Below are 55,220 nucleotides of genomic sequence, written 5' to 3'. Positions count from 1 at the left end.
TGTCAGCGGCGCGGTCGAGGTGCTGAAGAAAAGCGGCGCCATGCTGGTCGCCAATTTCGAGATCTGCATGTACCTCGTCGGCCAGGGCGTCAGCGGCGACAAGATCAATCCGGGCAATATCGGCGGCACCGTCGATTGCGGGCCGTTCACCACGACGTTCGTCCAGGCGCTGCATTCGTCCTCCTTCGGCGGTGAAGGCGGCACCAACACCTATCTCGGCAATCCGGGTGGACTCGTCCTGCATTTTCCCGAAGACAAGACGCTCTACCACATGGGCGACACCGACATCTTCTCCGACATGGGGCTGATCAACGAGCTGCACGAGCCAAAGGTCGGCATCGTGCCGATCGGCGACCGCTTCACCATGGGCGGCGCGGTGGCGGCCCTTGCCTGCCGTCGGTTCTTCGGCTTCGATACCGTCGTTCCCTGCCATTTCAGGACTTTCCCGATGATCGACCAGACCGCCGACAAATTCGTCGCCGGCATGGAAGGCTCGGGCGTCAACGTGGCGCTGCCTGAGATCGGCAAGCCGATCACGATCTAGGTCGCCTCATCGACCATTGGGGGGCAACGGGCGCAATCGCTCCGGCATCATGCATGTTGCGCGGCAGACGCCGCGCCGCTATAGCCCGCACTGGTTTTCCCGAGGCGAAAAGAACATGTCCGTTGATCTTCAGACCGTGAAGCGCGTCGCGCGCCTTGCCCGTATCGCGGTGAGCGAGGAGGACGCCGAGCGCATGACCGGCGAATTGAACGCCATTCTCGGCTTCGTCGAGCAATTGAACGAGGTCGATGTCTCGGGCGTCGAGCCGATGACCTCGGTCACGCCGATGGAGATGAAGAAGCGCCAGGATGTCGTCACCGACGGCAACAAGCCCGCCGACGTCGTCGCCAACGCGCCGGCGACGGAAGAGAATTTCTTCCTCGTTCCGAAGGTGGTGGAGTAGACCGTGGCTGTCGAGATCGCCGTCGAGACGCCTCTGCAGGACGACGTGCGCGCGCTGGTCGCCGAACTCAACGCCGCGCTGCTCGAGCTGACGCCGGCCGAGCATTGCTATCACCTGACGGTCGAGCAGATGGCCTGCTCGGACACGACGGTGTTCATCGCGCGCGACAACGGCCTTGCCGTCGGTTGCGGCGCGCTGAAGCGCCACGACGAGGCGACCGGCGAGGTCAAGCGCATGTACACGCGGCCTTCGCATCGCGGCATGAAGATCGGCGCCGAGATCGTCGGGCGGGTCGAGGCGCTTGCCCGGCAGGAAGGGCTGACGCGCCTGGTGCTCGAAACCGGCGATCGCCATCCCGCCGCCTGGACCGTCTATGAGCGCGCCGGATTCACGCGTTGCGGACCGGTGCTGGATTATCCCGACTCCGAATGGTCGGTGTTTTACGAAAAGAGCCTTGCCTGATGAGCGACCTCACACATCTCACCATTTCCGAGGCCCGCGCCAAGCTGCGCGGCAAGGAGATCACCGCGGCCGAGATCACCGAGGCCTATCTGGCGGCGATCGATCGCGCCAATCTTTTGCTCAACGCCTATGTGGCCGTCACCGCCGACAAGGCGCGTGACATGGCAAGGAACTCGGATGCCAAGCTTGCCAAGGGCGAGGGTGGCGCGCTGGAGGGTATCCCGCTCGGCATCAAGGATCTGTTTGCCACCGAAGGCATCCACACCCAGGCCTGCAGCCACGTGCTGGACGGTTTTAGGCCGCGCTACGAGTCCACCGTAACCTCCAATCTGTGGGCCGACGGCGCCGTCATGCTGGGCAAGCTCAACATGGACGAGTTCGCCATGGGCTCATCCAACGAGACCTCCTATTACGGCCCGGTGATCAATCCGTGGCGGCGCTCGCGTGTCGATACGGTCGTCATGCCGACGACGCATCAGGGTGATGGCGGCTTCGTCTCCGCCGGCGGCACCAAGACCCAGCGCACGCTCGACAACGCCCAGCTGGTGCCGGGCGGTTCGTCCGGCGGCTCGGCATCGTCCGTGGCCGCGTTTCTCTGCGCCGGCGCCACCGCAACTGACACCGGCGGCTCGATCCGCCAGCCCGCCGCCCTGACCGGCACGGTCGGCATCAAGCCGACCTATGGCCGTTGCTCGCGCTGGGGCATCGTTGCTTTCGCCTCGTCGCTCGACCAGGCCGGGCCGATCGCCCGCGACGTGCGCGACGCCGCGATTCTGCTGAAGTCCATGGCTTCCGTCGACCCGAAGGACACGACCTCGGTCGACCGCCCGGTGCCGGACTATGAAGCGGCGATCGGCAAGCCGATCAAGGGCATGAAGGTCGGCATTCCGAAGGAATACCGTGTCGACGGCATGCCGCAAGACATCGAGGCGCTCTGGCAGAAAGGCATAGCCTGGCTGAAGGATGCCGGCGCCGAGATCGTCGATATCTCGCTGCCGCACACCAAATATGCCTTGCCGGCTTATTATATCGTGGCCCCTGCCGAGGCTTCGTCGAATCTCGCCCGCTACGACGGCGTGCGCTACGGCCTGCGCGTGCCCGGCAAGGACATCATCGACATGTATGAGAAGACCCGCGCCGCCGGCTTCGGCCGCGAGGTCAAGCGGCGCATCATGATCGGCACCTATTTGCTGTCGGCCGGCTATTACGACGCCTATTATCTGCAGGCGCAGAAGGTGCGCACGCTGATCAAGCGCGACTTCGAGAATGTCTTCGCCGCCGGCGTCGACGTCATCCTGACGCCTGCAACTCCGTCGGCCGCCTTTGGCATCGCCGACGAGGACATGGCCTCCGATCCGGTCAAGATGTATCTCAACGACATCTTCACTGTGACGGTGAACATGGCCGGCCTTCCCGGCATTTCCGTGCCGGCCGGCCTCGACGGCAAGGGCCTGCCGCTTGGCCTGCAGCTCATCGGCCGCCCGTTCGACGAGGAGACGCTGTTCCAGACGGCCAATGTCATCGAGCAGGCGGCCGGCAAATTTCAGCCGGAAAAGTGGTGGTAGGCTCATACCTCATCTGACAGAGGGTGAGGGATGTTCTACTACTTGTCGAAAGTCTTCTGGTTCTTCGGCCAGCCGATCAATCTGGCGATCTTCCTGCTGCTTGCCGGACTGTTGGCAGCGCTGTTCAGGCGCCGCCGGCTGGCGGCGACGGGCAGTGTGCTCGGCATCGCCATCCTGGTTCTTTCCCCCTGGACGTCGGTCGGCGCGATGATACTCAACCCGCTGGAAGAACGCTTTCCGAAGCCGCCATTGCCCGAGAAGGTCGATGGCATCGTCGTGCTTGGCGGCGGCTTCGAGGGCGCCATCAACCTGGCGCGCGGCGGTTATGAGCTGAACAGCGGCGGCGACCGCATGGTGGAGACGGCGATCCTCGCCAGGCGCTTTCCCCAGGCGAAGATCGTCGTGTCCGGCGGCAATGGCTCGCTTTTCCTCGACGGCGAGGGCGATGCTGACACGGCGCCGCGCCTGCTAGGCGCGCTCGGCGTTTCGGCCGATCGCCTGATCCTCGAGGACAAATCGCGCAACACCTACGAGAACGCCGTCTTCTCGCGAAAGCTTGTCGAGCCGAAGCCTGGCGAGACGTGGCTGCTGGTCACCTCGGCCTTCCACATGCCGCGCGCCAAGGCGCTGTTCGACAAGGCGGGCTTTGCGACCATTCCGTGGCCGGTCGATTATCGCACATCGGGCAGGGAGGGCGTCGGCATCTACCGCGACAATCCCGTTGATTCGGTGCAGGCGACCACCATTGCGGTGCGCGAATGGATCGGGCTTTTTGCCTACCGGCTGTCCGGCAGGATCGATCAGCTCTTTCCCGGACCGGGCGGCTGACCGAGCACTGCCTGCCGCGCCGCCGAGAAGAACTGGCGGCGCACCAGCACCGCCAGAAGCACCAGCGTCGACATCACGAAGACGACCGGGTCGACGAACCAGCCGAGATAACCGATCGAGAAGAAGACGGCGCGCAGCCCGGCGTTGAAGTGCTTGCCGGCGAGCACGTTCATCCGCGTCGCCCGCCACACCGCGGTTTCGCTGACCGGATTGCGCGAGGCAGGGCCATGCGGGGTCGGCACGGCGCCGATCAGGATCGAGCAATAGTTGAACAGCCGGTAGGCCCAGCCGAATTTGAAGAAGGCGAAGGCCAGGATCAGCACCAGGCCGAATACCTTGGTCTGGAAGGTTTCGCGCGACGAAGCCTCGCCGAACGGCAGGTCGGCCAGAACCTGGAGCACGCGGTCGGAGGCGCCGAGCAGGGCAAAGCAGCCGCCGAGCGCGATCAGGGAAGACGAGGCAAAGAAGGCGGTGCCTTGCTGCAGGCCGCCCATGATGGCGGTATCGACAATGCGTATCTCGCGCTCGGCCATATTGCGCATCCAGGCCTCGCGCTGGGCATTCATCGCGGTCGTCAGCGAGACGCGGCTGATCAGCTTGCCGTCGGAGGCGAGCGTGTGCAGCACCCAGACGACCAGAAAGAAGGTCAAAGCCGCCAGATCTGCCAATGAGAGATGGAGTGAGTCGCCCATGCGTTCTTGTAACACAGGCGACGCCGGCGCTTCGACGGGGCAGGAGGCCTCAGCAGGATGATGTCGCTGGCGGAGCAAACAAGGTCGGCAGCCGCCGCGCCGCGACTTGCAAAACAGCGGAAACATCCAGGGAATTCCTATATGTAAGTTTCTGACCGGCGCTCAGGAGACAACGGCCCGTGTTCCTTTCGGTTTTCGACCTGTTCAAGATCGGCATCGGGCCGTCGAGCTCGCACACGATGGGGCCGATGACGGCCGCGCGCCGTTTCCTCGACGAGATCCTGGCCGGCGATTGGCCGCGCCCGGCAGGCGTCAAAGTCGACCGCATCGGCGCCAGCCTGCATGGCTCGCTTGCCTATACCGGCATTGGCCACGGCTCGGACCGCGCCGTCATGCTCGGCCTGGCCGGCCAGACGCCGCAGACGGTCGATCCGGACGAGGCCGACGGCATCGTCGCCCGCATCGGCGCGGAAAAGCGCATTTCGCCGCCGGGGCATCCGATTTACCGTTTCGATCCCGCCAAGGACCTCGTGCTCGACCGCAAGACGCCGCTGACCGGCCACGCCAACGGCATGGCCTTCTATGCCTATGATGTGTCCGACCGGCTGCTGCTCAAGCGCATCTATTATTCGATCGGCGGCGGCTTCGTCGTTTCCGAGGAAGAATTGCAGCGCATGAAGGCCAAGGGCTCGGTGACGACCGAGGGCAGACGAGTGCCGTATCCCTTCAAGAATGCCGTCGAGATGCTGGCGATGGCGACAAAGAGCGGGCTTTCGATCGCCGAGATGAAACGCGCCAACGAGGAAAAGCACATGTCGCGCGAGGAGCTCGATGCGGGCCTCGACGCAATCTGGGGCGCGATGAAAGGCTGCATTGACCGCGGCCTGTCGCAGGACGGCATCATGCCGGGCGGACTGAAGGTGCGCCGCCGTGCGCGGCAATTGCACGACAAATTACAGGAACAGTGGCAGCAGAACCGGCCCAACCCCTTGCTCGCCAATGACTGGCTGTCCATCTACGCCATGGCGGTCAATGAGGAGAACGCCGCCGGCGGGCGGGTGGTGACGGCGCCGACCAATGGCGCGGCCGGCACGCTGCCGGCGGTGCTGCGCTATTGGCTGCATTTCCATCCCGAAGCCGATCAGCCGAGCATCCGGGATTTCCTGCTGACGGCCGCGGCCGTCGGCGGCATCATCAAGTCCAACGCCTCGATCTCGGGCGCCGAAGTCGGTTGCCAGGGCGAGGTGGGCTCCGCCTCGGCCATGGCCGCCGCCGGCCTGTGCGCCGTGATGGGTGGCACGCCAGAGCAGGTGGAGAACGCCGCCGAGATTGCGCTCGAGCATCATCTCGGCATGACCTGCGATCCTGTCGGCGGCCTGGTGCAGGTGCCCTGCATCGAGCGCAATGCCCTTGGCGCGGTAAAGGCCGTGACGGCCGCTTCCTTGGCCATCAAGGGCGACGGCACGCATTTCGTGCCGCTCGACGCCGCGATCGAGACCATGCGCCAGACCGGCCTCGACATGAACGAGAAGTACAAGGAAACCAGCCTCGGCGGTCTGGCGGTGAACGTGGTGGAGTGCTGAAGTCTTACGGACACTCCAGGCTGGCCCTGTGGAGAAGTCGCTCAAGGCGTTGACGCGTCAACCCTCGCGGCTAAATCTTGGGGCATGTCACTCAATCTCCTAAAACTGTGCGTCGGCTGCGACAGCGTCGAGGATCTCGAAGAGTGGATCGCCTTCCGCCTCGACGAGCGGCGGCGCGCCGGCGAGCCGGTCGAGCACTGGCACACCACCCGCATGGTGCCGACGCGCGGCAGCGAGATCACGGACGGCGGCTCGCTCTATTGGGTGATCAAGGGCAGCGTGCAGTGCCGGCAGCTGATCACCGAGATCAGGCCCTTCACCGACGCTGAAGGTATCGGCCGCTGTCACCTGGTGCTCGATCCCGAGGTCGTGCGCACCGACTGGCAGCCGCGGCGCGCCTTCCAGGGCTGGCGTTACCTCAAGCCCGCCAATGCGCCGGCCGATCTCGGCAAGGGCATGGCGGCACTCGCCGAGATGCCGCGGAAGCTGAGGCTCGAACTCGCCGAACTCGGACTGCTCTAAGCGCTGGTCCTTCGGCTCGCCCAGCGTGGGGGCTTGCAAGCGCCGGACCTAGGTCCCATCCTATTTCCTATGCTCAGTCATCCGTATGGCGGCGCAAACCGATGGGTGTGATCCTTGCATTGGCGGCAATCCTTGTGGTGCTTTTTGGCGCCGCGTTGCTCTTCGTGCGTGCTGATGCGGCGAGGATGGCCGACGGTCTGCGATCGCTCGGGCCGGCCTTGCTGGGGCTGGTCGGCGCGCCCATGCTGGTCTTCGGCCGCAGCCTCATCGGCGGACTGCTTCTGCTCGCGGCGCTCGCCTGGGTCGGCTGGATTCGCACGAGACGGCCTCCGGCGCGGGCCGCCGCTTCCAAGCATTCGACGGTGCGCACCGCCGCGCTCGAAATGGACCTCGACCATGACAGCGGCAGGCTCGAGGGGCTTGTTCTGGCCGGGCGCTATGAAGGCAAGATGCTTGGTGCGATGGGGCTGACGGATCTGCGCCAGCTTTATGGCGAGCTCAGCCCCGATCCGGAGAGCCGCCAGCTCCTAGAGACGTATCTTGACGGCCGTTTTCCCGTCTGGCGCAAGGACGCGCAGCCGCACAGTGGCGAAGGGCTGAGTGTTGCGCCAGGTGCGGGCGCCATGACTAAGGAGGAGGCCTACAAGGTCCTTGGTCTTGAAGCGGGGGCCGCCGCGGCGGATATCCGCAAGGCGCATCGCCGCCTGATGCAGCGCCTGAACGCCGATGTCGGCGGCACGTCTGTCCTGGCGGCGCGGATCAATGAAGCCAAGGACGTCCTGCTCTCCAATCACGATTAGTCTCCTTCGACGCCGGTACCTTCCGGGAGATTTGAACAGCCGCCTATTGCTCGACGGCGTAGCACGAGATTTTCTTGCGCTTCAGGGCATCGCAGGCCTTCCAGGCGGCATTCTTCGAGCCGAAGCCGCCGAAGCGGGCGCGGTAAAAGGTGACGCCATCCTTATCGAAGGCGACGGTGAAGCCGGAAGCATCGGCGAGGACCTTCGGCGCCTGCTTGGCGGTCTGATCGAGAAGGCTCTGAGCTCCAGATTTGGTGGGCGAGGAAGCAACCTGAACCACCCAGCCTGACGGCACCGACGACGTCTTCACCGGATCGATCGCCGGCGCGGCGGGTGTCGGTTCGGCATAGGCCGTGACCGCCTGCGACGTGGTCTCCTGCGGCTTGGCAGCCGGCGCCATGGCGGCCACCGCAACCGTCTTCACCTTCCTGACCTGGATCACGGGCTTCGTCTCTTCGGCGACCTGTTGGGTGTCGTCCTGGACGTCGTCGGCCGAGGCAACGACAGTGTCGTCCGTCGCCGGCTTTTCGTCCGGTGTCGGTGCGTCATGCTTGGGCAAAAAGACCTTGGCCAGCGTCTTGATCGGATTGTCATTGCCCTTGGCGATGAGATCGCCGCCGCCGCGCGTCGAGGCGCGCGGCAGATAGGTGGTGATCAGCGCGGCCATCTGGTTGTCGCGGCTGCGGCCGGAAGCGCCGCCCATCACCACCGCGACGAGGCGGCGGTCGCCGTCGGCGACGGAGGAGACGAGATTGTAACCCGACATGCGGGTGTAGCCGGTCTTGATGCCGTCGACGCCCTTGATGCGGCCAAGCAGGCGGTTGTGGCCGTTGATGCGCTGGCGGCCATACATGAACGAGCGTTGCGAGAAATAGCCGTAATATTGCGGGAAGTGCTCGCGCAGCGCTATGCCAAGCATCGCCATGTCGTGCGCCGTGGTGAACTGGCCCGGATCGGGCAGGCCGTTGGCGTTGCGGAAGACGGTGCCGTTCATGCCGAGCTGGCGCGCCTTGGCGGTCATCATGCGGGCGAAATTGTCCTCGCTGCCGCCGAGCAATTCGCCGAGCGCGGTGGCGGAGTCGTTGGCCGATTTCGTCACCATAGACAGGATCGCGGTCTCAACCGGAACCGAGCCGCCGGCGCGCACACCGAGCTTGGTCGGCGGCTGGGCCGCGGCATGCGCTGAGTAGGGCACTGGCGTGTTCTTGCTGACCCGGCCCTTCGCCAGCGCCTCGAAGGTGAGGTAGAGCGTCATCATCTTGGTGAGCGAAGCCGGATAGCGCCGGCCATTGGCGTCGGCCGAATAGAGCACCTTGCCGGTCTTGGCATCCACCACAATGGCCGCGGACTTTGCGGCAAGGGCCGACGCCACATCGGCAGCGATAATCGTCATCGCCAGCGCGGCGACCATGACTGCCTTGAAGGAGAATGAGGATTTGGAGACCAGCCCCGACAACGCCTGACGCACCGTTACTACCCTGAAATTTTCGTTGCCCCGGAGGCGGCTACGGGAGTGCCTGCCTCACTTCCGGCCAAGCTATCGCGGTCAGCGTTACCAATCCGTTTATGGTAACCGCCGCGTTCACCATTTTTCGGCAAATCGAGCTTCTCTTTAATCGAATTTTACCGGCCGGCGGCGCTGGAGCCCCTGCGCACCAAGGGATTCTTGACTTTTGTGCGTTGCACAATATATTAAGGTGCATTGCACAAGGGCGCCCGGGGCAGAAAGGGCGTTTCAACCAAGGGAAGTATGAAATGACCCAGACCTATGAGGACTTCACGAAATACGGCAAGGAGTTTGCCGACACCGGGCTGAAGAGCTTTGCCTCGCTCACCAAGGGCGCGCAGGCGATCGCCACCGAAGCCGGCGAATACACCAAGAAGAGCTTCGAGGCCGGCAGCGCAGCCTTCGAGAAGCTGTTCGCGGCCAAGTCGATCGAGAAGGCCATCGAGATCCAGACCGATTACGCCAAGCAGAGCTATGAGAGCTTCGTGGCCGAGGCCAGCAAGATCGGCAATCTCTATGCCGAGCTCGCCAAGGAGGCTTACAAGCCGTTCGAATCGGTGGTCGCCAAAGCGAAGTAATTTCGCCGGATCATATCCATACGGCCAGCCGGCCCGTGAAAAGGACCCGGTCGCGGTAGCGCGGCCGGGTTTTTTCGTGGCCGATCGCAACCCGATGCACATTGCCGCATTCACGATTGAGAAATTCGCTGAGGTTTGCCCACCTAGCCATATTGTCAGCTAAACAGAAGGGCTTAAAATCGTCCATCGAGAACCTACATGTTGAACTCGCATGAGGATTCGAAAAGGCTGGACTACGTGACGATCGGTTTGACTGCCACGGCAGGCGTGGTGCGAATGCAAAGTGACGGGGACCGCAACGATCCCGGTCGCGGTACCGCTGTCATCACGCGCACCAAGACCAAAACCAAAAAGCCCAGTCTCTACCGGGTTCTCATTCTGAACGACGACTACACGCCCATGGAGTTCGTCGTTCACGTCCTGGAGCGTTTTTTCCAAAAGGACCGCGAGGCCGCCACACGCATCATGCTTCATGTTCACAATCATGGAGTGGGCGAGTGCGGTATCTACACATTCGAGGTGGCCGAGACCAAAGTGTCCCAGGTCATGGATTTCGCCCGACAGAATCAGCATCCGCTGCAATGCGTGATGGAGAAGAAGTGAGGTAACATGCCGGCTTTCTCCCAAGGCCTGGAAAAGGCGCTACATCAGGCGCTGACATTCGCCAACGAGCGGCATCATGAGTATGCGACGCTCGAACATCTGCTGCTTGCCCTGATCGACGACACAGAGGCGGCCGCCGTCATGCGCGCCTGCAATGTCGATCTCGACGAGCTCAAGCACACGGTTCTCACCTATATCGACACCGAGCTTGACAACCTCGTCACCGGCTACGACGAGGATTCCAAGCCGACGGCAGGCTTCCAGCGCGTCATCCAGCGCGCCGTGATCCATGTGCAGTCGTCCGGCCGCGAGGAAGTGTCCGGCGCCAACGTGCTCGTCGCCATCTTCGCCGAGCGCGAGAGCCACGCCGCCTATTTCCTGCAGGAACAGCAGATGACCCGCTACGACGCGGTCAACTACATCTCGCATGGCATCGCCAAGCGCCCGGGCGCTTCGGAATCGCGCACGCCGCGCGGCGCCGAGGACGAGCAGGGCGGCCAGAACGGCGCCGAGCCGCAGGAGGAAAACGGCAAAAAGAAGCAGCAGGACGCACTGACGGCCTACTGCGTCAATCTCAACAACAAGGCCCGCGCCGGCAAGATCGACCCGCTGATCGGCCGCGACAGCGAGATCAACCGCACCATCCAGGTGCTGTGCCGCCGCTCCAAGAACAACCCGCTCTATGTCGGCGACCCCGGCGTCGGCAAGACGGCGATCGCCGAGGGCCTTGCCAAGCGCATCGTCGAAGGCGATGTGCCGGAAGTGCTGCAGGACGCCACCATCTTCGCGCTCGACATGGGCACGCTGTTGGCCGGCACCCGCTATCGCGGCGACTTCGAGGAGCGGCTGAAGCAGGTCGTGAAGGAGCTCGAGGATTATCCGGGCGCGGTGCTGTTCATCGACGAGATCCACACCGTGATCGGGGCCGGCGCCACTTCGGGCGGCGCGATGGATGCATCGAACCTCCTGAAGCCGGCGCTGTCGTCCGGCGCGATCCGCTGCATCGGCTCGACCACCTATAAGGAGTTCCGCCAGTTCTTCGAGAAGGACCGCGCGCTTGTGCGGCGCTTCCAGAAGATCGACGTCAACGAGCCGACCATCGAGGACGCCATCGAGATCATGAAGGGCCTGAAGCCCTATTTCGAGGAGTTCCACAAGGTCCGCTACACGAGCGAGGCGATCAAGGCCTCGGTCGAGCTGTCGGCGCGCTACATCAACGACCGCAAGTTGCCGGACAAGGCGATCGACGTGATCGACGAGACCGGCGCCTCGCAGATGCTGGTGCCAGAGGCCAAGCGTAAGAAGACGATCGGTATCAAGGAGATCGAGGCGACGATCGCCACCATGGCGCGCATCCCGCCGAAGACGGTCTCGGCCGATGACGAGAAGGTGCTGCAGGGTCTGGACGTTGAGCTGAAGCGTGTCGTCTACGGCCAGGACACCGCGATCACCGCGCTGACCTCGGCGATCAAGCTGGCGCGCGCCGGCCTGCGTGAACCGGAGAAGCCGATCGGCTCCTACCTGTTCTCGGGTCCGACCGGCGTCGGCAAGACGGAAGTGGCCAAGCAGCTTGCCGCCTCGCTGGGCGTCGAGCTGATCCGCTTCGACATGTCGGAATACATGGAACGTCACACCGTCTCGCGGCTGATCGGCGCGCCTCCCGGCTATGTCGGCTTCGACCAGGGCGGCCTGCTCACCGACGGGGTGGACCAGCATCCGCATTGCGTGCTGCTGCTCGACGAGGTCGAGAAGGCGCATCCGGACCTGTTCAACATCCTGTTGCAGGTGATGGACCATGGCAAGCTGACCGACCATAACGGCAAGCAGATCGACTTCCGCAACGTGATCCTGATCATGACCACCAATGCGGGCGCGTCGGATGCGCAGCGCGCGGCGATCGGCTTCGGCTCGACCAAGCGTGAAGGCGACGATGTCGAGGCGATCAACCGGCTGTTCACGCCGGAGTTCCGCAATCGTCTCGACGCGATCATCCCGTTCGGCTCGCTGCCGGTGCCGGTGATCCATCAGGTGGTGCAGAAGTTCGTCATGCAGCTCGAGGCCCAACTCTCCGAGCGTGGCGTCACCTTCGACCTGTCGCAGGACGCGATCGCCTGGCTGGCCGACAAGGGCTATGACGAGCGCATGGGCGCGCGTCCGCTCGGCCGGGTCATCCAGGAGCACATCAAGAAGCCGCTGGCCGACGAAGTGCTGTTCGGCAAGCTGAAGAAAGGCGGCACGGTGCGCGTCACCGTCGAGAAGAAGGAAACCGGCGAGTCCGGCCTGAAGCTCGAATCGCTCGCCGACGAGTCGCCCGTGCAGCCGAAGAAGGAAGAGCCGGAAGACGCGCCGAAGCCGAAGAAGGCGGTGGCCAAGAAGCCTGCGCCCAAGAAGGCCGTGGCGCAGAAGCCGGAACCGAAGGGCAAGGACGGCAACAAGCGCAGCCTTGTGCCGCAACTGCCGCGCAAAGGCTGATCGGCCTTACCCCGAATTGCAGAAAGCCCCGGCAACGGGGCTTTTTTGTTGCAAGGAAACGTGGAAATCGGCCGGATTGTCCTTAATTTAACGGTGCGCGTGGCCGATGTCCTCCAACCGCCAACGGATTTTCCTGGATCAATGGAAAGACGATGCGCCCGTGTCGGTGCGGTCGCATCCTATGGCCGCGCATGCTATGGCCGGCACATGTCGACTTGGACCTCGGACGTCACAGCGCCTCGTTCCACTTGGTTCCTGCGTGGTGCCCGCGCGGCCTTTTCCCTGCCTGGCCTAATCCTCGTCAGCTCGTTCATTGGCTTTGCCGCCCTGGCGAAAGACGCCGGGGTCACGGTGGCGCAGGCCGCTTTCATGACCGGAACGGTGTGGGCGCTGCCATCAATGGTCGTGCTGGTGGGTGCGATCGCATCGGGAGCGGCGCTGCCGGCGGCGATGTTCGCCGTCACGTTGTCCGCCATACGTCTGATGCCGATGGTGATGGCGCTGGCACCCGAGATGCGCACCGGGAAAACCCGGCAATGCGTGCTCTACCTCCTGGCGCATTTCGTGGCCGTGACCTCCTGGGTGCTGGCCATGGAGCGCCTCAAGCGCGTCCCGCCTCAAATGCGTACGACTTACTATGCCGGCCTCGGCGGCACGCTGGTGACGACGAATGTCATCGTCGTGACCGTCGTTTATGCAGTGGCGGATGCGCTGCCGTCCGCCGTTTCGGCGGCGTTGCTGATGTTGACGCCGATGTATTTCCTGACCTCGTTGTGGGGGTCCGCACGCGAGCGGGCAGGGCATGTCGCAATGGTCCTGGGCCTCGTCCTCGGACCGGTCTTCCACATAGTGTTGCCGCAGATCGATTTGCTGGTTGCCGGACTGATCGGCGGCACGGTCGCCTGTGGCTTGCAATTGTGGCGGCGCAAGGTGCGCGCAGCGTGAGTTACTTTTCCAGCGGCGCCTGGTGGTGGCCATACATGTTCATTCTCGTCGCCGGTTTCGCCGCGACGGATATCTGGCGCTTCCTCGGCGTCTATCTTGGCGGCAAGCTTTCCGAAGATTCAGACCTGTTGGTGCTGGTTCGCACCATGGCGACGGCGCTTGTTGCCGCCGTCATCGGCAACCTGATTGTCTTTCCAGGCGGCGCGCTGGCGCACACTTCGCTTGGCTTGAGGATAGCGGCGGCGGCCCTGGGTTTCGTCGCCTATCTGGCGTCGGGAAAGCGCATGGTCGTCGGCATCGCCACAGCCGAGTTTTTGCTTCTGGCGGGACTTTATCTGAACTTTTGATTTCGCCCCATCTCAGCCCGCCAGAGCCGCCCGGATCTTGCCGGCATTCTCGGCCAGCACCTCCGGCTTTTCCATCTGTCCGGAATGCGGCTTCAACGGCACGCCCTCGAAGCGCGGAACGACGTGGACATGAAGGTGATAGACGGTCTGCCCGGAAGCCGGCTCGTTGAACTGCATGATGGTGACGCCGTCGGCGTTGAAGGCCTTTTTCACCGCCACCGCCACCTTCTGCACGACCGCGAACAGCGCGGCGAACGTTGCCGGATCGGCGTCGAGGATGTTGCGCGACGGCGCCTTCGGCACGACCAGCGTGTGGCCCGTGCCTTGCGGCATCACATCCATGAAGGCGACCACCGCGTCGTCCTCATAGACGCCGTGCGAGGGGATCTCGCCGCGCAGGATTTTCGCGAAGATGTTGCCGGGATCATAGGCTTCGGCCATGGGGTGACACTCCCAATTGCGTTCGCCGTCCGGTGTAGCGAAGCCGCCGGTGGGCGGCAAGGCGCTCAGGCGAGATCGACCGCCAAGCTGCCTTCGCTGCCCAGGATTATTCGCCGAGATCCTTGCGGAAGGGCGTGTGCTCTTCGAGATACTCGCCCATGCGTTCGACCTCGCGCCGCTCGCGCCTGAGATAATCGGCGACGGCGTTGCGTAAGCCGGGATGCGAAATGTAGTGCGCCGAATGCATGGTCACCGGACGGTAGCCGCGCGCCAGCTTGTGCTCGCCCTGCGCGCCTGCCTCCACCACCTTGAGCTTGTGCTCGATGGCGAAGTCGATGGCCTGGTGGTAGCAGACCTCGAAATGCAGGAAAGGGTGGTCCTCGATGCAGCCCCAGTTGCGGCCATAGAGCGCATCGGAACCGATGAAGTTGATGGCGCCGGCAATGTAGCGGCCATTGCGCTTGGCCATCACCAGAAGAATGTCCTCGGCCATGCGCTCGCCGATCAGCGAGAAGAACTGCCGGTTGAGATAAGGCCTGCCCCATTTGCGGCCGCCGGTATCCATGTAGAAGGCGAAGAAGTCATCCCAGGTGCTTTCGGTGATATCCTTGCCGGTCAGCCAGTCGATCGAGATGCCCTCGGCAAGCGCCTCGCGGCGCTCCTTCTTCATCGCCTTGCGCTTGCGCGAGGCAAGGGTGGCGAGGAAGTCGTCATAGGTCGAAAAGCCTTCATTGAAGAAATGGAACTGCTGGTCGGTGCGATGCAGGAACCCCGCCGCCTCCAGCGTCGCCACGTCGGGCTCGTTTGCGAAGGTGACATGCGCGGAAGAGACGCCGAGCTTGTCGGTCACGAGTTTCAACCCCTCCGCCAGGCCTGCCTTCACGGCGCCTGCGTCCTCGCCCCTGCTGACGAGCAGGCGAGGGCCGGTCACCGGCGTGAACGGCACCGAGCATTGCAGCTTGGGATAGTAGCGGCCGCCGGCGCGCTCGAAGGCGTCGGACCAGCCATGGTCGAAGACATATTCCCCCTGGCTGTGCGATTTGAGATAACAAGGGACAGCGCCGAGAAGCCCGCCTTGCGCGGTTTCAAGTCTAAGGTGATGACCTTGCCAGCCGGTGCGCCGAACAGCGCAGCCGGAATCTTCCAAGGCGCTCAGAAAAGCGAATGAAACCAGCGGGTTGTAGCCGTTTTCTTTATCGCCGCGCGTGGTCCCGGCAAAGCCGTCCCATTCCTCGCATGTGAACGCGCCGATGCCTGCCGCGACGCGGATCGCATAATCCGCGTTCGCTGCCCGTCCATCATCGTCGTCGCCTTGATCCATGGGGCTTATTTAAGCTTCGCCGGGGCAGCTACAAGTCACGTTTGAGGCACCCGGCTCAAGCGACTCTTACCAGGCCGGGTTCGAAACCCTCGAAGGTCATCTGGTCGGCATATTTGAAGGTGAGGTCGACCGCCGGCTGGTCATGCACGGTCCAGGTGATGACGGGCATCTTCAGCTTTTCACGCACGAAGCTGACGAAGGGGTTGGGCAGGTCGCCCGCGGCGTAGGAGGTGAAGGCGAGATCATGCGCGAGCATGGCGAAATGCGCCTCGATCAGCTGGTTGTCCTTGCCGTAGGCGGTCAATCCACCGGGGATGCCCGGCGCGTCCCTGGCGAAGTCGCGGATCAGCCAGTGATCGAACGACATGATGGCCACCTTGCCCTTGTAGCGCTTGAGCAGCCGGCCGACGGCTGCCACCAGGCCCGCGTCATGGCCGGGAACGCCTTTCAGTTCGACCACCAGCGGCACGCGGCCGTCGATCAGGTCGAGCGCTTCCTGCAGCGTCGGCACATGGTCCTTGGTGCCGCCGATCCTGAGCGTCGCCAGTTCGGCTGCGGTGCGTTGCCAGATGAAGCCGTCCTCGCCAATCAGGCGCTTCAGGTCGCCGTCATGGATGATCACCGGGACGCCATCCGACGAGAGATGCACGTCGCATTCGATGGCATAGCCGCGTTCGGCCGCCGCGGCGAAGGCCGACAGCGTGTTCTCCCAGCGGGTCTTGTTCATGTCGTGAAAGCCGCGATGCGCGACGGGGCGGGCAATCAGCCAGGAGAGATCGGTCATGTTGGGCATCACTCGACTTCGAAGATCGCTTCGATTTCGACCGCGGCGTTGAGCGGCAGCGTGGCGGTGCCGACGGCGGATCGGGCGTGCTTGCCACGCTCGCCGAGTGCCGCGACCAGGAAGTCGGAGGCGCCGTTGGCAACAAGATGCTGCTCGACGAAATCAGGAGCGGAGGCGACGAAGACAGTGATCTTGACCACGCGCCGGATCCTTTCGAGATCGCCGAGCGCCGCCTTGGCCTGCGCCAGGATGTTGATGGCGCAGAATTTCGCGCCTTCCTTGCCGGCGGCGGTGTCGATGTCGCGGCCGAGCACCCCGCTTGCCTGCAGCTTGCCCTCCTTCAGCGGCAGCTGGCCGGCGGTGAAGAGCATGTTGCCGGTCCGGCAATAGGGCACATAGTTGGCGGCGGGCGCGGCGGCGGCCGGAATGGCCACGCCAAGATCGCTTAGCCGCTTTTCGATTGTTTCGCTCATTGGTTTTCCCTATTGCTGGAAGGCGCCGCGTTGGCCGGGCCGAAATTGCTATTTTTGCCTCGCTTCCGCCACGACTTTTTTTAAGCTGGACCATCTTTCCCTGCGGCCTGTCTCGCGGCCGCGACGATCGGAGCAACGTATGCGCGCAACGCGCCTTTTTCTCGCCGCCGCCTGTCTTTCGGCAGCGTTCCCAATGGCGCCGGCCCTTGCGGTGCCCGCGCTGCAGGCGCATCGCGCGGTCTACGATCTGACACTCAACAAGGCCTCCGATCGTTCGGGCATCACGGGCATCACCGGCCGCATGGTCTATGAGTTCAACGGCTCCGCCTGCGAGGGTTACACGGTCAAGTTCCGCTTCGTCACTCAGATCGTCACCAACGACAACACCAGGCTGACCGACCAGCAGACGACGACTTTCGAGGATGCCGAGGGCAAGACCTTTTCCTTCGTGACGAAATCCTTTGTCGACCAGAACCTCGACAAGGAGGTGAAGGGGGTGGCCACGCGGGAAGCGAGGGGCCTCAAGGTCGATATCGACAAGCCGGAGAAGAGCAGCCTCGAGCTTGCGGCCACGCAGTTTCCGACCCAGCATCTGGTCGAGCTGATCGGCAAGGCCGAGAAGGGCGAGAATTTCTACCAGACCAATCTGTTCGACGGCTCCGAGGACGCCAACAAGGTGATGAGCACCACCGTCATCGTCGGCAAGAAGACCGAATCCGACAAGACGGATCCGGAAGCGCCGGCGCTGGCCAAGCTCGCCTCGGACAAATACTGGCCGGTCGACATCGCCTATTTCGACGATACCGACAAAAGCGGCGAAGAGGTGCCCGAATACCGGATCAGCTTCAAGCTGCACGAGAACGGCATCACCCGCGACCTCGTCATGGATTATGGCGACTTCTCGATGACCGGCAAGCTGGTGAACCTGTCGCTGTTCGACCAGACCAAGCCTTGCCCGGCTTCGAAATAGCAGCGCCCCGACGATAGGCGATCGCGCTTGCACGTCTGGCTTCAACTCGCCTGTCGGGCTGAAGGAGTGCGGCGAGGCTGATGGCTGTCTATGTCGATGCGGCGATCTGGAAATGGGCCGGCCACCGCTGGTGCCATCTCCTTGCCGATGAGGTCGATGAACTGCATCGCTTCGCTGCCGAACTCGGCATCAAACGCTCGTCCTACCAGGGGCCGCCCAAGACGTCGGCGCCGCACTACGATATAACCGGCTTAGAGCGCGACCGCGCGGTGCGGCTCGGGGCCGTCGAATGCAGCCGCGAGGAGATCGTGGCGGTCTTCCGCCGTGTGCGAGTGCCGAATGGGAAGGTGAGACGATGACGGTGACGGCGTTCCTGGCATATTGCGTCGCAATCACATTGGCAGCCGCCACGCCTGGGCCGGCGATGTTCGCGGTCATCACTAACGGTTTGTCGCGCGGCTTCGGCCGGGCGTTCATCACCGGCGTGGGCGTCGCCGCGGGCGACGCCGTGCTGGTCACCCTGGCGCTGCTCGGACTGGTGGCCATTGCCCAGACCTTCGAATGGATTTTTCTTTTGCTGAAATACGCGGGCGCCGCTTACCTCGTCTTTCTCGGGAACAGGATGTGGCGAGCCGCCGCCAAACAACAGGACGAATCTCCTCGGTCGCAGGCGCGGCTGTCGCGGTCCTTCGTTCTCGGCGCTTCCATTGCGCTCGGCAATCCGAAGGCGATCCTGTTCCACGCCTCCATCATGCCACTGATCCTGAACCTCGATACCATGACCTTCGCCGATGGCCTGCTGGTGGTGCTCGTCGTGATCAGCGTCAATGTCATCACCATGGGCATCTACGCCGCGATGGCCGGCCGGGCAGCCGGTTGGTTCGACACCCCGAGGCGCATGCGCCTGATGAACAGGTTCGCCGGCGGCGCGATGATCGGCACCGGTGCGCTGATTGCCGCACGTTGAGCCGCGCGGCGATGCACGGCTTGCGTTTAAGGGACTTCCCCTCTATATCCGCGCTCATTCCACACACGGACTTTGGTGTCTGCCCGGGAGAAATCCGGCTGAAACCTCCGGTGGCATCAGGACATCCCGTCCGAAATGCCTGTGTCCGTGGAGGCCAACCGGAAAGGAACTAAAGAATGGCTCTGCCAGATTTCAGCATGCGCCAGCTTTTGGAAGCTGGTGTTCACTTCGGCCACCAGACCCATCGCTGGAACCCGAAGATGGCGCCCTACATCTATGGCGCCCGCAACAATATCCACATCATCGACCTGTCGCAGACGGTGCCGCTGTTGAACCAGGCCTTGAAGCAGGTGTCCGACACCGTCGCCAAGGGCGGCCGCGTGCTGTTCGTCGGCACCAAGCGCCAGGCCTCCGACATTGTCGCCGACGCCGCGCAGCGTTCGGCCCAGTACTATGTCAACTCGCGCTGGCTGGGCGGCATGCTCACCAACTGGAAGACGATCTCGAACTCCATCCAGCGCCTGCGCAAGCTTGACGAGACGCTGGCCGGCGAGGCCCAGGGCCTCACCAAGAAGGAGCGCCTGAACCTCGACCGCGAACGCGAGAAGCTCAACAAGGCTCTCGGCGGCATCAAGGACATGGGTTCGACGCCGGACCTGATGTTCGTCATCGACACCAACAAGGAAGCGATCGCCATCCTCGAGGCCAAGCGCCTCGGCATTCCGGTCGTGGCCATCATCGATTCGAACTGCGACCCGGACAAGATCGACTTCCCGATCCCCGGCAATGACGACGCGGCCCGCGCCATCCAGCTCTATTGCGACCTGATCGCCAAGGCTGCCATCGACGGCATCGCCCGCCAGCAGGGCGCGCTGGGCGTCGACATCGGCGCTTCGGCCGAGACTCCGGTCGAGCCGGCGCTCGACGCTCCGGCCAGCGAAGCTCCGGAAGCTTGACATCGAAGGCCGGAAACCGGCCTTCATCTTTCCAATAAGTTGGCGCGCTAAAGCGCTTTTGCCGAGCGCATCACCCGAGTCCCGGTTGGTGCGTCGGCGCATTTGAAACAAAGAGGCGACAATGACGATTTCGGCTGCACAGGTCAAAGAACTCCGCGACTTGACCGGCGCGGGCATGATGGACTGCAAGGCGGCGTTGAACGAGACCAACGGCGATATGGAAGCGGCCGTCGACTGGCTGCGCAAGAAGGGTATCTCGAAGGCCGACAAGAAGGCCGGGCGCACCGCCGCCGAGGGCCTGATCGGTGTCGATGCCGGCGTGCGTGAAGCTGCGGTCGTCGAGGTCAATTCCGAGACCGACTTCGTTGCCCGCAATGCTGCCTTCCAGGAGATCGTCGCCAACGTCGCCAAGGTCGCGCTCGCCTATGGCACGACCGAGGCCGTGGCTGCTGCCAAGTATCCGGGCTCCGACAAGTCGGTCAGCGACACCATCAAGGACGCGGTCGGCACCATCGGCGAGAACATGGGCTTCCGCCGCTCGGCGAAGCTCACCGTTCCGCATGGCGTGGTGGCGACCTATGTCCACAACGCGGTTGCCGACGGCCTCGGCAAGCTCGGCGTGCTGGTGGCGATCGAGACCACCGGCAACGAACACGCGGCCAACGCCTTTGCTCGCCAGGTCGCGATGCATGTCGCCGCCAGCAACCCGGTCGCGCTGACCGCCCAGGAAGTCGATCCGGCGCTGGTCGAGCGCGAGAAGGCGATCTTCTCCGATCAGGCGCGCCAGTCGGGCAAGCCGGAAGCCATCATCGAGAAGATGGTCGAGGGCCGCCTGCGCAAGTTCTATGAAGAGGTCGTGCTTTTGAAGCAGGCCTTCGTGCTCAATCCCGACATCACCGTCGAGAAGGCGCTGAAGGATGCCGAGAAGGAGATCGGCGCTCCGGCGAAGATCACCGCCTATCTGCGTTACGCGCTGGGCGAGGGCATCGAGAAGGAAACGACCGATTTCGCGGCGGAAGTCGCGGCAGCGGTCAAGAAATAGCTCCGATCCAGGGGGAGCGCATCGCGTTTCCCTTAAGGTGAAGAGCTCACGAGCTCAGGCAACTCGGCCGGGTGTCCGCATGGATGCTCGGCCGATTTCTTGTGCGCTGTCGATAAAGGCCCTGAGCTTCGGCGCCATCGACGCGCGGCGCGGAAAATAGAGGAAGAGGCCCGGCTCCTCGATCGCCGTATGCGGCAGGATCTGGACGAGGCGGCCGGCTGCAAGGTCGGCGCGCACCAGCGGCTCGAAAACGTAGGCGAGCCCGACGCCGGCCAGCGCCAGATCGATGGCGCCAAGCGAATCCGTGACGATGGCCGTGCCGCGTGTCTCGACAACGACATCCCTGTCGTTGTCATTCAGGTCCCAGCGGTACAGCGCGCCCGATCGCACCAGCCGGTAGCCGATGCAGTTGTGATCGGCGAGATCGGCCACGGCGCGCGGGCGGCCACGCTTTCCGACATAGGTGGGCGAGGCGACGATGACGGCTTTGAACGGCGGCGTCATCCTGACGGTGACCATGTCCTGCGCGATCATCTCGCCCAGCCGGACGCCGGCATCAAAACCTTCGCCGACGATATCGATAAGTCCTTGGTCGGCAACGATCTCGACCGTCACATCGGGGTAGCGTTCGGCCATCGCCGCGACCACCGGCGTCACCGCCAGGGGGATCGCTATGTTGGAGGCATTGATCCTGAGCAGGCCGGCCGGCCTTCCCTTCACGCCGCGGATCCGGTCCATCCGTTCGGCGATGTCCTGCAGGGCAGGGCCCGCCGTCTCCACCAGCGCCTTGCCGGCCTCGGTCAGCGAGACGCTGCGCGTTGTGCGGGCGAAGAGCGGCTGGCCGACGCGCTCTTCCACGAGCCGCACCGCATGGCTCACGGCGGATGGACTCATCCCGAGCTCGGCCGCGGCAAGCGCAAAGCCGCCGCGCCGCGCCACGGCGACGATGACCGGCAGATGTGTGAGCAGATCGCGATCCATTCATGAATGATATCGCATAGTCTTTGCGAACAATGCAATCTTATCGTTGCTCTCAAGCCAGCCCATATTGGCATCAACACATCGGCGGCGGGCTGATGCCTCAAGGAGAGACGAAATGAATGCGTTGAGACATGTAACCTTTGCGGCGGGCATGGCATTGGCGCCGGTCAATGCCGGTGGAGCCGAGGCGACCGGTTGGCAGGCGCTTGCCGACGAGCGCGCGGTGATCCGCATCGCCGACGCCATCGACCGCGCGGTGGATGCGCAGGACTGGGAGCTGGCGCGCAGCTATTTTGCCGACCGCGTCACCGCCGATTTCAGCAGCCTCTCCGGCCAGCCCGCGGCCAACATCGCCTCCGACGACCTGATCGGCGCCTGGGCGGGCAATCTCAAGGGCAGCAAGACCAGCCTGCATCTGCGCACCAACCATCAGCTCGTGCTCGAGGCCGATACCGCGACCGTCCATTCCAACGGCTATGCCTGGAACCGGATGGAAGGCAATGGCGACCCGCTCTGGGAGGTCTGGGGCACCTATGTGCATCATTTGACCCGCTCGGCTGCCGGCTGGAAGGTCGACGGCTTCACCTTCCGCATGACGCATGAGCGCGGCAATCCCTGGGTCAAGGCGACCCCCGGCCAGTGACCGGCAGCAAGTCAGTTCAGAATCGGAAGACCACCATGAGCATGACCTATTACACGCTTGGCAACAGCGGGCTGCGCGTCAGCCGGCTGGCGCTCGGCACCATGACCTTCGGCACCGAATGGGGCTGGGGCGCGGACAGGGACGCCGCCCGCGCGATGTTCGACGCCTATGTCGAAGCGGGCGGCAATTTCTTCGACACGGCCGATCTCTATACCGGCGGCACAGCCGAGGCGTGGCTCGGCGAATTCGTCGCCGAGCGAGGCTTGCGCGACAAGGCGGTGATCGCCACCAAATTCACCTTCAACGCGGAACCGGGTAACCCCAATGGCGGCGGCAATGGCCGCAAGAACATCATACGCGCTGTGGACGCCTCGCTGAAACGGCTCGGTACAGACTATATCGACCTTTACCTGCTGCATGTCTGGGATCGCATCACTCCGGCCGAGGAGGTGCTGCGCACGCTTGACGATCTTGTACGCGCCGGCAAGGTGCGCCATATCGGCCTCTCCGACGTGCCGGCCTGGTATGCCGGCCGCGCCCAGGCGATCGCCGAATTGCGCGGCTACGAGCCGGTCTCGGCGCTGCAGCTCGAATACTCGCTGGCCGAGCGCGCCATCGAACATGAATATGTGCCTTTCGCCACCCGTCATGGCGCGGGCATCATGGTGTGGAGCCCTTTGGCCAGCGGGCTGCTCAGCGGCAAATACAGGCCAACACAAGCCGGGAATGCCGGCCGGCTCGACGGCTTCCGCAACACCACACATCCCGGCTTCCAGAAGTTCAGCGACCGCAACTGGGCGATCGTGGCGGAGCTCGAGAAGGTGGCGGCCGAGCTTAGCCGCAGCATGGCGCAGGTCGCGCTCAACTGGGTGGCGACCCAGCCAGGAATCGCCTCCGTAATCCTTGGAGCGACGAGGCTCGAGCAGCTCGAGGACAATCTTGGCGCGCTCGATTTTTCGATTCCCGGCGAGCTTCGCAAGCGGCTGGAGGAGGTCAGCGCCACGCCAGCACCGTTTCCGCATTCCTATTTCGGCTCCGAGATCCAGGTGCGGGTGACCGGTGGCGCGGTGACTGGCGACAAGCCGGCAGGCTATTGCCCTCCCGTCATCATCGAAGGCGAAGCGGTCAGCATCTCAAGCGACTGATCGAAAAAGGGCAACTGTTCGAAAGGCGGCAACTGACCGAAAAAGCCTGGAATTTTGCACGAGGGCGCGGCGTGACATCGCCGCGCCCTTCGTGTATCGGGTCAACCCGTCATGACAGCATCGCCGGATGAAGCGGGGGCGGTTTTGCCTCCAAAATTGCCGCGCCGAGATTTGCGAGGATCAAGATGACGGATAAGCCCCTCTATCGACGTGTCGTGCTGAAAGCTTCCGGCGAAGCGTTGATGGGCGAGCAGCATTTCGGCATCGACGTCTCGGTGGTCGATCGTATCGCCGCCGACATCGCCGAGGCGCGCGCGCTGGGCGTGGAAGTGGGCGTCGTCATCGGCGGCGGCAACATCTTCCGCGGCGTCGCCGTCGCCTCGAAGGGCGGCGACCGCGTCACCGGCGATCACATGGGCATGCTCGCCACCGTCATCAACTCGCTGGCGCTGCGCACTTCGCTGAACAAGATCGGCGTTGACGCCGTTGTGCTGTCGGCGATCGCCATGCCCGAGCTCTGCGAGAGCTTTTCCCAGCGCCAGGCGACCGCCTACATGAACCAGGGCAAGGTGGTCATCTTCGCCGGCGGCACCGGCAATCCGTTCTTCACCACCGATTCGGCTGCCGCGCTTCGCGCCGCCGAGATCGGCGCCGATGCGCTGTTCAAGGGCACGCAGGTCGACGGGGTCTATTCGGCAGATCCCAAGAAAGATCCGAACGCTGTCCGCTTCGACCGCATCAGCCATGCCGAAGTCATCAAACGCGGGCTTGCGATCATGGATACCGCCGCGATTGCACTTGCGCGCGAAAACAACATTCCGATAATCGTCTATTCGATCCACGAAAAAGGTGGTTTCGGCGATATTCTGAGGGGCGGCGGCCATTGCACGGTCGTCACGGACAAGTAACAGGCTCCGGAATCCGTCAAGCGACTGCGGAACCGCGAACCGAATAACGATAGAAACAGTGAACCCGGCGAACGGGTCGAGGAGATGATCATGAGTGGCGAGTACGAAGACCTGAAGCGACGCATGGACGGGGCGATCGCCGCTTTCAAGCACGATCTGGCTTCGCTGCGCACTGGCCGGGCCTCCAGCAACCTGCTCGATGCCGTCCAGGTGCAGGCCTACGGCACGGCGATGCCGATCAACCAGGTGGCCAACGTGTCCGTGCCGGAGCCGCGCATGATTTCGGTGTCGGTCTGGGACAAGTCGATGGTCAGCGCGGTGGACCGCGCCATCCGCGAGGCCAATCTGGGCTTCAACCCGATCGTCGACGGCACCACGCTCCGGATTCCGCTGCCCGAGCTCAACGAGCAGCGCCGCAAGGAGCTAGTCAAGATCTCGCACGGTTACGCCGAGAATGCGCGCGTCGCGGTTCGCCATGTTCGCCGCGACGGCATGGATTTCCTCAAGAAGGCCGAGAAGGATGGCACCATCAGCGAGGACGATCAGCGCAAGCGCTCCGACCAGGTGCAGAAGCTGACCGACGAGATGATCAGCACGATCGATCACCTGCTTTCCGATAAGGAAGCTGAAATCATGCAGGTTTAGGGTCGGGTTTCCGGCTCGAAAGCGAGATTATGGCAATGCCCGCGCATGTCGCGATCATCATGGATGGAAACGGACGCTGGGCCAAGGCGCGCGGTCTGCCGCGCCTTGCCGGCCACCGGGCGGGCGTAGAGGCCCTGCGCAAGACAGTGCGCGCCGCGCCCGATCTCGGCATCTCCTACCTGACTGTCTACGCCTTTTCCTCGGAAAACTGGTCGCGGCCGAAATCCGAAGTTAGCGACCTCATGGGTCTGTTGAAGCTGTTCATCCGCCGCGACCTTGCCGAACTGCATCAGAACGGCGTGCGGGTGAGGATAATTGGCGACAAGCAAGGGCTGCAGCCCGACATCAGGGGCCTGCTGCAGGAGGCCGAATCGCTGACCGCCTGCAACGAGGCGCTGACGCTCATCATTGCCTTCAACTATGGTGGCCGCGACGAGATCGTGCGCACCGCTCGCAAGCTGGCGGATGCCGTCGCGCGCGGCGACATGGCGAGCGACGCGATCACGGCGGAGAGCTTTGCTGCTTCGCTCGACACGCAGGGCATTCCTGATCCTGAACTTGTGATCCGGACGAGCGGCGAGCTCAGGCTGTCGAATTTTCTCCTGTGGCAGGCGGCCTATAGCGAGCTTGTCTTCCTGCCTTGCTATTGGCCGGATTTCAGCCGCGAACATCTGGCCGATGCCTTGCGCGACTTTGCCGGCCGCGAACGGCGCTTCGGCGGGCTCGCCGCCCGCGACGTCGCGCTTTAGGCGACGCCACGCATGAGCAACCTCCAGCAGCGCGTCATCTCGGCAATCGTGATGGCGGCGCTGACGCTTGCGCTCACCTGGCTCGGCGGATTGCCGTTCCGGCTATTCTGTGGGGCAATCGCGGCGTTGATCTTCTATGAATGGACGCGCATGGCGCGCGCCGGCAACGGCGCGGCGCTCGGTTTTCTGCCGGAAGCACTGATTGTAATCTTCATCGGCGCGCTGATTGCCGGCGTGCCGGCCTTGTGGCTGCTTTTGCTGATCGCGATCCTCGTCGCGGTCGCAGCCGTCGCCGCCCGCGGGGCCGCGCAGTGGGAAGCCTCCGGGGTGGCCTACGCGGCACTATCCGGCTTCTCGCTCGCCTATCTGCGTGACGAAAATCATTCCGGGCTGATTGCGATTCTCTTCCTGTTCGCTGTGGTCTGGGCGACCGATATCGCGGCCTATTTCGTCGGCCGCGCGGTCGGCGGCCCGAAACTTGCGCCGTCGATTTCGCCCGGCAAGACACGGAGCGGCGCGGTTGGGGGCGCCGTCGGCGGCCTTGCCGGCGGGCTGCTGCTGGCAATTGCAGCCGGCGCCGGCAATCTCGTTCAGCTCGGACTCGCCGCGCTGACGCTGTCGGTCGTTTCCCAGATCGGCGACCTGTTCGAATCCTGGGTTAAGCGCCGGCATGGTGCCAAGGATTCCAGCAACCTTATTCCCGGCCATGGCGGTGTCATGGACAGGGTCGACGGGCTTGTCGCGGCCGCGCTGGCGCTGTACGTCATTGGTTGGGTCGCGGCGGGCGCCGAGCATCCGGCACTGGGGCTGTTTCCGAACTAAATGACACTACGGTCAAGGCGAAAAACGGCGCGCGCCACGGTTTCGCCCGGATTGATGCCACAGTCGCGGCGGAGTGTCGTGTGCGGGCGAATTTGAGGGCATGAGTTGAACGACATTTTTCACGCGGTCTTCAGCACGCAAGGCTTCGTCCTTGGCACGCTCGTGCCGTTTCTGTTCGTGCTGACCGTGGTCGTGTTCGTCCACGAGATGGGCCACTATCTCATCGGCCGCTGGTGCGGCATCGGCGTGAAGGCCTTTTCCATCGGTTTCGGCCCCGAGCTCGTTGGCTTTAACGATCGCCGCGGGACGCGCTGGAAGCTTTGCGCCATTCCGCTTGGCGGGTATGTCAAATTTGTCGGCGACATGAACGCGACGTCGAGCCAGCCGAGCGCCGAGGAGATCGAATCACTGACCGACGCCGAGCGCGAGGTCGCCTTCCACACGCAGCCCATCTGGAAACGGGCCGCGACCGTCGTTGCGGGGCCGCTGTTCAACTTCCTGCTGACGATCGCCGTGTTTGCGGTGCTGTTTTCCCTCTATGGCCGTCCGGTTCTGGAACCTACGGTGGCCCAGGTCACCGCGGGCAGTCCGGCGGACAAAGCCGGAATCCAGCCTGGCGATCGATTCGTCAAAGTCGACGGCAGCAAGGTGGAGACCTTCGCCGATGTGCAGCGCCTGGTCTCGGGCCGGGCAGGCGATGCCATCACCTTCACCATGCTGCGCGACGGCAAGGAAATCGCCGTCACGGCGACACCGGAGCCGATGGAGCAGCAGGATGCGCTGGGCAACAAGGTCAAGGTTGCGGTTATCGGCGTCGTCAACAATGCCGAGCTCGGCCAGCCACGCCTGATCTCCTATACACCGGCCGGCGCCGTGGTGGCGGCGGTCGAGGAAACCGGACATGTGATCGAGCGCACCGGGCAGTTCCTGCAGCGCTTTGCGCTTGGACGCGAGGACAAATGCCAGTTGGGCGGCCCGATCAAGATCGCGAAGATGTCGGGCCAGGCAGCCAAGCTCGGCTTCGAATGGCTGGTGCAGCTTGTTGCATTTCTGTCAGTCGGAATAGGATTTCTCAATCTCCTGCCGATTCCCCCTCTCGACGGCGGCCACCTGTTGTTCTACGGCGTGGAGGCCGTCATAAGGCGGCCCGTTTCAGAGCGAATGATGGAGATGGCCTATCGGACCGGGCTGTTCCTGGTGCTCGGCTTCATGGGCTTCGTTTTTTGGAATGATCTGTTTGGGTGCTGAAATCATGAAGAAATTTGGCTTCAGCGCCGGTGATATTGAGATGCCGTTTACCATGCGTGGGGATATGCGTGACGCGAAAGCCACGCGGTACGGTTAAGTAAATACAAATTAACCGGGAGCCTTGCGTGTAGGGAAAATCCGGTTAATACGGTAAGGGAAAATACCGCACGTCCGGTTTTCTCGCCGTGGGGACTACGAGAAAAAGGTACAAAAGCCCGATGAAGGCAGCATCCAAGTTTCTGAGCGCCGCTTCCGCGGCGGCTCTGTCCGCCGCTCTGGTCCTGCCAGGCGCGCTCGCAGTGCAGTTCGCTGCCACCTCGGTGGCCGAGGCAGCGGTCATCTCGCGTGTCGAGGTCAGCGGCAACCAGCGCGTCGATGCCGAGACCATCCGCAATTACATCTCGATCAAGCCGGGCAAGCCTTTCTCCAGCTCCGATATCGACGATGCCGTCAAGGCGCTGTTCGGCACCGGCCTGTTCTCGGACGTCCAGATCAACCAGGTCGGTTCGAGCCTGGTGGTCAAGGTTTCCGAATACAAGGTCGTCAACCAGGTCCTGTTCCAGGGCAACAAGAAGATCAAGGACAACGCGCTTCAGATGGGTATCCAGCTGAAGCCGCGCGCGACCTTCTCGCAGCAGGCGCTGGATGCCGATGTCGAGGCGATCAAGTCGGCATACAAGCGAATTGGCCGCGACGACGCCGCCGTGACCACGCAGATCATGGACCTCGGCGACAACCGCGTGAACGTGGTCTTCAACATCAACGAAGGCGGCCGCACCCAGATCGCGGCGATCAATTTCGTCGGCAATCACGCCTATTCCAGCCGCCGCCTGTCCGATGTCATCAACACCAAGCGTTCGTCCTGGCTGTCCTTCGTGCTGCGCGACGACGTCTATGACGAGGACAAGCTGCGCGCCGACCAGGAACTGCTGCGCCGCTTCTACTACAATCATGGCTATGCCGACTTCCAGGTCGTCTCGGCCGTCGGCGAGCTTGACGACGCCACCAACAAATACACGGTCACCATCACCGTGCAGGAAGGCGACCGCTACACATTTGGCGACGTCAGCGTGGAAAGCACCATTCCGGAGGTCGATTCCAAGGCGCTGGAATCGACTGTCGAAACCCACAAGGGCGATGTCTACAACGCCAAGGACGTCGAGGATTCGATCGTCGCGTTGACCGAGAAGGTCGCGGGCTCAGGCTATGCCTTCGCCCAGGTGACGCCGCGCGGCGACCGCAATTTCGAGAACCACACCATTTCGGTCGTCTACACCATCGACCAGGGCACCAAGGCCTATATCGAGCGCATCGAAATCCGCGGCAACGACCGCACGCGCGACTATGTCATCCGTCGCGAATTCGATGTCAGCGAGGGCGACGCCTTCAACCAGGTCCTCATCCAGCGCGCGAAGAAGCGGTTGGAAGGCCTTGATTACTTCCAGTCCGTCGACATCTCGACGGTTCCGGGCTCGGCGCCGGACCAGGTCGTGCTCGTGGTCACCGTGGTTGAGAAGTCGACCGGCGAATTCTCGGTCGGCGCTGGTTATTCGACCGGCGGCGACACGCCCGGTCCTTCCATCGAGGGCTCGATCACGGAGCGCAACTTCCTCGGCCGCGGCCAGTACATCAAGCTGTCGGCCGGCGGCGGCAAGAATTCGCGCGACTTCGCTCTTTCCTTCACCGAGCCTTACTTCCTCGGCCGGCGCATTGCTGCGGGCTTCGACATCTACAAGTCGACCCGCGAGTACGATCACTACAATACAGACACCACCGGCGCGACCGTCCGGTTCGGTCTGCCGATTACCGACAACATTTCGACGCAGCTTGCCTACAACATCTCGCAGGAAAAGTACGAGTTCAATGATTGTGACAACAACAATGACGGCGTAGAAGGCGACTGCAATCTTTCGCAGGCCATCATAGAAGCCATCGATGAGGGCTCGTGGCTGAAGTCCTCGGTCAGCTTGGGTCTTACCTACAACACGATCGACGACATGAAGAACCCGCATGAGGGTCTCTTCGTTACCGGCACGACCGAGTTCGCCGGTCTTGGCGGCGATGCGAAATGGGTGAAAGTGACTGGCCGAGCAAGTGTCTATCAGACATTGTCGGAGCAGCTTGACCTTGTCGGTCTCGTATCTGGCGGCGCCGGCTACATTGCAGGCTACGGCGATAATGGTTTGCGCATTTTCGATCAGTTCCAAAGCAACGATCGCATGATCCGCGGTTTTGAGTATGGTGGCATTGGTCCCGTTGACACCGCAACTGGAGACCACCTTGGTGGCACTACCTATTTCAATGCCTCGGCCGAAGCGCAATTCCCATTGCCGGTGATCCCGGAGAGTTTCGGTTTGCGCGGTGCCGTTTTCGCTGATGCCGCAACTCTGTACGGCAGCAAGGTCGACACTCCTGGTGTCGTTCAAGCATCGACCGACATGAAGCTCCGTGCTTCGGTGGGTGTCGGCCTGATGTGGGCTTCGCCGTTCGGCCCGATCCGCATCGACTATGCGATCCCGGTCAAGAAAGAGTCGACCGACGATGTGCAGGAATTCAACTTCGGTATCGCGACCCGCTTCTAATTTCGTGGTTGCAATGGTTCCGGGCCGGTTGACGGCCCGGAGTGGACTGTGCCGACCCAGCTGGATATTGCTTCTGGAATGACCGATCCGGTGTTCTTCGCGCCTTCACGCCGGTATACGGCTGGCGAGGTCGCGAATCTGACCGGCGCCAGCCTGCTTGATGCCGCGCAGGCTGAAATTGCCATCGAAGCGCTGGCTCCCGCCAATGAGGGCGGTGACGGCGCGCTCGTCTTTGTCGACGGCAAGCGCAATTTCGCGCTGATGCAGTCGCTGAGGGCTGCCGCGGTCTTGTGCCCCGCCGATTTTGCGACCAAGGCGCCGCCAGGGATCGCGGTGCTCATGCATCCTCGTCCGCAACAGGCTTTCGCGATGGTCGGGCGCCTATTGTTTCCGCACGCCGCGACTCCGGGACCAATGACCGGAGAAACCGGCATCTCGGCGCATGCCTTTATCGATCCATCCGCCCATATCGAGGAAGGGGCGATCATCGAAGCGGGCGCCGTGATCGGCCCCGGCGTGTCCATCGGCAGCGGCACGGTCATTGCACCTCACGCCGTTGTCGGCCGCTCCTGCCAGATCGGTCGCGACGGGTTCATCGGCCCGGGAGCCAGCATCCAATATGCGCTTGTGGGCAATCGCGTCATCATCCATGGCGGCGCAAGGATTGGCCAGGACGGTTTCGGCTTCGTGGGCGGCGCCAAGGGACCTGAACGTGTGCCGCAGATCGGCCGCGTCATCATCCAGGACGACGTCGAGATCGGTTCCAATTCGACCGTCGACCGCGGTGCGATGTCCGATACCATCATCGGCCAGGGCACAAAGATCGACAATCTGGTGCAGATCGCCCACAATGTTCGCATCGGCCGCAATTGCATTATAGCGGGCCTTTCGGGTATTTCCGGTTCCGTCGTCGTCGGCGACAACGTCACCATGGGTGGCGGTGTCGGCCTCGCCGATCATCTGACCATCGGGCCGGGAGCCAAGCTTGCTGCGAGAAGTGGATTCATGAACAACGTGCCGGCAGGCGAGGTCTGGGGAGGCTACCCGGCGCAGCCCATGGCGGAAGCCATGCGCGAGATAGCGATGCTGCGCAGGATGGCCAGAACGCGCAAGCAAGGCGACGGAAATGGCTGACATGGTGGCAACGACACTCGAGGCGGTTGACATCATGGGGCTCATGAAGCTCCTGCCGCACCGCTATCCGTTCCTGCTGATCGACCGTATCGTCGATATAGACGGCGACGAGTCCGCGGTCGGCATCAAGAACGTGACCATCAACGAGCCGCATTTCCAGGGCCATTTTCCGCAACAGCCGGTCATGCCCGGGGTGCTGATCATCGAGGCGATGGCCCAGACCGCCGGCGCGATCTGCATTCGCAGCCTCAACACGGAAAAGCCCTCGCTGGTTTATTTCATGACCATCGACAACGCGAAATTCCGCAAACCCGTGGTTCCGGGCGATCAGCTCAGGATCCACGTCAAGAAGATCAAGAAACGCGGCAACCTGCTGAAATTCGCCTGCGAGGCGATGGTTGACGGCGCGAAAGCCGCCGAAGCCGAGGTTTCGGCCATGATGGTTACCGGCTGACGGTTCGAAATGCTCATGAAAGTCGAGACATCTATCCATCCTTCCTCGGTCGTCGAAGAAGGAGCCCGGCTCGGCAAAGGTGTCCGCATCGGACCCTTTTGCCATATCAGCGCCGATTCAATCATCGGCGACCGCGTCGAGCTGGTCAGCCATGTGTCGGTGATGGGCGCAACAACCATCGGAGCCGGAACAAAGGTCTATCCGATGGCGACGCTCGGCGCGCCGCCGCAGAACACCAAGCACAAGGGCGGACGCACCACCTTGGTCGTCGGTGAGAACTGCACCATCCGTGAAGGCGTCACGATGCATGTCGGCACCGATTCCAGCCGCGGCGAGACGAGTGTCGGCGACAACGGCAATTTCCTTGCCTATGCCCACATCGCTCATGATTGCGTCGTCGGCAAGAACGCGACCTTCGCCAATGGCGCGACGCTTGGTGGCCATTGCGAGATAGGCGACAATGTCTATATCGGTGGGCTGACCGCCGTTCACCAGTTCGTGCGCATTGGCGACAACGCCTTCATCGGCGGCTGCTCGGCGGTTGTCGGCGATATCATCCCCTATGCGATCGCCGCCGGCAATCGCGCCAAGCTGCGCGGCCTGAACATCATCGGGCTCAAGCGCTCCGGCCTGCCGCGCTCGGAAATCTACCTGCTGCGCAAGGTTTATCGGTCGATTTTCGACCGTTCCCGCAGCGTCGCGGAGAATATCGATCTCGCCAGGGCGGAATTCGGCTCCTCGTCTCCTGCCGCCACGAAGATGATCGACTTCATCGCCAGCGGCGGCAAGCGGCACTATGCGGTCCCGCCGCTGAAGGGTGGCGGCGACGATGACAGCGGCGATGACGAGGCCTGAGCGCGCCGCATCAGGGTTCCAACTCGCGCCGGGCTCGAAGGTCGGCATCATTGCCGGCGGTGGGAGCCTGCCCGTCGAAGTGGCGGAGGGCCTGGTCAAGCACGGTTTTGTGCCCTTCATCATCATCGCCGCCGGTGAGGTCGACCGCGAGGCCGACTTTGCGGCCTACGATCAGGAAAAACTTGCGCTGGAGGACATCGGCCTGCTGTTTCCGTTGCTGAGGCGGCAGGGCATCACCCACCTCGTCCTTGCCGGCGAGATCAAACGCAGGCCGCGGTTGAGCAAGATAAGGCCGACACTTGGTCTGCTGGCGATAATTCCCTCTGTGGTCAGAGCTTTGCGACGCGGCGATGATGGCCTGTTGAAGATATTGACCCGAGCCCTCGAAACGCGAGGCGTCAAGGTCGTCGGCGCGCACGAGGTCGTTCCGGAACTGACGGCGAGCGAAGGCACATTGACGGCGGCCGGACCAAACCAGTCCGACTGGCGCGACATCGAGGCCGCTCGCAAGGCGGCCAAGGCCATCGGCGCACTCGATATCGGCCAGGCGGCGATTGCGATCGGAGGTCGCGCCGTGGCGCTGGAAGGCATTGAGGGCACAGCCGGTCTGCTCGACAGAATGCAGGATTTGCGCGGTCATGGCAGGCTGGCCGGCAAGGCGCGCGGCGTGCTGGTCAAATGCGCCAAGCCGGGTCAGGAATTGCGGGCCGACTTGCCCACCATTGGCCCGCAGACGGTCGAGGCCGCTCATGCGGCAGGCCTTGCCGGCATAGCCGTCGAGGCCGGCCGTTCGCTTATCCTTGAAGGCCCGACCACGCTTGCCCGGGCGAACGCCTTTGGCCTTTTCATCGTCGGTTTGCCCGCGACGGAGCTGGCCAGACAGGGAGCCGGCTGATGGCCGCGGACAAGCCGCTCAAGCTCGCGATCGTCGCTGGTGAGGAATCCGGCGATCTGCTCGGCGCCGATATCGTGCGGGCGCTCGAGCGTACGACCGGCCGCAAGCTTCAGCTTGTCGGCATCGGCGGCCGGCACCTGCAGCAACTGGGGCTGACGCCGTTGTTTGACGGCGGCGAGATCGCGCTGATGGGTTTCAGCGCGGTGCTGCGCGACCTGCCGCGGCTGATGCGCCGCATCAGCCAGACTGCTGCGATAATCGCGGCCGAGCGGCCCGATTGCCTCGTCACAATCGACAGCCCGGACTTCTCGTTGCGCGTGGCGAAGAAGGTCCGCGCAACGGCGCCGGCCATCCCGATCGTCCACTATGTCTGCCCGAGCGTATGGGCCTGGCGGCCGGGCAGGGCGGTGGCGATGAAGCCCTATGTCGACCATATCCTGTGCATCCTGCCGTTCGAGGTGAAGGCGCTTGCCCGTCTCGGCGGACCACCGGGCACTTATGTCGGGCACCGACTGACGCGGGATCCGGGCGTGCTTAGCGCCGCCAGGGCGCAGAGCCAACCGCGCGACCTCTCCGACGACCGTGTCAAGACGGTGCTGGTGCTGCCCGGCTCGCGGCGCGGCGAGGTTCGCCGGCTGATGGAACCGTTCGGCAAGGCGATGTCTGTGCTGCGCCAACGCGGCCATCGCCTGCGCCTGCTGTTGCCGACGGTGCCGCATGTCACCGAGCTGGTGAAGGCTTCGGTCGCCAGTTGGGATGACAAGCCGGAAATCATCACCGAGCCAGAGCGCAAATGGCAGGCCTTCGGCAAGGCCGATGCGGCATTGATCGCGTCTGGAACGGTGTCGCTCGAGTTGGCGCTTGCCGGCGTTCCGATGGTTTCCTGCTATAAGCTGGACCCGATTGCGCGCCAGCTGCTGCAGCATATGGTGACGACTTGGTCGGCCCTGCTGCCCAACCTGATTTCCGACCGCACGCTTGTTCCGGAATTCTACGACCAGTATGTCCGGCCGGAGAACCTTGCCCGGCAACTTGAGGCCCTGTTTGCCGACACCGGCATGCGCGCTTGGCAAAAGGCGGGCTTTGCCGAAATTGCCCGGCGCATGGTGACCGAACGGCCCTCCGGCGAGATCGCCGCGGAAGTGGTGATGGGGTGTATCAAGAGAGCGAATAGGGAGTAGCGAATAGCGAGTGGGGCTGTCGGTTTGCCTTCTTTCCCCTATTCGCTACTCGCTATCTCGCTATTCGCTCAATTACCTTTTCGCAATCGGCACGTAGTCGCGCTCGGTGGCGCCGGTGTAGAGCTGGCGCGGGCGGCCGATCTTCTGGTGCGGGTCTTCGATCATTTCCTTCCACTGCGCGATCCAGCCGACGGTGCGCGCGACCGCGAACAGAACGGTGAACATGGTTGTGGGGAAGCCGAGCGCCTTCAGCGTGATGCCAGAATAGAAGTCGACGTTCGGGTAGAGCTTCTTTTCGATGAAGTAAGCGTCAGTTAGCGCGATCTTCTCCAGTTCCATCGCGATGTCGAGCAACGGATCGTCCTTGATGCCGAGCTCGCCCAACACCTCATGCGCGGTCTTCTGCATGATCTTGGCGCGCGGATCGTAGTTCTTGTAGACGCGATGGCCGAAGCCCATCAGTCGGAACGGGTCGTTCTTGTCCTTGGCGCGGGCAATGAACTCCGGGATGTGATCGACATGGCCGATCTCGCCCAGCATGTTCAGCGCCGCTTCGTTGGCGCCGCCATGCGCCGGGCCCCACAGGCAGGCGATGCCGGCGGCGATGCAAGCGAACGGATTGGCGCCGGAAGAGCCGGCGAGGCGAACCGTCGAGGTCGAGGCGTTCTGCTCGTGGTCGGCGTGCAGGATGAAGATGCGCTCCATGGCGCGCGCCAGCACCGGATTGATCTTGTACTCCTCGCACGGCACGGCAAAGCACATGTGCAGGAAATTGGCGGCGAAGCCGAGATCGTTCTTCGGATAAATGAAGGGCTGGCCGATATGGTATTTGTAGGCCATCGCCGCGATGGTCGGCATCTTGGCGATCAGGCGCATCGAGGCGACCATGCGCTGATACGGGTCCGAGATGTCGGTCGAGTCGTGGTAGAAGGCCGACAGCGCGCCGACCACGCCGCACATGACGGCCATCGGGTGCGCGTCGCGGCGGAAGCCGGTGAAGAAGCGCGACATCTGCTCGTGCACCATGGTGTGGCGCGTCACGCGATAGTCGAAATCCTCCTTCTGCGCCTTGGTCGGGAGTTCCCCGTAGAGCAGGAGGTAGCAGACTTCGAGGAAGTCGCCATGTTCGGCAAGCTGGTCGATCGGATAGCCGCGATGCAAAAGGATGCCGGCGTCGCCGTCGATGAAGGTGATTGCCGACTCGCAGCTTGCAGTGGAGGTGAAGCCGGGGTCGTAGGTGAAGGCGCCGGTGGTGCTGTAGAGCGCGCCGATGTCGATGACGTCAGGCCCGGTCGACCCGCTTCGCACCTTGAATTCATGGGTCTTGCCGGCGAGTTCGAGCCTGGCGGTCGACTCGTGCGCCTTGCTGCCCGGTTCCAGTTTTGTCGCAGCTTCGCTCATTCTCAAACTCCCTTGTATCCTCATGCCGGCAAGGCAATTCCTGCAAACGACACGTCGAAGTCACCGGAATGCGCGAACTCGCCACCGCATTTTAGGAGGTGCGTGCCAGATTGGGCCAAGGCCTAATGTTGCACTGCGAAACACACCTTTCAATGCCAATCTTCTTGGGCCAGTTCGCTCCTAATCGATTTGATCTCCAATGCGCGCCAGGCTTTCCTGGCGGCCCAGCACGGCCAGTACGTCGAACACGCCAGGCGATGTGCTGCGGCCGGTCAGCGCGGCTCTCAGTGGTTGGGCCACCGCGCCAAGCTTGTACCCGCCAGCCTGCGCGAACTCGCGGATCGAAGCCTCCGCCGAGGCGGCGCTCCACTCGCCCTGGACAGAAGACAACGCGCCATGCGCGCCGCGCAGAATCGCGCGCGCATCCGCGCTGAGCAAGCCCGCCGCCTTCTCGTCCAGCGACAGCGGACGCTCGGCAAACAGGAAAGCCGCGCCGTCGGCCAGCTCCACCAGGGTTTTTGCCCGCTCCTTGAGGCCGGGCATGGCGGCAAGCAGCTGCGCCTTTCGCTTGTCATCGAGCTTTGCGGCGAGCGCCGGACCGCCTTCGAGATAGGGCAGAGTGGCGACGAAGATATCGAACAGCGCCCGATCGTCCATCTTGCGCATATGCACGCCGTTCAGCGCCTCGAGCTTGGCGAAGTCGAAGCGGGCAGCGCCCTTGTTGACGTCGCCGATGTCGAACCAGGCGATCATGTCCTTGATCGACATCACCTCGTCGTCGCCATGGCTCCAGCCGAGCCGCGCCAAATAGTTGAGCAAGGCTTCCGGCAGATAGCCCATGGCGCGATAGGCCTCGACACCCAGCGCGCCGTGCCGCTTCGACAGCTTGGCGCCGTCGGCGCCGTGGATCAGCGGGATGTGCGACATCGACGGCACCGCCCAGTCCATGGCGTTGTAGATCACCGTCTGGCGCGCGGCGTTGGTCAGGTGATCGTCGCCGCGGATGATGTGGGTGACGCCCATGTCGTGGTCGTCGACGACGACGGCATGCATGTAGGTCGGGTTGCCGTCCGAGCGCAGGATGATGAAGTCGTCGAGATCCTTGTTGGGAAAGCGCACCTCTCCCTGCACGCGGTCATGGACGACCGTCTCGCCCTCGGTCGGCGCCTTGATGCGGATCGCGCCCTTGACGCCTGCCGGTGCCTCGGACGGATCGCGGTCGCGCCACTGGCCGTTGTAACGCGGCGGCAGGCCCTTGGCTCTCGCTGCGTCGCGCATCGCTTCCAGCTCCGCCGGCGTCTCATAGCTGTAATAGGCCTTGCCCAGGCGCACGAGTTCCTCGGCCACCTCGCGATGGCGCGGAGCCCGCTCGAACTGGGAGACGGCGTCGCCATCCCAGGAAAGGCCAAGCCAGGTCAATCCGTCGAGAATGGCGGCCGTGGCGGCTTCGGTGGAGCGCTCGCGATCAGTGTCCTCGATACGCAGCAGCATCGTGCCGCCGGTGTGCCTGGCATAGAGCCAGTTGAACAGCGCCGTGCGCGCCCCGCCAATATGCAGGTAGCCGGTGGGCGAGGGGGCAAAACGGGTGACGACCTTGTCGGACATGAAACTCTCGAAGAAGCACTGAAACGGCATATTTCGCGCGGGCTTTCGCGCTTTGCGCGTTCATGTACCATAGGCGGTCTGGGGCGCAAGGGGCAGACCCGATGGCTGGACGTGGCCGGGGCACGGAGGAGGGCGGGGAAACGACAGCTGGCGTCAGCGAGCGCCTGATGTTTGCCCATGCCGAGCCCGCTGAAGAAGCGCCGCTTTCGCTTCCAGAACTCCATCCGCCCACCGAGTTACCGCCGCCCGGTGACGGTGCGCTGCAGCCAGCGTCGCCAACAGGTACCGTAGGCCGAATCCGCAAACAACTCGGCCGCGTTTCGGTTCCTGCGCTGCGGCGAAGCGTTGCGATCGCTGCCACTACCGAGCTCGACCGCGGCATCGGCTTCCTGCTGGTGCCGGTGTTCCTGGCCGCCGGCGTGATCTATTACTTCTCGCTGAGCACCGAGCCTGATCTCTACAGGCCGCTTGCGGCGGTGGCTCTGATGGCTGTCTGCGCGACGGTGTCGCGCTCCTGGCAGAAAGCGCACCTTGTCTTCATGGCATCGCTTTTCTGCGCGTTCGGCTTTCTTGCGGCCAAGGTGGAGACCTGGCGGATGGCGACGCCGATGCTGGGGTCCGAAATCCAGACCCGGCTGACCGGTCGCCTGGTCACCGTCGAAGCGATGGCCAATGGCCGTGTGCGGCTGACCATCGATCTCATGTCCACCGAGCACCCGACGCTGCGCTACGCGCCGGACCGCGTTCGGCTGTCGGCGCGCAGGATCCCGCCCGGCATGACCGTCGGATCGATGCTGACCGGCTATGCCAAGCTGCTACCCCCGACCGGCCCGGTCCGGCCGGACAGCTACGATTTTTCCTTCGACAGCTACTTTAGCGGCATCGGCGGCAGCGGCTTTTTCCTGGGCGACCCAAAACTGTTGGCTCCGTCTTCGACGGCGACAACGGGGGCACCCTTCGGAGCGCGCATTGCGTCGGCCGTGGAAAACGCGCGCGAAGGGATCGCCGACCACATCCGGAGCAGCATTGGCGGTTCCGAAGGCGAGATCGCGGCGGCGCTGATCGTCGGCGTGCGCGCGGGCATTCCGGAAGCGATCAACGAGTCGATGCGACGGACCGGCATCTATCACATCATCTCGATCTCCGGCCTGCACATGGCGCTGGTCGCCGGCACGATCATGTTCCTGCTGCGCGGCGCCTTCGCGCTGTTTCCCGATTTCTCCTCCCGCCGCCCGGTGAAGAAATACGCCGCAGCGATCGCGCTGGCCTTGATCGCCGCTTACCTCGTCATCTCCGGCATCGTGGTGGCGGCCGAGCGAAGCTTCATCATGCTTGCGGTTATGCTTGTAGCGGTGCTCTTCGACCGCGCGGCTTTGACGATGCGCAACCTGGCAATCTCGGCGATTGCCGTCATCCTTGTCTCGCCACATGAAGTGGTCGGCCCGAGCTTCCAGATGTCCTTCGCCGCCACCGCGGCCCTGGTCGGCGCCTATGCCGGCTTTGCCGATTATCGCGCGGGCAAAACGACCGCGCCGCCGGTGAAGCGTTCGTTCCTGAGGTTCCTGTCGCGAAAACTGGCGGTTGGCGTGGGCGGCGCCGCTGTGACCTCGCTCATCGCCGGCAGCGCGACATTGCTGTTTGCGATCTGGCATTTTCAGCGCGTGTCGCCGCTCAGCCTGCTGGCCAATCTGGCGGTCATGCCGATCGTCTCGCTGATTGTCATGCCGTTCGCCGTGTTGAGCGCGCTCGCCATGCCGTTCGGCTTCGACGGTCCCTTCCTCTATGTGATGGGCAAGGGCCTGACAGCGATGATCTCCATTTCGGCATGGATTTCCGAGCGCTCGCCAGTCGATGCCGTGGGATTGATCTCGATCCAGTCGGTGCTGCTGGCGACAATCGCGCTCGTCATCGCGACCATGGCCACCACCTGGCTAAGGCTTGCCGCTGTGCCCTTCGCGCTCGCCGCGCTGCTGGCCATCCCGCATGTGCGCACGCCGGATGTGCTGATCTCGGAGGACGCGCATCTCGTGGCGATGCCGATCGGTGGCGGCGAGCTTGCCGTCAACCGCGAACGCTCCAACGAGTTCACCACCGACAATTGGAAGCGGGCGCTGAAGGCCGAGGACATCGTACCGCCGGAGACATTTGCCAAGGATGCTCTCGATATCGCCGACCCGGTCGACCTGCCGCCAGGCTCGCCCTTCTATTGCACCGGCGACCTCTGCATTGGCCGGCATCCGTCCAGCGCGATCGTGGCGCTCGCCGAAAACCGCGACAGCGCACGGCCCGCCTGCGGCTTTGCCGACCTCATCGTCATCAACGATGCGACGGCCTACAATCCCTGCTGGGATCAGCGCGTGCTTGTCGTCACCAAGCGCCAACTGGCGCGTGACGGCAGCGCCGCCGTCTTCTTCGATCCACAATCGGCAACCGCGCGAGCAACCATCCAATATGCGGTCGAAAAGCCATATCGGCCCTGGCACGAGCAGCGCAAATACACGCGCGAGGCGAGGGGACTGCCGCCTTATGAAAAGCCTGAGAGGGCCAAGCCCTCGAAGCCGGATCAGTAGCGGCGGATCAGCCCGACGAGCTTGCCCTGCACCTTGACCCGATCCGGCCCGAAGATGCGGGTCTCGTAGGCCGGGTTGGCGGCCTCCAGCGCGATCGAGGCGCCCTTGCGGCGGAAGCGCTTGAGCGTCGCTTCCTCATCATCGACGAGCGCCACCACGATCTCGCCCGGGCTCGCCGTGTTGGCGTTTCGGATGATGACGGTGTCGCCGTCGAAGATGCCGGCCTCGATCATCGAGTCGCCCTTGACCTCCAGCGCATAATGCTCGCCGCCCATGATCATGTCCGGCGGGACCGAGATCGAATGCGTCTGGTGCTGAATGGCGTCGATCGGCACACCGGCGGCGATGCGGCCCATCACCGGAATGGACACGGCTGAAGCGGCGTCGTCATCATTGCTGGGTGTCGGCGTACGTGAGGGCGCTGCCGGCTTGACCTCTCGACTTAGATTGCCCTGGCCGCCCTGGATGACGCTTGGCGAAAATTTCTTCGCGGCGTTCAGGCCGGGAGCGATCGAGTCGGGCAGGCGCAAGACTTCCAACGCGCGCGCCCGGTTCGGTAGCCGGCGAATGAAGCCGCGTTCTTCCAGCGCCGTGATCAGCCGATGGATGCCGGACTTCGAGGCGAGGTCGAGCGCTTCCTTCATCTCGTCGAAGGATGGAGGGATCCCGCTCTCCTTCAGGCGTTCATGGATGAACATCAGGAGTTCATGTTGTTTGCGCGTCAGCATTGGCGGCCCCCACGGGTTCCGAAACCAGAATCAGAAAAACAAACCCAGAACAAACACTATCTGTTCCAGTTGTGTTCCGCAACCGTTTAAAGTTTAATGAATTTCTTAAGGCGGGCGAAAGAATGTTGCATCCGACGGTGCCTGGCCGCCACCGGTTGGGCTGTGTCATTGATTCCGCTCGATTTTGCAATTCTCCTTATGCTGAAATTGAGAGGCGACATCGTCGCGGAGGTGCTGAAGGGATCCAGTCAGCTGACCCAACCATGTACCGTAACGTGAACGAAACGAACTCAAAATGCCAACCTTGGCGACGATTCCGATCCTCAGCCTTTGCCGTCTATGGACCAGCTAACATAGGACAGAAGGTTCTTGCCGGGTTGCGGACGGTGATGGGACAACCGCCTTGGTCGCCGGAGGGATGTAGCGGCCTGGGTCGAAATGGAGGCGGTAGCACATGAGGGGAATTCCCGATCTTGCCGAGGTCGTGGCGATGGACGCCGCGGACCCGCTGCGCCCCTTGCGCGATCGCTTTGTTCTGCCGGAAGGGGTGATATACCTTGATGGCAATTCACTGGGCGCCGCTTCGATCAATGTCTTCAACGAGATCGAGACGGCCGCGAAGCAGGAATGGGCGCAGGATCTCATCCGTGCCTGGAACACCGCCGGCTGGTTCGACATGCCTGTCAAGCTGGGCGACCGGCTCGGGCGTCTGATCGGCGCCGCGCCTGGCCAGACGGTCGTATGCGACACCACCTCGATCAACATCTACAAGGTCCTGCATGCGGCGCTCGCGATGCGACCCGACCGCTCGGTGATCGTTGCCGAAGGCGACAGCTTTCCGACCGACCTCTACATGGCGGAGGGGTGTCCTCGAAACGCGGCCCGGCGCGGTGCTGCGGCTCGAGGGCGTCGATGCGCCGACGATCGAGGAACTGATCGACGACCGTGTCGCGGTCATCCTGGTCAACCACGTCAATTACAAGTCCGGCCGGTTGCGCGATATGGCGGCCCTGACCCGCAAGGCCCATGACGCCGGCGCGCTGATCGTCTGGGACCTCTGCCACACGGCCGGCGCCCTGCCGGTGGATCTCGACGGCTCGAATGCCGATTTCGCGATCGGCTGCACCTACAAATATCTCAATGGCGGACCGGGCGCGCCTGCCTTCATCTATGCCGCCACCCGCCATCATCCCGACATCAGCCAGCCGCTCAGCGGCTGGTGGGGCCATGCCCGACCGTTCGCGTTCGAGCAGGGTTATGCCGCCGGCACGGGCATCCGGCGATTCCTGTGCGGAACGCAGCCGATGCTGTCGATGCGGGCGCTGAAAGGTTCGCTGGATCTCTGGGACGAAGTCGACATGACGGCCGTGCGCGAGAAGAGCGTCGCGCTGACGGATCTGTTCATCCGCCTTGTCGAAGCTCGATGCGGCGCGTTCGGTCTTGAGCTAGAAAGCCCGCGCAACGGCGCCGAGCGCGGCAGCCAGGTGTCGTTCGCCCATCCACATGGCTACCAGGTGATGCGCGCCTTGATCGAGCGCGGCGTGATCGGCGATTTCCGCGCGCCGTCGACCGTTCGCTTCGGCTTCACGCCACTCTATGTCGGCTACCGGGATGTCTGGGCCGCCGTCGAGGTGCTGGAAGACATCCTGCGCACGAGCGCCTGGCAGGAAGCGCGCTATGCGATCAAGGAGGCCGTCACCTGACTTCGAATGGCATGCCGAACAAAGACAACTCGAAATCGATCCGATCGCTGGAGGGGCCGGTGCTGGGACACCGCATTGTCGACTGGGATGACGCCTACGCCAACGGCGCGAACATCGCTGGCGGCGACCGCTGGCCGGCGGCCTGGGACGGCCCAGCTCAGGCATTTCGCGAAAAGCTGTTGGCGCAGGGCAGGGCGCGGCTCGACATCGTCTATGGCGAGGCGCCGCGCAGCCGGTTCGATCTCTTCCTCCCGCCTGCCGCGCCGAAGGGGCTCGTCGTGTTCATCCATGGCGGCTACTGGATGGAATCGGACAAGACATCCTGGTCGCATCTGGCCGCCGGCGCTGTCGGCCGCGGCTTTGCCGTCGTCATGCCTTCCTATACGCTGTGCCCGCGAACCAGGATCGGCGGCATCGTCAATGAAGTCGCGGCCGCGATCGGCAAAGCGGCGGCCATGGTCGAGGGACCGCTGATGCTGACCGGACATTCGGCCGGCGGACATCTCGCCAGCCGGATGGCGACGACGACTTCGCCGCTGGGCGCCATGGTGGCGCAACGCATACGCAAGGTCGTTTCGATTTCAGGCCTGCACGACCTTCGGTCGTTGATGTTCACGGCTTTGAACGAGACGCTGAACATCGACGAACGGGAAGCGTTTAGCGAAAGCCCAGCGCTGCTGCGGCCCGTGCAAGGAACCCGCATCACCTGTTGGGTCGGCGGCGGCGAGCGCTCGGAATTCCTGCGCCAGAGCGTATTGCTCGCCAACATCTGGACGGGGCTTGGCGCCGCTACCCAGTCAGTTGTCGAGCCGGACCGGCATCATTTCAACGTCGTCGATGGTCTCGCCGATCCCGACCATCCCCTGACCCGAACGCTGGTGGACGAATAACGATCGACGTTCTCAACGTACGAACGATCGACTTCGTCGACGTCCGGACCACCGGCGTTGTCGATCTATCAGCGCAGCATAAGCACGCTGCATTCGGCGCCAACCTCCGCAGCCAGCGCGAAGGGCTCGCGCACGATCAGGCCGTTGGCGTCGGCGAGCATCCTGAGCATCGAGGAGTCCTGGATGCCGAAAGGCGTCGCGACCAGGGTACCGGCATCCTCGCGAACCACGGCGCGCACGTAGTCCTGCCTGAGATCGTTGGCCGGCATCGCGGCGCCCAGCCGGGCCGTTCGCACGTCCTGCCTGAAATTGCGGCCGCCGAGCCGGGCAAGCAGCGGCTTCAGGAAGAGCTGCGAGCAGACGATGCTTGCCACCGGATTGCCTGGCAGGCCGATGCAGCGGACATTGCCAAGCCGGCCGAACATCAACGGTTTGCCGGGACGCATGGCGATCTTCCAGAAGTCGAGCCGCATGCCTTCGCCGGTCAGCACGTCATGGATCAGGTCGTGATCGCCGACCGAGGCGCCGCCGAGCGTGACGATGACATCCGGGCCCGCCTGGACCGCTCTCCTGACCAGCGCGGCGATCGCCTCCTTGCGGTCGGCCGCGATGCCAAGATCGAGTGCGCGTGCGCCAACCGACTGGGCGGCGGCGGCAACGCCATAGGCATTCGACGAAATGATCTGATCGGGGCCGAGCGTGCTGCCCGGCGGCAGCAATTCATCGCCGGTGGCGATGATCGCGACCAGCGGCTGGCGCACGACATTCAAGGCAGGGTGGTTGGCAGAAGCCGCCAGCGAAAGGGCCGCCGCGTCGAGCACGCGACCATTTCCGAGCAGCACGTCGCCCTCGCCGAAGTCGAGCCCGCGGCGCCGGACATTGCGTGCTTGCGCGGTCGGCTCCGTCACCTCGATCCTGCCATTGCCGAGGTCGCGGACGTTTTCCTGGATGACGATGGTGTCGGCGCCTTCAGGCAGCGGCGCGCCGGTGAAGATGCGCACGGCCTGGCCTTTGCCGACGGTTCCGGAGAAACCGCGCCCGGCAGGCGCCATGCCTATCACTTCCAATTGCGCTGGCGCTGAAGCGACGTCGGCGGAACGCGCGGCATAACCATCCATCGCGGAGGCGTTGAAGGGCGGCTGCGTGCGCAGCGCCACAACCGGTTCCGCCAGGACCCGCCCGGCCGCGTCCGCCAGCGGCACGCTCTCGCCCGGCAAAGGTGCTGCGCCGTCGAGCAAGCGCGCGAGCGCTTCGGCGACCGGTACCAGCGCCATCAGGCATCCGCCTTGTAGTCACCGGATTTGCCGCCGGTCTTCTCGACCAGCCGGACACCGGAAATCACCATGCCGCGATCCACCGCCTTGGCCATGTCGTAGATGGTGAGGCAGGCGACCGAGGCGGCGGTTAGCGCTTCCATCTCCACGCCGGTCTTGCCGGTGACGCGGGCGAGCGCTGTCACCTTGAGGCCGGGCAGCGAATGGTCCGGCTCGATCTCGACGGCCACTTTGGTCAGAAGCAGCGGATGGCAAAGCGGGATCAATTCATGCGTCTTCTTCGCGGCCATGATGCCGGCGATACGGGCGGTGCCCAGCACATCGCCCTTCTTGGCGTCGCCGGCCAGAATCATCTCCAGCGTTTCGGGCCGCATCGAGACAAAACCCTCGGCGATTGCCGTGCGGGTCGTCTCGGCCTTTTCGCCGACATCGACCATGTTGGCTTCGCCCTTGGCGCCGAGATGGGTGAGGGCGGGCATTCTCAAACGGCCTCGGCCGCTGCCTTGCCTGTCAGCAGAAGCTTGGTCGCGGCAGCTACGTCCGCCTGCCGCATCAGGCTCTCGCCGACGAGGAAAGTACCGATCTTGCTCTTCTCCAACCGGCGGCAATCCTGATGCGTGAAGATGCCGCTCTCGCTGACCAGCAGCCGATCCGCCGCCACCATGGCGGCCAGGCGCTCCGAAACGTCGAGGCTGGTCTGGAAGGTTCTGAGATCACGGTTGTTGATGCCGATCAGCCGCGAAGACAAAGTGAGCGCGCGCTGCATTTCATTCTCATCATGCACCTCGATCAGTGCGTCCATGCCGAGCTCGAAGGCGGTCGCTTCAAGCTCGCTGGCCAGCGCGTCGTCGACGCTCGCCATGATGATGAGGATCGCATCGGCGCCCCAGGCGCGTGCTTCGTAGACCTGATAGGGATCGAACAGAAAATCCTTGCGCAGGGCCGGCAGGCGCACCGCTGCGCGCGCGGCCGTCAGGAATTCCGGAGCGCCCTGGAAAGACGGTGCGTCGGTCAGCACCGAAAGGCACGCGGCGCCACCTTGCTGATAGGCCTGCGCCAATGACGGGGGGTCGAAATCGGCGCGGATCAACCCCTTGGAAGGGCTGGCCTTCTTGATTTCGGCGATCAGCCCGAAGCTCCCCGCTCTTCGCTTCGCCTCGAGCGCCGCCAAAAAACCGCGCGTCGCACCGGCATCCTTTGCGCGCGCCTTGATCTCGGCCAGCGGTATCTTCGCCTTCGCTGCCGCGATCTCTTCGCGCTTATAGGCTTCGATCTTGCGCAGGATGTCCGACAAGGCCTTATCCGTTCGAAATCTCGACGAGCTTGTCCAGCACCGCAAGGGCGCGACCGCTGTCGATCGCTTGCGCTGCCGCCGCGATGCCGTCGGCAAGCGTCGTCGCCTTGCCGGCCACAACCAGACCGGCGCCGGCGTTCATCAGCACCGTGTCGCGATAGGCGCCCACGGCGCCACCCAACATATCGCGCAGTTGCCTGGCGTTGTAGGCCGCGTCGCCGCCGCGTAGCTCTTCCTTGGTGTGCCGCTTCAGCCCGACGGCTTCCGGCGTCAGGGTGAAGGTGCGGATCTCACCGCCGGCAAGCTCCGCAACCTGCGTCTCGCCCGTGGTCGTGATCTCGTCATAGCCATCGCCATGGACGACCCAGGCGTGCTCGGCGCCTAGCGCCTTCAGCGTCTCGGCCACCGGCATGATCCATTCCGGCAGGAAAACGCCGACCATCTGGCGGCTGACGCCGGCGGGGTTCGACAGCGGTCCGAGCAGATTGAAGATGGTGCGCGTGCCGAGCTCGACCCGGGTCGGCCCGACATGCTTCATCGCCGGATGATGCGCCGGCGCGAACATGAAGCCGACGCCGGCCTCATGGATGCAGCGGCCGATCATTTCCGGCGAGATATCTATTCTGACGCCCAGCGCCGTCAGCACATCGGCGGAGCCGGTCAGCGAGGACAGGCCGCGATTGCCGTGCTTGGCGACGGGCACGCCGGCGGCGGCGATGACGAAGGCCGAAGCGGTCGAGATGTTAACCGAGTGCGAATTGTCGCCGCCGGTGCCGACGATGTCGATGGCGCCCTGCGGCGCCTCGACACGCAGCATCTTGGCGCGCATCGTGGCGACCGCGCCGGATATCTCGCCCACGGTCTCGCCGCGCACGCGCAGCGCCATCAGGAAGCCGCCGATCTGGCCGGGCGTCGCGTCGCCCGACATGATGATGTCGAACGCCTCGCGGGCTTCCTCGAAGGAAAGCGCGGTGCCGGTGGCGACCTTGGCTATATGTGTCTTCAGCGCGCTCATCGTGTCTGTGCTTGCGAAACGGCGTTCGGATCGATGCGAACGTCATATTGCGACTGCAGTTGCGCCACCAGCTGGTCGAGCAGGTCGTCGGACATGCCGGCGCCGAAGGATTTCTGCGCCTCGTCCGGCACCGTGCTGCCGTCGGCGCCAGCCGGCTCGAAGACCTCGGCGACCCTGAACAGGATCTGGCCGTCGCCGGTGGGCGAGGGGATCAGGCCGGTGCCGCCTTCGCCGACTCCGAACATGGCGGCGGCACCCTCCTTGCCGAAATCGGCATCGTCGGCTTCGCGCTTCAAACCGCGCTTGGTCTGTTTGTCGAGCTTGAGCTCGCCGGCGGTGACGTCGAGCGTGGTGCCGGCCTTGAGGCGCTTCTCGAGCTCCTGCGCCTTCGCGTCGAGCCGCTTGTCGGTCTCGGCTTCCGTCCAGTCGGCCACGACCTTCTTGCGGGCCTCATCCAGCGTGCGGTCGCGCGCCGGCGTGATCGACTGCACCTCGTAGAAGACGAAACCGTTGTCGGCGGTCGTCAGGCCTTCATTCTCGGTATTGGGCTCGGCCGCGAACACCGCCTTGATGAGATCGGCCGATTGCGGCAGGTCATTGACTACGCTGCCGTCCGGCCGCTGGCCGGTGCGGTCGATGGCGTCCATGGTGACGACCTTGAGCTTCAGCTTGTCGGCGGCCTGGGCAAGCGAGGCGCCCGAGGCGCGGGTATCCTCGTAACTATCATGCACGTCGAGCAGGATACGGCTTGCCTCGCCGAGCGCCAGGTCCTTGCGGATCTGAGCGGACACTTCCGAAAGCGGCTTCACGACCTGCGGCTTGATCTCCGTGACGCGCAGGAGCACGGGACCGAAGGCGCCCTGGACGACCTGGCTCACCTCGTTGGCATTGAGCGAGAAGGCCGCGTCGGCAACCGCCTTGTCGGCGATCTTATCCCTGGACAGCGTGCCGAGCAGCGTGTCGGCCTGCGTCTTGCCTTCGGCGGTGACGAGCTTGTCGAAGGTGGCGCCAGCCTTCAGCGAATCCAAAGCCGCCTTGGCCGCGTCCGGCGTCTTGAACACCAGCTGCTCGATGGTGCGCATCTCGGGCGTCGTGTAGCGCGCGATGTTCTTGTTGTAGTCTTCGCTGACCTGCTGGTCGGTCACCGCGGACGGATCCGCGATGTCCTGCGGTTCCAGCCGGACATAGGAGAAGTTGCGGTATTCCGGCGCGGCGTAGTTCTTCTTGTTGGCGTCGAAATAGGCGTTGAGGGCGCTGTCGGACGGCGCCTCGATCGGCTGCACCAGCGTTTTCGGCAGCACCAGATAGTCGATCGTGCGGTCCTCGCCGCGGTAGAGCGAGACCGCCTTGAGGAAGGTCTGCGGCACTTTCAGCCCGTCGGAGATCGCCTCGACGATTTGCTGGCGCACGGCCACCTGCGAGCGGTTCTTGAGATAATCCTCGGGCCGCATGTTGAGCTGGCGAAGGAGGTATTCGAACGTCCGGCGATCGAACTGGCCGCTGGGGCCCTTGAAAGCCGGATCCTCGCGTGTCAGTTCGGCCAGCCGGTCCTTGGAAAGGCCGAGGCCGAGCTTGCGCGCCTGTTCGTCGAGCACAGCGCCCGACACGAGCTGCGCCAGCACCTGATTGTCGACACCGAGCAGCTTGGCCTGTTCCTGGGTGACGCGCTGGCCATATTGCTGCGACAACATCGAGAGCTGACGATCGTAGGCGAGGCGGTATTCGTTGATCGAGACCTCGGTGCCGCCGGCAGTGATCACCGCGTGATGGCCGCCCAGAACGCCGCCCACCATGCGCGTGGTAATGCCCCAGGCGGCAAAGCTCAGGACCAGCAACAACAGCAGCGCTTTCGCGACCCAGGTGCCCGCCGCGCTTCTCAATATACCAAGCATGCATACTTCCGAGTTTTGCGCATTTTCGCGTGCGCCGAGTCTGAAACAAGCGCAATAGCGCCCTTCCGGTCCACTGTCGATTGCTTTGTGACCTGATTTTGGTAGTGAGGGCGCTGCTTAATGTCGCTCGGAGAACGAGTCCCATGACCCCTGGAATCCGCCCCCTTGTCGCCGGCAACTGGAAAATGAACGGCACCAGCGCCTCGCTCAACGAGCTGCGGTCGATCGGCAACGGGTTCATGAGCGGACTCGACGCCGAGACCGAAGCGGTGGTGTGCGTGCCGGCGACGTTGCTCCAGCGCGCAGCCGAGATCCTGTCGCGCACGCCGGTGCGGGCCGGCGGAGAGGATTGCCATCCCAAGGAGAGCGGCGCTTTCACCGGCGAGATTTCCGCCGAGATGCTGAAGGACGCCGGCGCAAGCCATGTCATTGTCGGCCATTCCGAGCGCCGCGAACTGTTCGGCGACAACGATGCGACGGTCCATGCCAAGGCTTCGGCTGCCTGGCGGGCAGGGCTGGTGGCCATCATCTGCATCGGCGAGACGCGCGCCGAACGCGAGGCGGGCGCCACACTCGATGTCCTGTCGCGCCAACTCGAAGGATCGGTTCCGACCAGCGCCACTGCGGCGAACACCATCATTGCCTACGAGCCGGTGTGGGCGATCGGCACCGGCCTGACCCCGACGGCGGCCGACGTCGCCGAGGCGCATGCGCATATCCGCGGCAAGCTGACCGGTCTGCTCGGCGATGCCGCGGCCAGGATGCGCATTCTCTATGGCGGCTCGGTCAAGCCGTCCAACGCGGTGGAACTGCTCGGCGTCGAGAATGTCGACGGCGCGCTGGTCGGCGGCGCCAGCCTGAAGGGGGCCGACTTCCTGGCGATCGCGGAAGCCTACATGAACATCTCCTAGAGAACGTCACCTCGGCTTCAGCGGCATAAATCGTTGTATCGGCCGCATTGCTTCCCATATTCCCGGCCACGGGCTTGGAAATGCCGCCAAAGCATTGTAAGGAGCCGCCTCCAAAACACCGGTCGTATGCGCGGCAGCGCTTGGCCTCGCCAGGATAAATTATGGAAACCGTACTGATCGTCATCCACCTCATGGTCGTGCTCGCCCTTGTCGGCGTGGTGCTGCTGCAGCGCTCCGAAGGCGGCGGCCTGGGCATCGGCGGCGGCTCCGGTTTCATGACCGCGCGAGGCGCTGCCAATGCGCTGACCCGCGCCACCGCGATCCTGGCGGCTGCGTTCTTCGTGACCTCGCTGGCGCTGTCGATCCTTGCCCGCTACGGCGAAAAGCCGATCGACATTCTCGACCGTCCGGCGACGTCGAGCCAGGGCAGCGGCGTGCTCAACCAGCTGCCGGGTTCCAATGGGCCGGTGGGCACCTCCAAGCCCGCGGCTCCGGCCAGCGGCACGACTCCCGCGGCTCCGTCAGGCGGTACGACGACCACGACGCCTCTTGCCAACGGCACCATGGCGCCGGCTCCGGGGACAACGCCTGCTCCGGCTGCGCCAGCGCCGGCAGCCAACGGCGTCACCTTGCCGGTCACGCCGCAGGTTCCGAACCAGTAGCCAGCCAAGGACCGGGCCGCGATCTGTTGTTCTTTGAACACAGTCGCGGCAAATGCGCGTCCGATCACAAAGATTCAACCGGGCGTGGCGCCTGCCTCAGCTTGAGGCGATGACGGCTAATCGATTATAGATTGCCCGCGGCACTTTATCTGCGTCCTTGGGGGGCGCCGGGCGATGCCGTGGGCAACTTGCTTTTGACAATCGGATCTTCGCCATGCAGCTTCGCAGCTTCATCCTCCTGGGAGTCTGTGCCGTCCTCGGCATGGGTTCCGCGGCCTTTGCCGGACCGGCAAACCTGGCCACTTCCCCGTCGGTAGAGACGACCGACGCAATTCCAGTCGTCGCCGCCAAAAGCGACGCATCGCAGCTGAGGCTCCTCAAGAAGAAGAAAAACCCGACTTCGGACGACCTTGCGCAGATCAGCAAGCTCGAGGCCAAGATCGTGGCCGACAAGGAAGCCGCCAAGCAAAAGGCGCTCGAGGCTCGCAAGTTGGCGATGCGCGAGGCGGCAAAGGCCAAGGCAGACGCGGCGCGCCAGGAATGGCTCGCCAAGAAGGGCGGCGGGGCGGCCGCATCTGAAGTCGCCGACGCCAAACCGGCCAAGAACACCACCAACATCCTTGCGCCGCTGGAGCCGATAGCGCCGCTCGTTGCGGTCAAGGCCGAGGAGCCGATCCCGGCGGAAGCCATGAACATCACCGCCACCGGCAACAACGGTGAATTGCGCAGTGAGCAGCCCGGCCAGAAGCAGACGAGCAGCGGTGGGCTGTTCGCAGGCCTGTTCGGCGGTGCCTCGGTGTCCTCGATCAGCTATCTGCCAGAGACCCGCGCACTTGATTCGGCGCTGGCCAAGAAGGACGCCAAGCGGCCCTTCAAGGTGAAGCCGGAATTCGTGCCGCAGGACGTCACGTTCACCGGCTATGAGCCGGGCACCATCGTGATCGACACCAGCGCCCGTCGCCTCTACCTCGTCGAGTCGTTTTCCACTGCGCGCCGCTATGCCATCGCTGTCGGCCGCGAAGGCCTGCAGTTCAAGGGCACCGTGGCGGTCGGCGACAAGCAGGAATGGCCGCGCTGGATCCCGACGCTCGACATGCAGAAGCGCGAGCCGAAGCATTACGGCCAGTACAAGGACGGCATGCCCGGCGGCGGCGAGAACCCGCTCGGCGCGCGCGCTATCTACCTCTATGACGGCAAGAAGGACACGCATCTGCGCATCCACGGCACGATCGCGCCGAACTCGATCGGAACCAGCGCCTCCAATGGCTGCTTCCGCATGATCAACGAGCACGTCATGGACCTCTACAGCCGCGTCAAGATCGGCACGAAGGTCGTTATTATCTAAGGGTTTCCATCAAACTGCCGAAAGGGCCGGCACCGCCGGCCCTTTTGTTTTGAATGTATCAAAGCCTCTTTGCGGGCCCCCCGTGCCATTTTGGGAAAAAGCCTTCGCGGCGGTTTTTTCTCTGGCGGAATCAATCAGGCCGCGTTAAGCGATGACTCCCATGGCGCGATATGTATTCATCACAGGCGGCGTGGTTTCCTCACTCGGAAAAGGCATCGCCGCAGCAGCTCTTGGGGCTCTCCTGCAGGCGCGAGGCTATCGCGCGCGGATCAAAAAGCTCGACCCCTACCTCAATGTCGACCCCGGAACGATGTCGCCGTACCAGCACGGCGAAGTGTTCGTGACCGATGACGGCGCCGAGACCGACCTCGATCTCGGCCATTACGAGCGGTTCACCGGGCGTTCCGCGAACCAGCAGGACAACATCACCACCGGCCGCATCTACAAGAACATCATCGAGCGCGAGCGGCGCGGCGACTATCTCGGCGCGACCGTTCAGGTGATCCCGCACGTCACCGACGAGATCAAGCATTTCGTGCTGGACGGCAATGACGACTATGACTTCGTACTGTGCGAGATCGGCGGCACGGTCGGCGATATCGAGGCGATGCCTTTCCTGGAGGCGATTCGCCAGCTCGGCAACGACCTGCCGCGCAACAACGCGGTCTATGTGCATCTGACGCTGATGCCCTATATCCCGACCGCCGGCGAACTGAAGACCAAGCCGACGCAGCATTCGGTCAAGGAACTGCGCGGCATCGGCATTGCGCCCGACATCCTTCTGGTGCGCGCCGACCGGCCGATCCCGAAGGAGGAGCGGCGCAAGCTGTCGCTGTTCTGCAACGTGCGCGAAAGCGCCGTCATCCAGGCGCTGGACGTGCCGCATATCTACGACGTGCCGATGGCCTATCACCAGGAGGGGCTCGATTCGGAAGTGCTCGCCGCCTTCGGCATCGACCCGGCGCCGAAACCGCGCATGGAGCCCTGGCAGGCGCTGTCCAAGCGCATCCACAATCCGGAAGGCGAGGTAACCATCGCCGTTGTCGGCAAGTACACGGGGCTGAAGGACGCCTATAAGTCGCTGATCGAAGCGCTGTCGCATGGCGGCCTCGCCAACCACGTCAAGGTCAAGCTCGACTGGATCGAAAGCGAGATCTTCGAGAAGGAGGATCCCGCTCCCTGGCTGGAGAAGGTGCACGGCATCCTCGTTCCCGGCGGGTTTGGCGAACGCGGCTCGGAGGGCAAGATCCTGGCGGCGAAGTTCGCGCGCGAGCGCAAAGTGCCTTACTTCGGCATCTGCTTCGGCATGCAGATGGCCTGCATCGAGGCGGCACGCTCGCTGGCAGGCGTCGATCACGCATCGTCGACAGAGTTCGGCCCGACGGATGAGCCCGTCGTCGGCCTGATGACCGAATGGCTGAAAGGCAACATGCTTGAGAAGCGCCGGGCCACCGGTGATCTCGGCGGCACGATGCGGCTCGGCGCCTACCAGGCCGAACTCGCCAAGGGCTCGAAAATTGCTGACATTTACGGCGACACGCAGATTTCCGAGCGCCACCGGCACCGCTACGAGGTCAATATCGACTACAAGCAGCGGCTGGAAGAGTGCGGCCTGGTTTTCGCCGGCATGTCGCCCGACGGCGTGCTGCCGGAGACGGTCGAATATCCAGACCATCCCTGGTTCATCGGCGTGCAATACCATCCCGAACTGAAGAGCCGGCCGCTCGAGCCGCATCCGCTGTTCGCCAGCTTCATCTCGGCGGCGGTGGATCAGTCGCGCCTGGTTTAGGATGTGTTGATATCCAGGCTCCAGCCTGCGAGTTGGCCGTGCGGATTCATAATGCAGACCTACGTCGCGCTGCTCTACAGCATCATTCTGAGCGAGGGGCGGCGCGTGGTTATGGCCGATCTCAAGGCGATGGCCGAGGGTCTGGGATTGAAGAACGTCCGCACGCTGGTGGCCACCGGCAATCTGGTGTTCGAGGCGCGGACAGGTGAAATTTCGAAGCTCGAGCAACGGCTGGAAAAGGCCTTCGAGAATACTTTTGGTCGCCAGGTCGACATCATCGTGCGTGGCGCCGAGGATTGGCTGAAACTTGCCGCCGGCAATCCGTTTCCGGCTGAATCCGCCGGTGCGGCCGATCAGGTTGCGGTGCGCGTGATGCGTGAGCCTGCGTTTGAGGAAGCTGTTGCCGACCTTGCCGCCTACGCTGCCGAAGATGAGAAGGTGCGATTGGTCGGCGGCGACATCTGGTTTGTATTTTCCCGTGAAAGGCCGAGTTCGCGATTGCTCGCGGCCATCAACCACAAACGTGTGGGTATCGGCACGACGCGCAATTGGAACACGGTGCGCCGCCTCGCCGAGATGGTCGGCAAGCAGATTGAAAGGGCGGCTTTCGCCGCCCCTTCTTGATTTTTCAGGCCTTGGCTGTTCTGGCGCCGGCGCCGAGCGCCATAGTGCGCAGGACGTAGTAGACGGCGCCGGCGATGGCCACACCGAAGAACCAGCCATAGACGCCCCACCAGGACGGCAGCAGGTTGGTGAAATTGGGCAGGATCGAGGAGAAGATCGCGCCGATGCCGGCGGCGATGAAGGCGTTGACGTGCCAGCCGCCCTGGAAGCGGAATTCGCCATCTTCTCGGTAGAGCGCCGGCACGTCGACCTCGCTTTTGCGGATCAGGTAGTAGTCGACCATCATCACCCCGAAGATCGGCCCCATCGTCGCGCCGATAATGCCGACGAAATGCGCGGCGCTGCCCTCCCACGGCGCGAAGGGATAGAGCACCAGCGCGATCAATGCCGCGATGTAGCCGCCTTTCTTGAAGTCGATCTGACGCGGGAAGACGTTGGAGAAGTCGAAGGCCGGCGAGACGAAATTCGCC

General features: G+C 63.7%; 53 protein-coding genes and 2 pseudogenes (1 of these 55 running past the window's edge). 39 read left to right on the top strand and 16 right to left on the bottom strand.

The features are described 5' to 3' along the window. Position 1: 1 nt before the first annotated feature. The 5 genes and pseudogenes from EJ068_RS32430 to EJ068_RS32410 form a co-directional block, all read left to right on the top strand. A pseudogene (locus tag EJ068_RS32430) lies at positions 2–544 on the top strand (metal-dependent hydrolase); the annotation flags it as partial. A 115-nt stretch (positions 545–659) separates the two neighbouring features. Then, positions 660–947, top strand: a complete 288-nt coding sequence (gene gatC / locus EJ068_RS32425) for an Asp-tRNA(Asn)/Glu-tRNA(Gln) amidotransferase subunit GatC (RefSeq protein WP_126082631.1) — start codon at positions 660–662, stop codon at positions 945–947. Between the two features lie 3 nt (positions 948–950). Further along, entirely contained in the window at positions 951–1,409 is a 459-nt protein-coding gene (locus EJ068_RS32420; RefSeq protein ID WP_127251490.1) for a GNAT family N-acetyltransferase, read from the top strand. Further along, on the top strand, positions 1,409–2,974 hold the full coding sequence (locus tag EJ068_RS32415; protein ID WP_128315228.1) for an amidase family protein: 1,566 nt from the start codon (positions 1,409–1,411) through the stop codon (positions 2,972–2,974). The genes EJ068_RS32420 and EJ068_RS32415 overlap by 1 nt, the downstream gene beginning before the upstream one ends. Positions 2,975–3,004: 30 nt before the next feature. Further along, a complete protein-coding gene (locus tag EJ068_RS32410) occupies positions 3,005–3,802 on the top strand; it encodes a YdcF family protein (protein WP_129554984.1) in 798 nt (265 codons plus the stop codon). On the opposite strand, the gene EJ068_RS32405 is transcribed toward EJ068_RS32410, so the two are convergent. Further along, entirely contained in the window at positions 3,775–4,494 is a 720-nt protein-coding gene (locus tag EJ068_RS32405; RefSeq protein WP_126082635.1) for a DUF599 domain-containing protein, read from the bottom strand. The genes EJ068_RS32410 and EJ068_RS32405 overlap by 28 nt on opposite strands. A gap of 179 nt (positions 4,495–4,673) precedes the next feature. Here EJ068_RS32405 and EJ068_RS32400 point away from each other — a divergent pair, with 179 nt between their 5' ends. From EJ068_RS32400 to EJ068_RS32390, 3 genes are all read left to right on the top strand, one after another. Next, positions 4,674–6,077 (top strand): L-serine ammonia-lyase, encoded by a 1,404-nt coding sequence (locus EJ068_RS32400; RefSeq protein WP_126082636.1) that lies wholly within the window; start codon positions 4,674–4,676, stop codon positions 6,075–6,077. 84 nt (positions 6,078–6,161) lie between these two features. Next, a complete protein-coding gene (locus tag EJ068_RS32395; RefSeq protein ID WP_126082637.1) occupies positions 6,162–6,599 on the top strand; it encodes a DUF1489 family protein in 438 nt (145 codons plus the stop codon). Positions 6,600–6,700: 101 nt separating this feature from the next. Further along, the gene (locus EJ068_RS32390; protein ID WP_126082638.1) at positions 6,701–7,399 is read left to right on the top strand and encodes a molecular chaperone DnaJ; all 699 of its coding nucleotides are present in this window, start codon (positions 6,701–6,703) and stop codon (positions 7,397–7,399) included. Positions 7,400–7,442: 43 nt separating this feature from the next. Here the strand turns inward: EJ068_RS32390 and EJ068_RS32385 are convergent, their stop codons facing one another. Continuing rightward, positions 7,443–8,867 (bottom strand): D-alanyl-D-alanine carboxypeptidase family protein, encoded by a 1,425-nt coding sequence (locus EJ068_RS32385; protein WP_127251493.1) that lies wholly within the window; start codon positions 8,865–8,867, stop codon positions 7,443–7,445. A 287-nt stretch (positions 8,868–9,154) separates the two neighbouring features. Between EJ068_RS32385 and EJ068_RS32380 the strand changes: the two genes are divergently transcribed. The 5 genes from EJ068_RS32380 (at position 9,155) to EJ068_RS32360 (ending at position 13,851) form a co-directional block, all read left to right on the top strand. After that, complete coding sequence (locus EJ068_RS32380) at positions 9,155–9,484, top strand: phasin family protein (protein ID WP_042642580.1); 330 nt, start codon at positions 9,155–9,157, stop codon at positions 9,482–9,484. A gap of 276 nt (positions 9,485–9,760) precedes the next feature. Next, the gene (gene clpS, locus EJ068_RS32375) at positions 9,761–10,087 is read left to right on the top strand and encodes an ATP-dependent Clp protease adapter ClpS (protein WP_036258315.1); all 327 of its coding nucleotides are present in this window, start codon (positions 9,761–9,763) and stop codon (positions 10,085–10,087) included. 6 nt (positions 10,088–10,093) lie between these two features. Beyond that, the gene (gene clpA / locus EJ068_RS32370; RefSeq protein ID WP_126082640.1) at positions 10,094–12,559 is read left to right on the top strand and encodes an ATP-dependent Clp protease ATP-binding subunit ClpA; all 2,466 of its coding nucleotides are present in this window, start codon (positions 10,094–10,096) and stop codon (positions 12,557–12,559) included. A 207-nt stretch (positions 12,560–12,766) separates the two neighbouring features. After that, entirely contained in the window at positions 12,767–13,504 is a 738-nt protein-coding gene (locus tag EJ068_RS32365; protein WP_127251500.1) for an AzlC family ABC transporter permease, read from the top strand. Next, positions 13,501–13,851, top strand: a complete 351-nt coding sequence (locus EJ068_RS32360) for an AzlD domain-containing protein (protein ID WP_126082641.1) — start codon at positions 13,501–13,503, stop codon at positions 13,849–13,851. The genes EJ068_RS32365 and EJ068_RS32360 overlap by 4 nt, the downstream gene beginning before the upstream one ends. Positions 13,852–13,863: 12 nt before the next feature. Here EJ068_RS32360 and EJ068_RS32355 read toward each other — a convergent pair whose 3' ends face one another. From EJ068_RS32355 to EJ068_RS32340, 4 genes are all read right to left on the bottom strand, one after another. Continuing rightward, the gene (locus EJ068_RS32355; protein WP_127251495.1) at positions 13,864–14,292 is read right to left on the bottom strand and encodes an HIT domain-containing protein; all 429 of its coding nucleotides are present in this window, start codon (positions 14,290–14,292) and stop codon (positions 13,864–13,866) included. Positions 14,293–14,398: 106 nt separating this feature from the next. Then, positions 14,399–15,613: a GNAT family N-acetyltransferase gene (locus EJ068_RS32350; protein WP_126082643.1), complete on the bottom strand. Its 1,215-nt coding sequence runs from the start codon at positions 15,611–15,613 to the stop codon at positions 14,399–14,401. A 55-nt stretch (positions 15,614–15,668) separates the two neighbouring features. Next, positions 15,669–16,397, bottom strand: a complete 729-nt coding sequence (locus tag EJ068_RS32345) for a glycerophosphodiester phosphodiesterase (protein WP_127251501.1) — start codon at positions 16,395–16,397, stop codon at positions 15,669–15,671. 8 nt (positions 16,398–16,405) lie between these two features. After that, positions 16,406–16,870, bottom strand: a complete 465-nt coding sequence (locus tag EJ068_RS32340; RefSeq protein ID WP_127251496.1) for a RidA family protein — start codon at positions 16,868–16,870, stop codon at positions 16,406–16,408. 139 nt (positions 16,871–17,009) lie between these two features. Between EJ068_RS32340 and EJ068_RS32335 the strand changes: the two genes are divergently transcribed. From EJ068_RS32335 to tsf, 5 genes are all read left to right on the top strand, one after another. After that, on the top strand, positions 17,010–17,840 hold the full coding sequence (locus tag EJ068_RS32335; protein ID WP_127251497.1) for a cell envelope integrity EipB family protein: 831 nt from the start codon (positions 17,010–17,012) through the stop codon (positions 17,838–17,840). Between the two features lie 80 nt (positions 17,841–17,920). Further along, a complete protein-coding gene (locus EJ068_RS32330) occupies positions 17,921–18,199 on the top strand; it encodes a DUF4031 domain-containing protein (protein ID WP_126060741.1) in 279 nt (92 codons plus the stop codon). Continuing rightward, complete coding sequence (locus tag EJ068_RS32325; RefSeq protein ID WP_127251498.1) at positions 18,196–18,807, top strand: LysE family translocator; 612 nt, start codon at positions 18,196–18,198, stop codon at positions 18,805–18,807. Before EJ068_RS32330 ends, EJ068_RS32325 begins: the two co-directional genes overlap by 4 nt. A gap of 176 nt (positions 18,808–18,983) precedes the next feature. Continuing rightward, positions 18,984–19,763, top strand: coding sequence for a 30S ribosomal protein S2 (rpsB, locus tag EJ068_RS32320; RefSeq protein ID WP_127386323.1), 780 nt, complete (start codon positions 18,984–18,986; stop codon positions 19,761–19,763). A 121-nt stretch (positions 19,764–19,884) separates the two neighbouring features. Next, complete coding sequence (gene tsf / locus EJ068_RS32315; RefSeq protein ID WP_127253937.1) at positions 19,885–20,805, top strand: translation elongation factor Ts; 921 nt, start codon at positions 19,885–19,887, stop codon at positions 20,803–20,805. A gap of 54 nt (positions 20,806–20,859) precedes the next feature. Here the strand turns inward: tsf and EJ068_RS32310 are convergent, their stop codons facing one another. Then, on the bottom strand, positions 20,860–21,786 hold the full coding sequence (locus EJ068_RS32310; RefSeq protein WP_128298372.1) for a LysR family transcriptional regulator: 927 nt from the start codon (positions 21,784–21,786) through the stop codon (positions 20,860–20,862). Between the two features lie 115 nt (positions 21,787–21,901). Here EJ068_RS32310 and EJ068_RS32305 point away from each other — a divergent pair, with 115 nt between their 5' ends. The 13 genes from EJ068_RS32305 (at position 21,902) to lpxB (ending at position 35,047) form a co-directional block, all read left to right on the top strand. Continuing rightward, entirely contained in the window at positions 21,902–22,429 is a 528-nt protein-coding gene (locus EJ068_RS32305) for a nuclear transport factor 2 family protein (protein WP_127253908.1), read from the top strand. A gap of 35 nt (positions 22,430–22,464) precedes the next feature. After that, positions 22,465–23,574 carry an aldo/keto reductase gene (locus EJ068_RS32300; protein WP_127253909.1) on the top strand — a complete coding sequence of 370 codons (1,110 nt, stop codon included), beginning with the start codon at positions 22,465–22,467 and terminating at the stop codon, positions 23,572–23,574. A gap of 185 nt (positions 23,575–23,759) precedes the next feature. Further along, positions 23,760–24,482, top strand: coding sequence for a UMP kinase (gene pyrH, locus EJ068_RS32295; RefSeq protein ID WP_042642552.1), 723 nt, complete (start codon positions 23,760–23,762; stop codon positions 24,480–24,482). A gap of 90 nt (positions 24,483–24,572) precedes the next feature. Next, the gene (frr, locus tag EJ068_RS32290) at positions 24,573–25,127 is read left to right on the top strand and encodes a ribosome recycling factor (RefSeq protein WP_082037291.1); all 555 of its coding nucleotides are present in this window, start codon (positions 24,573–24,575) and stop codon (positions 25,125–25,127) included. Positions 25,128–25,156: 29 nt separating this feature from the next. Next, positions 25,157–25,876, top strand: coding sequence for an isoprenyl transferase (locus tag EJ068_RS32285; protein ID WP_127250273.1), 720 nt, complete (start codon positions 25,157–25,159; stop codon positions 25,874–25,876). Positions 25,877–25,888: 12 nt separating this feature from the next. Then, positions 25,889–26,698 carry a phosphatidate cytidylyltransferase gene (locus EJ068_RS32280; protein WP_127250272.1) on the top strand — a complete coding sequence of 270 codons (810 nt, stop codon included), beginning with the start codon at positions 25,889–25,891 and terminating at the stop codon, positions 26,696–26,698. Between the two features lie 105 nt (positions 26,699–26,803). Beyond that, positions 26,804–27,946 (top strand): RIP metalloprotease RseP, encoded by a 1,143-nt coding sequence (gene rseP, locus EJ068_RS32275; RefSeq protein WP_127250271.1) that lies wholly within the window; start codon positions 26,804–26,806, stop codon positions 27,944–27,946. A gap of 218 nt (positions 27,947–28,164) precedes the next feature. Beyond that, complete coding sequence (gene bamA, locus EJ068_RS32270) at positions 28,165–30,528, top strand: outer membrane protein assembly factor BamA (RefSeq protein WP_127250270.1); 2,364 nt, start codon at positions 28,165–28,167, stop codon at positions 30,526–30,528. 78 nt (positions 30,529–30,606) lie between these two features. Then, positions 30,607–31,662, top strand: a complete 1,056-nt coding sequence (lpxD, locus tag EJ068_RS32265) for a UDP-3-O-(3-hydroxymyristoyl)glucosamine N-acyltransferase (RefSeq protein ID WP_127250276.1) — start codon at positions 30,607–30,609, stop codon at positions 31,660–31,662. Continuing rightward, positions 31,655–32,116, top strand: coding sequence for a 3-hydroxyacyl-ACP dehydratase FabZ (gene fabZ / locus EJ068_RS32260; RefSeq protein ID WP_095818698.1), 462 nt, complete (start codon positions 31,655–31,657; stop codon positions 32,114–32,116). The genes lpxD and fabZ overlap by 8 nt, the downstream gene beginning before the upstream one ends. Positions 32,117–32,131: 15 nt before the next feature. Then, entirely contained in the window at positions 32,132–32,971 is an 840-nt protein-coding gene (gene lpxA / locus EJ068_RS32255) for an acyl-ACP--UDP-N-acetylglucosamine O-acyltransferase (protein ID WP_127250269.1), read from the top strand. Next, positions 32,958–33,866: a UDP-2,3-diacylglucosamine diphosphatase LpxI gene (gene lpxI, locus EJ068_RS32250; RefSeq protein WP_127250268.1), complete on the top strand. Its 909-nt coding sequence runs from the start codon at positions 32,958–32,960 to the stop codon at positions 33,864–33,866. The genes lpxA and lpxI overlap by 14 nt, the downstream gene beginning before the upstream one ends. Next, the gene (gene lpxB, locus EJ068_RS32245) at positions 33,866–35,047 is read left to right on the top strand and encodes a lipid-A-disaccharide synthase (RefSeq protein WP_127250267.1); all 1,182 of its coding nucleotides are present in this window, start codon (positions 33,866–33,868) and stop codon (positions 35,045–35,047) included. Before lpxI ends, lpxB begins: the two co-directional genes overlap by 1 nt. Positions 35,048–35,119: 72 nt before the next feature. Here the strand turns inward: lpxB and gltA are convergent, their stop codons facing one another. Then, on the bottom strand, positions 35,120–36,448 hold the full coding sequence (gene gltA, locus EJ068_RS32240) for a citrate synthase (RefSeq protein ID WP_126060753.1): 1,329 nt from the start codon (positions 36,446–36,448) through the stop codon (positions 35,120–35,122). A gap of 180 nt (positions 36,449–36,628) precedes the next feature. Beyond that, positions 36,629–38,053 carry a glutamate--tRNA ligase gene (gltX, locus tag EJ068_RS32235; protein ID WP_127250266.1) on the bottom strand — a complete coding sequence of 475 codons (1,425 nt, stop codon included), beginning with the start codon at positions 38,051–38,053 and terminating at the stop codon, positions 36,629–36,631. Between the two features lie 101 nt (positions 38,054–38,154). Here gltX and EJ068_RS32230 point away from each other — a divergent pair, with 101 nt between their 5' ends. After that, positions 38,155–40,623: a ComEC/Rec2 family competence protein gene (locus tag EJ068_RS32230; protein ID WP_127250265.1), complete on the top strand. Its 2,469-nt coding sequence runs from the start codon at positions 38,155–38,157 to the stop codon at positions 40,621–40,623. Here EJ068_RS32230 and lexA read toward each other — a convergent pair. Beyond that, positions 40,617–41,351, bottom strand: a complete 735-nt coding sequence (lexA, locus tag EJ068_RS32225) for a transcriptional repressor LexA (RefSeq protein ID WP_127250264.1) — start codon at positions 41,349–41,351, stop codon at positions 40,617–40,619. The genes EJ068_RS32230 and lexA overlap by 7 nt on opposite strands. Before the next feature lie 454 nt (positions 41,352–41,805). On the opposite strand from lexA, the pseudogene kynU reads away from it, so the two are divergent. Beyond that, a pseudogene (gene kynU, locus EJ068_RS32220) lies at positions 41,806–43,054 on the top strand (kynureninase). A 59-nt stretch (positions 43,055–43,113) separates the two neighbouring features. Continuing rightward, on the top strand, positions 43,114–43,944 hold the full coding sequence (locus EJ068_RS32215; RefSeq protein WP_245463506.1) for an alpha/beta hydrolase: 831 nt from the start codon (positions 43,114–43,116) through the stop codon (positions 43,942–43,944). A 68-nt stretch (positions 43,945–44,012) separates the two neighbouring features. Here the strand turns inward: EJ068_RS32215 and glp are convergent, their stop codons facing one another. From glp to EJ068_RS32190, 5 genes are read right to left on the bottom strand one after another with little or no spacing between them, the layout of a single operon-like run. After that, positions 44,013–45,218 carry a gephyrin-like molybdotransferase Glp gene (gene glp, locus EJ068_RS32210; protein ID WP_127250262.1) on the bottom strand — a complete coding sequence of 402 codons (1,206 nt, stop codon included), beginning with the start codon at positions 45,216–45,218 and terminating at the stop codon, positions 44,013–44,015. Next, complete coding sequence (moaC, locus tag EJ068_RS32205; RefSeq protein WP_127250261.1) at positions 45,218–45,697, bottom strand: cyclic pyranopterin monophosphate synthase MoaC; 480 nt, start codon at positions 45,695–45,697, stop codon at positions 45,218–45,220. Before moaC ends, glp begins: the two co-directional genes overlap by 1 nt. Positions 45,698–45,699: 2 nt before the next feature. Then, positions 45,700–46,512, bottom strand: coding sequence for an indole-3-glycerol phosphate synthase TrpC (gene trpC / locus EJ068_RS32200; protein WP_127250260.1), 813 nt, complete (start codon positions 46,510–46,512; stop codon positions 45,700–45,702). Positions 46,513–46,516: 4 nt separating this feature from the next. Then, entirely contained in the window at positions 46,517–47,527 is a 1,011-nt protein-coding gene (gene trpD, locus EJ068_RS32195; protein WP_127250259.1) for an anthranilate phosphoribosyltransferase, read from the bottom strand. Next, positions 47,524–49,419 carry a peptidyl-prolyl cis-trans isomerase gene (locus tag EJ068_RS32190; protein WP_128298085.1) on the bottom strand — a complete coding sequence of 632 codons (1,896 nt, stop codon included), beginning with the start codon at positions 49,417–49,419 and terminating at the stop codon, positions 47,524–47,526. The genes trpD and EJ068_RS32190 overlap by 4 nt, the downstream gene beginning before the upstream one ends. 143 nt (positions 49,420–49,562) lie before the next feature. Here EJ068_RS32190 and tpiA point away from each other — a divergent pair, with 143 nt between their 5' ends. The 5 genes from tpiA to EJ068_RS32165 all read left to right on the top strand — a co-directional run bounded on the left by tpiA (position 49,563) and on the right by EJ068_RS32165 (position 54,750). Further along, complete coding sequence (gene tpiA, locus EJ068_RS32185; RefSeq protein ID WP_127250257.1) at positions 49,563–50,330, top strand: triose-phosphate isomerase; 768 nt, start codon at positions 49,563–49,565, stop codon at positions 50,328–50,330. 161 nt (positions 50,331–50,491) lie between these two features. Then, positions 50,492–50,992, top strand: a complete 501-nt coding sequence (secG, locus tag EJ068_RS32180; protein ID WP_126082668.1) for a preprotein translocase subunit SecG — start codon at positions 50,492–50,494, stop codon at positions 50,990–50,992. A 214-nt stretch (positions 50,993–51,206) separates the two neighbouring features. Next, positions 51,207–52,337: a L,D-transpeptidase family protein gene (locus tag EJ068_RS32175; protein WP_127250256.1), complete on the top strand. Its 1,131-nt coding sequence runs from the start codon at positions 51,207–51,209 to the stop codon at positions 52,335–52,337. A gap of 151 nt (positions 52,338–52,488) precedes the next feature. Further along, on the top strand, positions 52,489–54,126 hold the full coding sequence (locus EJ068_RS32170; protein ID WP_126060765.1) for a CTP synthase: 1,638 nt from the start codon (positions 52,489–52,491) through the stop codon (positions 54,124–54,126). Between the two features lie 51 nt (positions 54,127–54,177). Beyond that, on the top strand, positions 54,178–54,750 hold the full coding sequence (locus EJ068_RS32165) for a DUF1697 domain-containing protein (RefSeq protein ID WP_127250254.1): 573 nt from the start codon (positions 54,178–54,180) through the stop codon (positions 54,748–54,750). Positions 54,751–54,754: 4 nt separating this feature from the next. On the opposite strand, the gene EJ068_RS32160 is transcribed toward EJ068_RS32165, so the two are convergent. Further along, positions 54,755–55,220, bottom strand: partial view of an NCS1 family nucleobase:cation symporter-1 gene (locus EJ068_RS32160; RefSeq protein ID WP_127250253.1) — the end only. It continues 992 nt past the right edge of the window; 466 of the gene's 1,458 nt are visible here — the last part of the coding sequence; the start codon falls outside the window, past its right edge; the stop codon is at positions 54,755–54,757.

The sequence above is a fragment of the Mesorhizobium sp. M2A.F.Ca.ET.043.02.1.1 genome (assembly GCF_003952405.1).
In the GTDB taxonomy this organism is placed as follows: Bacteria; Pseudomonadota; Alphaproteobacteria; order Rhizobiales; family Rhizobiaceae; genus Mesorhizobium.
This window is presented reverse-complemented; position numbering and strand designations above follow the sequence as displayed.

Coding starts and splice junctions, on each gene's coding strand:
- gatC (WP_126082631.1), top strand. CDS start 660: ATGTCCGTTGATCTTCAGACCGTGAAGCGCGTCGCGCGCCTTGCCCGT.
- EJ068_RS32415 (WP_128315228.1), top strand. CDS start 1,409: ATGAGCGACCTCACACATCTCACCATTTCCGAGGCCCGCGCCAAGCTG.
- EJ068_RS32410 (WP_129554984.1), top strand. CDS start 3,005: ATGTTCTACTACTTGTCGAAAGTCTTCTGGTTCTTCGGCCAGCCGATC.
- EJ068_RS32405 (WP_126082635.1), bottom strand. CDS start 4,494: ATGGGCGACTCACTCCATCTCTCATTGGCAGATCTGGCGGCTTTGACC.
- EJ068_RS32395 (WP_126082637.1), top strand. CDS start 6,162: ATGTCACTCAATCTCCTAAAACTGTGCGTCGGCTGCGACAGCGTCGAG.
- EJ068_RS32390 (WP_126082638.1), top strand. CDS start 6,701: ATGGGTGTGATCCTTGCATTGGCGGCAATCCTTGTGGTGCTTTTTGGC.
- EJ068_RS32380 (WP_042642580.1), top strand. CDS start 9,155: ATGACCCAGACCTATGAGGACTTCACGAAATACGGCAAGGAGTTTGCC.
- clpS (WP_036258315.1), top strand. CDS start 9,761: ATGCAAAGTGACGGGGACCGCAACGATCCCGGTCGCGGTACCGCTGTC.
- clpA (WP_126082640.1), top strand. CDS start 10,094: ATGCCGGCTTTCTCCCAAGGCCTGGAAAAGGCGCTACATCAGGCGCTG.
- EJ068_RS32365 (WP_127251500.1), top strand. CDS start 12,767: ATGTCGACTTGGACCTCGGACGTCACAGCGCCTCGTTCCACTTGGTTC.
- EJ068_RS32355 (WP_127251495.1), bottom strand. CDS start 14,292: ATGGCCGAAGCCTATGATCCCGGCAACATCTTCGCGAAAATCCTGCGC.
- EJ068_RS32350 (WP_126082643.1), bottom strand. CDS start 15,613: ATGGATCAAGGCGACGACGATGATGGACGGGCAGCGAACGCGGATTAT.
- EJ068_RS32345 (WP_127251501.1), bottom strand. CDS start 16,397: ATGACCGATCTCTCCTGGCTGATTGCCCGCCCCGTCGCGCATCGCGGC.
- EJ068_RS32340 (WP_127251496.1), bottom strand. CDS start 16,870: ATGAGCGAAACAATCGAAAAGCGGCTAAGCGATCTTGGCGTGGCCATT.
- EJ068_RS32335 (WP_127251497.1), top strand. CDS start 17,010: ATGCGCGCAACGCGCCTTTTTCTCGCCGCCGCCTGTCTTTCGGCAGCG.
- EJ068_RS32330 (WP_126060741.1), top strand. CDS start 17,921: ATGGCTGTCTATGTCGATGCGGCGATCTGGAAATGGGCCGGCCACCGC.
- EJ068_RS32325 (WP_127251498.1), top strand. CDS start 18,196: ATGACGGTGACGGCGTTCCTGGCATATTGCGTCGCAATCACATTGGCA.
- rpsB (WP_127386323.1), top strand. CDS start 18,984: ATGGCTCTGCCAGATTTCAGCATGCGCCAGCTTTTGGAAGCTGGTGTT.
- tsf (WP_127253937.1), top strand. CDS start 19,885: ATGACGATTTCGGCTGCACAGGTCAAAGAACTCCGCGACTTGACCGGC.
- EJ068_RS32310 (WP_128298372.1), bottom strand. CDS start 21,786: ATGGATCGCGATCTGCTCACACATCTGCCGGTCATCGTCGCCGTGGCG.
- EJ068_RS32305 (WP_127253908.1), top strand. CDS start 21,902: ATGAATGCGTTGAGACATGTAACCTTTGCGGCGGGCATGGCATTGGCG.
- EJ068_RS32300 (WP_127253909.1), top strand. CDS start 22,465: ATGAGCATGACCTATTACACGCTTGGCAACAGCGGGCTGCGCGTCAGC.
- pyrH (WP_042642552.1), top strand. CDS start 23,760: ATGACGGATAAGCCCCTCTATCGACGTGTCGTGCTGAAAGCTTCCGGC.
- frr (WP_082037291.1), top strand. CDS start 24,573: ATGAGTGGCGAGTACGAAGACCTGAAGCGACGCATGGACGGGGCGATC.
- EJ068_RS32285 (WP_127250273.1), top strand. CDS start 25,157: ATGGCAATGCCCGCGCATGTCGCGATCATCATGGATGGAAACGGACGC.
- EJ068_RS32280 (WP_127250272.1), top strand. CDS start 25,889: ATGAGCAACCTCCAGCAGCGCGTCATCTCGGCAATCGTGATGGCGGCG.
- bamA (WP_127250270.1), top strand. CDS start 28,165: ATGAAGGCAGCATCCAAGTTTCTGAGCGCCGCTTCCGCGGCGGCTCTG.
- lpxD (WP_127250276.1), top strand. CDS start 30,607: ATGACCGATCCGGTGTTCTTCGCGCCTTCACGCCGGTATACGGCTGGC.
- fabZ (WP_095818698.1), top strand. CDS start 31,655: ATGGCTGACATGGTGGCAACGACACTCGAGGCGGTTGACATCATGGGG.
- lpxA (WP_127250269.1), top strand. CDS start 32,132: ATGAAAGTCGAGACATCTATCCATCCTTCCTCGGTCGTCGAAGAAGGA.
- lpxI (WP_127250268.1), top strand. CDS start 32,958: ATGACGAGGCCTGAGCGCGCCGCATCAGGGTTCCAACTCGCGCCGGGC.
- lpxB (WP_127250267.1), top strand. CDS start 33,866: ATGGCCGCGGACAAGCCGCTCAAGCTCGCGATCGTCGCTGGTGAGGAA.
- gltA (WP_126060753.1), bottom strand. CDS start 36,448: ATGAGCGAAGCTGCGACAAAACTGGAACCGGGCAGCAAGGCGCACGAG.
- gltX (WP_127250266.1), bottom strand. CDS start 38,053: ATGTCCGACAAGGTCGTCACCCGTTTTGCCCCCTCGCCCACCGGCTAC.
- EJ068_RS32230 (WP_127250265.1), top strand. CDS start 38,155: ATGGCTGGACGTGGCCGGGGCACGGAGGAGGGCGGGGAAACGACAGCT.
- lexA (WP_127250264.1), bottom strand. CDS start 41,351: ATGCTGACGCGCAAACAACATGAACTCCTGATGTTCATCCATGAACGC.
- glp (WP_127250262.1), bottom strand. CDS start 45,218: ATGGCGCTGGTACCGGTCGCCGAAGCGCTCGCGCGCTTGCTCGACGGC.
- moaC (WP_127250261.1), bottom strand. CDS start 45,697: ATGCCCGCCCTCACCCATCTCGGCGCCAAGGGCGAAGCCAACATGGTC.
- trpD (WP_127250259.1), bottom strand. CDS start 47,527: ATGAGCGCGCTGAAGACACATATAGCCAAGGTCGCCACCGGCACCGCG.
- EJ068_RS32190 (WP_128298085.1), bottom strand. CDS start 49,419: ATGCTTGGTATATTGAGAAGCGCGGCGGGCACCTGGGTCGCGAAAGCG.
- tpiA (WP_127250257.1), top strand. CDS start 49,563: ATGACCCCTGGAATCCGCCCCCTTGTCGCCGGCAACTGGAAAATGAAC.
- secG (WP_126082668.1), top strand. CDS start 50,492: ATGGAAACCGTACTGATCGTCATCCACCTCATGGTCGTGCTCGCCCTT.
- EJ068_RS32175 (WP_127250256.1), top strand. CDS start 51,207: ATGCAGCTTCGCAGCTTCATCCTCCTGGGAGTCTGTGCCGTCCTCGGC.
- EJ068_RS32170 (WP_126060765.1), top strand. CDS start 52,489: ATGACTCCCATGGCGCGATATGTATTCATCACAGGCGGCGTGGTTTCC.
- EJ068_RS32165 (WP_127250254.1), top strand. CDS start 54,178: ATGCAGACCTACGTCGCGCTGCTCTACAGCATCATTCTGAGCGAGGGG.